This is a genomic window from Gordonia araii NBRC 100433, from assembly GCF_000241265.1.
Lineage (GTDB): Bacteria > Actinomycetota > Actinomycetes > Mycobacteriales > Mycobacteriaceae > Gordonia > Gordonia araii.
This window is the reverse complement of record NZ_BAEE01000088.1, coordinates 1-55297: the sequence shown is the minus strand read 5'-3', so window position 1 is coordinate 55297 and position 55297 is coordinate 1. Positions and strand designations below refer to the sequence as shown.

The 55297-nt window shown below is 68.0% G+C and carries 60 protein-coding genes and 4 tRNA genes (1 of these 64 cut by a window edge); 21 read left to right on the top strand and 43 right to left on the bottom strand.

The annotated features are described in order from the left end of the window. From GOARA_RS18050 to rplJ, 5 genes are all read right to left on the bottom strand, one after another. Nucleotides 1–349, bottom strand: partial view of an MlaE family ABC transporter permease gene (locus GOARA_RS18050; protein ID WP_007323871.1) — the 5' portion only. It extends 527 nt beyond the left edge of the window; only the first 349 of its 876 coding nucleotides appear in the window; it begins with the start codon at nt 347–349; its stop codon lies off the left edge, out of view. 2 nt (nt 350–351) lie between these two features. Beyond that, on the bottom strand, nt 352–1158 hold the full coding sequence (locus tag GOARA_RS18045) for an MlaE family ABC transporter permease (protein ID WP_007323870.1): 807 nt from the start codon (nt 1156–1158) through the stop codon (nt 352–354). Between the two features lie 3 nt (nt 1159–1161). Next, nucleotides 1162–2409: an ABC transporter ATP-binding protein gene (locus tag GOARA_RS18040; protein WP_083834918.1), complete on the bottom strand. Its 1248-nt coding sequence runs from the start codon at nt 2407–2409 to the stop codon at nt 1162–1164. 372 nt (nt 2410–2781) lie between these two features. Further along, on the bottom strand, nt 2782–3174 hold the full coding sequence (rplL, locus tag GOARA_RS18035) for a 50S ribosomal protein L7/L12 (RefSeq protein ID WP_007323868.1): 393 nt from the start codon (nt 3172–3174) through the stop codon (nt 2782–2784). 91 nt (nt 3175–3265) lie between these two features. Continuing rightward, nucleotides 3266–3793, bottom strand: coding sequence for a 50S ribosomal protein L10 (gene rplJ, locus GOARA_RS18030; protein WP_007323867.1), 528 nt, complete (start codon nt 3791–3793; stop codon nt 3266–3268). A 297-nt stretch (nt 3794–4090) separates the two neighbouring features. Between rplJ and GOARA_RS18025 the strand changes: the two genes are divergently transcribed. Beyond that, nucleotides 4091–5362: a glycoside hydrolase family 76 protein gene (locus tag GOARA_RS18025; protein WP_007323866.1), complete on the top strand. Its 1272-nt coding sequence runs from the start codon at nt 4091–4093 to the stop codon at nt 5360–5362. Between the two features lie 247 nt (nt 5363–5609). Next, complete coding sequence (locus GOARA_RS18020) at nt 5610–7661, top strand: CocE/NonD family hydrolase (protein ID WP_007323865.1); 2052 nt, start codon at nt 5610–5612, stop codon at nt 7659–7661. Between the two features lie 443 nt (nt 7662–8104). Here the strand turns inward: GOARA_RS18020 and GOARA_RS18015 are convergent, their stop codons facing one another. The 22 genes from GOARA_RS18015 to GOARA_RS17910 form a co-directional block, all read right to left on the bottom strand. After that, complete coding sequence (locus tag GOARA_RS18015; protein WP_040523913.1) at nt 8105–8953, bottom strand: MlaE family ABC transporter permease; 849 nt, start codon at nt 8951–8953, stop codon at nt 8105–8107. 6 nt (nt 8954–8959) lie between these two features. Next, entirely contained in the window at nt 8960–9772 is an 813-nt protein-coding gene (locus tag GOARA_RS18010) for a hypothetical protein (protein ID WP_007323863.1), read from the bottom strand. A gap of 39 nt (nt 9773–9811) precedes the next feature. Next, nucleotides 9812–10810, bottom strand: a complete 999-nt coding sequence (locus GOARA_RS18005; RefSeq protein WP_007323862.1) for an MlaD family protein — start codon at nt 10808–10810, stop codon at nt 9812–9814. Further along, nucleotides 10807–11709 (bottom strand): MlaD family protein, encoded by a 903-nt coding sequence (locus GOARA_RS18000; RefSeq protein ID WP_280985254.1) that lies wholly within the window; start codon nt 11707–11709, stop codon nt 10807–10809. Before GOARA_RS18000 ends, GOARA_RS18005 begins: the two co-directional genes overlap by 4 nt. A gap of 162 nt (nt 11710–11871) precedes the next feature. Then, nucleotides 11872–12990, bottom strand: a complete 1119-nt coding sequence (locus GOARA_RS17995) for an MlaD family protein (protein ID WP_040523923.1) — start codon at nt 12988–12990, stop codon at nt 11872–11874. Next, on the bottom strand, nt 12990–14063 hold the full coding sequence (locus GOARA_RS17990; protein WP_007323859.1) for an MCE family protein: 1074 nt from the start codon (nt 14061–14063) through the stop codon (nt 12990–12992). Before GOARA_RS17990 ends, GOARA_RS17995 begins: the two co-directional genes overlap by 1 nt. Then, a complete protein-coding gene (locus GOARA_RS17985; protein ID WP_007323858.1) occupies nt 14051–15076 on the bottom strand; it encodes an MlaD family protein in 1026 nt (341 codons plus the stop codon). The genes GOARA_RS17990 and GOARA_RS17985 overlap by 13 nt, the downstream gene beginning before the upstream one ends. Then, nucleotides 15073–16107 carry an MlaD family protein gene (locus tag GOARA_RS17980; protein WP_007323857.1) on the bottom strand — a complete coding sequence of 345 codons (1035 nt, stop codon included), beginning with the start codon at nt 16105–16107 and terminating at the stop codon, nt 15073–15075. The genes GOARA_RS17985 and GOARA_RS17980 overlap by 4 nt, the downstream gene beginning before the upstream one ends. Before the next feature lie 6 nt (nt 16108–16113). Then, nucleotides 16114–16983: an MlaE family ABC transporter permease gene (locus GOARA_RS17975; protein ID WP_007323856.1), complete on the bottom strand. Its 870-nt coding sequence runs from the start codon at nt 16981–16983 to the stop codon at nt 16114–16116. Nucleotides 16984–17101: 118 nt separating this feature from the next. Further along, nucleotides 17102–17602, bottom strand: a complete 501-nt coding sequence (locus GOARA_RS17970) for a TIGR04338 family metallohydrolase (protein ID WP_007323855.1) — start codon at nt 17600–17602, stop codon at nt 17102–17104. Between the two features lie 10 nt (nt 17603–17612). Beyond that, the gene (locus tag GOARA_RS17965; RefSeq protein WP_007323854.1) at nt 17613–18437 is read right to left on the bottom strand and encodes a DUF2786 domain-containing protein; all 825 of its coding nucleotides are present in this window, start codon (nt 18435–18437) and stop codon (nt 17613–17615) included. Between the two features lie 52 nt (nt 18438–18489). Further along, on the bottom strand, nt 18490–19308 hold the full coding sequence (locus GOARA_RS17960; protein WP_040523909.1) for an SDR family oxidoreductase: 819 nt from the start codon (nt 19306–19308) through the stop codon (nt 18490–18492). Between the two features lie 92 nt (nt 19309–19400). After that, nucleotides 19401–20117, bottom strand: coding sequence for a 50S ribosomal protein L1 (gene rplA / locus GOARA_RS17955; RefSeq protein WP_007323852.1), 717 nt, complete (start codon nt 20115–20117; stop codon nt 19401–19403). Between the two features lie 104 nt (nt 20118–20221). Next, nucleotides 20222–20656, bottom strand: coding sequence for a 50S ribosomal protein L11 (rplK, locus tag GOARA_RS17950; protein ID WP_007323851.1), 435 nt, complete (start codon nt 20654–20656; stop codon nt 20222–20224). A gap of 93 nt (nt 20657–20749) precedes the next feature. Next, nucleotides 20750–21622 (bottom strand): transcription termination/antitermination protein NusG, encoded by an 873-nt coding sequence (gene nusG, locus GOARA_RS17945; protein WP_007323850.1) that lies wholly within the window; start codon nt 21620–21622, stop codon nt 20750–20752. A gap of 31 nt (nt 21623–21653) precedes the next feature. Then, complete coding sequence (secE, locus tag GOARA_RS17940) at nt 21654–22028, bottom strand: preprotein translocase subunit SecE (RefSeq protein ID WP_007323849.1); 375 nt, start codon at nt 22026–22028, stop codon at nt 21654–21656. Nucleotides 22029–22070: 42 nt separating this feature from the next. Further along, a tRNA-Trp gene (locus GOARA_RS17935) sits at nt 22071–22143 on the bottom strand. Nucleotides 22144–22295: 152 nt separating this feature from the next. Further along, entirely contained in the window at nt 22296–23369 is a 1074-nt protein-coding gene (locus GOARA_RS17930) for a fused (3R)-hydroxyacyl-ACP dehydratase subunits HadA/HadB (RefSeq protein ID WP_007323848.1), read from the bottom strand. Nucleotides 23370–23475: 106 nt separating this feature from the next. Beyond that, a complete protein-coding gene (rpmG, locus tag GOARA_RS17925; RefSeq protein WP_003929651.1) occupies nt 23476–23643 on the bottom strand; it encodes a 50S ribosomal protein L33 in 168 nt (55 codons plus the stop codon). Nucleotides 23644–23742: 99 nt separating this feature from the next. After that, nucleotides 23743–23816 (bottom strand) — tRNA-Met (locus GOARA_RS17920). 31 nt (nt 23817–23847) lie between these two features. Next, nucleotides 23848–23920 (bottom strand) — tRNA-Thr (locus GOARA_RS17915). 119 nt (nt 23921–24039) lie between these two features. After that, nucleotides 24040–24120: transfer RNA gene (locus GOARA_RS17910), tRNA-Tyr, on the bottom strand. 128 nt (nt 24121–24248) lie between these two features. Between GOARA_RS17910 and GOARA_RS17905 the strand changes: the two genes are divergently transcribed. Continuing rightward, nucleotides 24249–24740 carry a YajQ family cyclic di-GMP-binding protein gene (locus tag GOARA_RS17905; RefSeq protein ID WP_007323847.1) on the top strand — a complete coding sequence of 164 codons (492 nt, stop codon included), beginning with the start codon at nt 24249–24251 and terminating at the stop codon, nt 24738–24740. An 82-nt stretch (nt 24741–24822) separates the two neighbouring features. Here the strand turns inward: GOARA_RS17905 and htpX are convergent, their stop codons facing one another. Continuing rightward, nucleotides 24823–25671 carry a zinc metalloprotease HtpX gene (gene htpX, locus GOARA_RS17900; protein WP_007323846.1) on the bottom strand — a complete coding sequence of 283 codons (849 nt, stop codon included), beginning with the start codon at nt 25669–25671 and terminating at the stop codon, nt 24823–24825. A gap of 139 nt (nt 25672–25810) precedes the next feature. Beyond that, nucleotides 25811–26830 carry a polyprenyl synthetase family protein gene (locus GOARA_RS17895; RefSeq protein WP_007323845.1) on the bottom strand — a complete coding sequence of 340 codons (1020 nt, stop codon included), beginning with the start codon at nt 26828–26830 and terminating at the stop codon, nt 25811–25813. 93 nt (nt 26831–26923) lie between these two features. On the opposite strand from GOARA_RS17895, the gene GOARA_RS17890 reads away from it, so the two are divergent. Together GOARA_RS17890 and GOARA_RS17885 are read left to right on the top strand one after the other, a co-directional pair. Continuing rightward, complete coding sequence (locus tag GOARA_RS17890; protein ID WP_007323844.1) at nt 26924–28201, top strand: geranylgeranyl reductase family protein; 1278 nt, start codon at nt 26924–26926, stop codon at nt 28199–28201. A gap of 31 nt (nt 28202–28232) precedes the next feature. Then, on the top strand, nt 28233–28706 hold the full coding sequence (locus GOARA_RS17885) for an SRPBCC domain-containing protein (RefSeq protein ID WP_007323843.1): 474 nt from the start codon (nt 28233–28235) through the stop codon (nt 28704–28706). Nucleotides 28707–28879: 173 nt separating this feature from the next. On the opposite strand, the gene GOARA_RS17880 is transcribed toward GOARA_RS17885, so the two are convergent. The 5 genes from GOARA_RS17880 to menD all read right to left on the bottom strand — a co-directional run bounded on the left by GOARA_RS17880 (nt 28880) and on the right by menD (nt 34381). Beyond that, nucleotides 28880–30217 (bottom strand): YibE/F family protein, encoded by a 1338-nt coding sequence (locus GOARA_RS17880; RefSeq protein WP_007323842.1) that lies wholly within the window; start codon nt 30215–30217, stop codon nt 28880–28882. Nucleotides 30218–30240: 23 nt separating this feature from the next. Next, entirely contained in the window at nt 30241–30930 is a 690-nt protein-coding gene (locus GOARA_RS17875) for a demethylmenaquinone methyltransferase (protein ID WP_007323841.1), read from the bottom strand. A gap of 68 nt (nt 30931–30998) precedes the next feature. Beyond that, a complete protein-coding gene (locus GOARA_RS17870) occupies nt 30999–32174 on the bottom strand; it encodes a glycosyltransferase family 4 protein (RefSeq protein WP_007323840.1) in 1176 nt (391 codons plus the stop codon). 95 nt (nt 32175–32269) lie between these two features. Further along, nucleotides 32270–32725 (bottom strand): hypothetical protein, encoded by a 456-nt coding sequence (locus tag GOARA_RS17865; protein WP_007323839.1) that lies wholly within the window; start codon nt 32723–32725, stop codon nt 32270–32272. A 9-nt stretch (nt 32726–32734) separates the two neighbouring features. Further along, nucleotides 32735–34381: a 2-succinyl-5-enolpyruvyl-6-hydroxy-3-cyclohexene-1-carboxylic-acid synthase gene (gene menD / locus GOARA_RS17860; RefSeq protein ID WP_007323838.1), complete on the bottom strand. Its 1647-nt coding sequence runs from the start codon at nt 34379–34381 to the stop codon at nt 32735–32737. A 133-nt stretch (nt 34382–34514) separates the two neighbouring features. Here menD and GOARA_RS17855 point away from each other — a divergent pair, with 133 nt between their 5' ends. Next, nucleotides 34515–35135: a class I SAM-dependent methyltransferase gene (locus GOARA_RS17855; protein WP_007323837.1), complete on the top strand. Its 621-nt coding sequence runs from the start codon at nt 34515–34517 to the stop codon at nt 35133–35135. Between the two features lie 12 nt (nt 35136–35147). Here the strand turns inward: GOARA_RS17855 and GOARA_RS17850 are convergent, their stop codons facing one another. Further along, nucleotides 35148–35549 (bottom strand): hypothetical protein, encoded by a 402-nt coding sequence (locus tag GOARA_RS17850; protein WP_007323836.1) that lies wholly within the window; start codon nt 35547–35549, stop codon nt 35148–35150. 121 nt (nt 35550–35670) lie between these two features. Between GOARA_RS17850 and GOARA_RS17845 the strand changes: the two genes are divergently transcribed. Beyond that, the gene (locus GOARA_RS17845; protein ID WP_007323835.1) at nt 35671–36918 is read left to right on the top strand and encodes a saccharopine dehydrogenase family protein; all 1248 of its coding nucleotides are present in this window, start codon (nt 35671–35673) and stop codon (nt 36916–36918) included. A gap of 16 nt (nt 36919–36934) precedes the next feature. Here the strand turns inward: GOARA_RS17845 and GOARA_RS17840 are convergent, their stop codons facing one another. Beyond that, nucleotides 36935–37564 (bottom strand): PaaI family thioesterase, encoded by a 630-nt coding sequence (locus tag GOARA_RS17840; protein ID WP_007323834.1) that lies wholly within the window; start codon nt 37562–37564, stop codon nt 36935–36937. 58 nt (nt 37565–37622) lie between these two features. On the opposite strand from GOARA_RS17840, the gene GOARA_RS17835 reads away from it, so the two are divergent. The 4 genes from GOARA_RS17835 to GOARA_RS17820 all read left to right on the top strand — a co-directional run bounded on the left by GOARA_RS17835 (nt 37623) and on the right by GOARA_RS17820 (nt 41322). Further along, on the top strand, nt 37623–38573 hold the full coding sequence (locus GOARA_RS17835) for a 1,4-dihydroxy-2-naphthoyl-CoA synthase (protein ID WP_007323833.1): 951 nt from the start codon (nt 37623–37625) through the stop codon (nt 38571–38573). An 84-nt stretch (nt 38574–38657) separates the two neighbouring features. Continuing rightward, entirely contained in the window at nt 38658–39200 is a 543-nt protein-coding gene (locus GOARA_RS17830) for a type IV toxin-antitoxin system AbiEi family antitoxin domain-containing protein (RefSeq protein ID WP_007323832.1), read from the top strand. A gap of 95 nt (nt 39201–39295) precedes the next feature. Further along, complete coding sequence (locus GOARA_RS17825; protein WP_050947355.1) at nt 39296–40027, top strand: nucleotidyl transferase AbiEii/AbiGii toxin family protein; 732 nt, start codon at nt 39296–39298, stop codon at nt 40025–40027. Between the two features lie 131 nt (nt 40028–40158). After that, nucleotides 40159–41322, top strand: a complete 1164-nt coding sequence (locus tag GOARA_RS17820) for a YncE family protein (protein ID WP_007323830.1) — start codon at nt 40159–40161, stop codon at nt 41320–41322. 92 nt (nt 41323–41414) lie between these two features. Here the strand turns inward: GOARA_RS17820 and GOARA_RS17815 are convergent, their stop codons facing one another. After that, nucleotides 41415–42476 (bottom strand): LLM class F420-dependent oxidoreductase, encoded by a 1062-nt coding sequence (locus tag GOARA_RS17815; RefSeq protein ID WP_007323829.1) that lies wholly within the window; start codon nt 42474–42476, stop codon nt 41415–41417. A gap of 224 nt (nt 42477–42700) precedes the next feature. Between GOARA_RS17815 and GOARA_RS17810 the strand changes: the two genes are divergently transcribed. The 6 genes from GOARA_RS17810 to GOARA_RS17785 are packed head-to-tail and all read left to right on the top strand — an operon-like array spanning nt 42701 to nt 47108. Beyond that, on the top strand, nt 42701–43951 hold the full coding sequence (locus GOARA_RS17810) for an inorganic phosphate transporter (protein ID WP_007323828.1): 1251 nt from the start codon (nt 42701–42703) through the stop codon (nt 43949–43951). Between the two features lie 25 nt (nt 43952–43976). Further along, nucleotides 43977–44249 carry a hypothetical protein gene (locus tag GOARA_RS17805; RefSeq protein WP_007323827.1) on the top strand — a complete coding sequence of 91 codons (273 nt, stop codon included), beginning with the start codon at nt 43977–43979 and terminating at the stop codon, nt 44247–44249. Between the two features lie 16 nt (nt 44250–44265). Continuing rightward, nucleotides 44266–44565 carry a DUF3349 domain-containing protein gene (locus GOARA_RS17800; protein WP_007323826.1) on the top strand — a complete coding sequence of 100 codons (300 nt, stop codon included), beginning with the start codon at nt 44266–44268 and terminating at the stop codon, nt 44563–44565. 43 nt (nt 44566–44608) lie between these two features. Next, complete coding sequence (locus tag GOARA_RS17795) at nt 44609–44989, top strand: DUF3349 domain-containing protein (protein ID WP_007323825.1); 381 nt, start codon at nt 44609–44611, stop codon at nt 44987–44989. Nucleotides 44990–44994: 5 nt separating this feature from the next. Next, nucleotides 44995–46176: an o-succinylbenzoate--CoA ligase gene (gene menE / locus GOARA_RS17790; RefSeq protein ID WP_007323824.1), complete on the top strand. Its 1182-nt coding sequence runs from the start codon at nt 44995–44997 to the stop codon at nt 46174–46176. A 29-nt stretch (nt 46177–46205) separates the two neighbouring features. Further along, a complete protein-coding gene (locus tag GOARA_RS17785) occupies nt 46206–47108 on the top strand; it encodes a 1,4-dihydroxy-2-naphthoate polyprenyltransferase (RefSeq protein WP_007323823.1) in 903 nt (300 codons plus the stop codon). A 46-nt stretch (nt 47109–47154) separates the two neighbouring features. Here the strand turns inward: GOARA_RS17785 and GOARA_RS17780 are convergent, their stop codons facing one another. Next, nucleotides 47155–47910 carry a Clp protease N-terminal domain-containing protein gene (locus tag GOARA_RS17780; protein ID WP_007323822.1) on the bottom strand — a complete coding sequence of 252 codons (756 nt, stop codon included), beginning with the start codon at nt 47908–47910 and terminating at the stop codon, nt 47155–47157. Between the two features lie 27 nt (nt 47911–47937). Next, on the bottom strand, nt 47938–48174 hold the full coding sequence (locus GOARA_RS17775; protein ID WP_373277764.1) for a helix-turn-helix domain-containing protein: 237 nt from the start codon (nt 48172–48174) through the stop codon (nt 47938–47940). Between the two features lie 89 nt (nt 48175–48263). Here GOARA_RS17775 and GOARA_RS17770 point away from each other — a divergent pair, with 89 nt between their 5' ends. Beyond that, nucleotides 48264–49010 (top strand): YggS family pyridoxal phosphate-dependent enzyme, encoded by a 747-nt coding sequence (locus GOARA_RS17770; protein ID WP_007323820.1) that lies wholly within the window; start codon nt 48264–48266, stop codon nt 49008–49010. A 7-nt stretch (nt 49011–49017) separates the two neighbouring features. On the opposite strand, the gene GOARA_RS17765 is transcribed toward GOARA_RS17770, so the two are convergent. Genes GOARA_RS17765 through GOARA_RS17750 form a run of 4 tightly spaced genes read right to left on the bottom strand, consistent with a single transcriptional unit; the run spans nt 49018 to nt 53812 of the window. Continuing rightward, on the bottom strand, nt 49018–51612 hold the full coding sequence (locus tag GOARA_RS17765) for an ABC transporter permease (protein WP_007323819.1): 2595 nt from the start codon (nt 51610–51612) through the stop codon (nt 49018–49020). Next, nucleotides 51612–52319: an ABC transporter ATP-binding protein gene (locus GOARA_RS17760; RefSeq protein ID WP_007323818.1), complete on the bottom strand. Its 708-nt coding sequence runs from the start codon at nt 52317–52319 to the stop codon at nt 51612–51614. The genes GOARA_RS17765 and GOARA_RS17760 overlap by 1 nt, the downstream gene beginning before the upstream one ends. Then, a complete protein-coding gene (cds1, locus tag GOARA_RS17755) occupies nt 52316–53446 on the bottom strand; it encodes an L-cysteine desulfhydrase Cds1 (protein ID WP_007323817.1) in 1131 nt (376 codons plus the stop codon). The genes GOARA_RS17760 and cds1 overlap by 4 nt, the downstream gene beginning before the upstream one ends. A gap of 15 nt (nt 53447–53461) precedes the next feature. After that, on the bottom strand, nt 53462–53812 hold the full coding sequence (locus GOARA_RS17750) for a DUF4229 domain-containing protein (protein WP_040523907.1): 351 nt from the start codon (nt 53810–53812) through the stop codon (nt 53462–53464). 179 nt (nt 53813–53991) lie between these two features. On the opposite strand from GOARA_RS17750, the gene GOARA_RS17745 reads away from it, so the two are divergent. From GOARA_RS17745 to GOARA_RS17735, 3 genes are read left to right on the top strand one after another with little or no spacing between them, the layout of a single operon-like run. Beyond that, on the top strand, nt 53992–54216 hold the full coding sequence (locus GOARA_RS17745; protein ID WP_007323815.1) for a BldC family transcriptional regulator: 225 nt from the start codon (nt 53992–53994) through the stop codon (nt 54214–54216). A gap of 52 nt (nt 54217–54268) precedes the next feature. Further along, nucleotides 54269–54826, top strand: a complete 558-nt coding sequence (locus GOARA_RS20685; protein WP_007323814.1) for a hypothetical protein — start codon at nt 54269–54271, stop codon at nt 54824–54826. A gap of 57 nt (nt 54827–54883) precedes the next feature. Further along, nucleotides 54884–55069 (top strand): hypothetical protein, encoded by a 186-nt coding sequence (locus GOARA_RS17735; protein WP_007323813.1) that lies wholly within the window; start codon nt 54884–54886, stop codon nt 55067–55069. Nucleotides 55070–55297 lie beyond the last annotated feature (228 nt).

The following is a 55297-nucleotide window of genomic DNA, read 5'->3' as shown; positions in this document are numbered from 1 at the left end:
AGGCCGAGAGGAAGCCGGTCAGCGCCTGCGCGCCCAGGTTCTCCAGCGACGCGTAGCCCTGCAGGCCGACGACGACGCCGGTGAAGCCCGACAACAGCACCATGACGCCGACGGTGCCGGCGATCACGGCCAGACCACCCGAACCGAAGGCGACCTCGGCCAGGATCCGCAGCACCTCGCGGTAGTAGTGCACGATCGTCCGCGGGATCCAGCTGATGGCGCGCGCGTAGAACGACATCTGCTCGCCGGCCCGGTCGAGGACACTCAGCGGCTTCTTGACCTGTTTGCGGATCTCGTACCCGACGTACTCGGCCCGGCTCTTGGCGATCGTCACGCCACCCTCGCTCACGGCTACGCTCCCTTCGCCGGCACGACCTGCAGATACACCGCGGTCAGGATCAGGTTGGCAAAGAAGAGGAGCAGGAACGAGATCACGACACTCTCGTTGACCGCGTCACCGACGCCCTTCGGACCACCCTTGGGGTTGAGGCCCTTGTAGGCGGCGACCACGCCGGCGATGACACCGAAGATCGCCGCCTTGATGGTCGAGATATAGAGATCGGGTAGCTGGGCCAATGAGCCGAAGGATGCCAGGTAGGCACCGGGCGTACCGCCCTGCACGACGACGTTGAAGAAGTAGCCGCCCGCGATGCCGATCACCGCCACCAGACCGTTGAGCAGGATCGCCACCAGGACCATCGCCAGCACGCGCGGAACCACCAGGCGCTGGATCGGGTTGATGCCCAGCACCTCCATGGCGTCGATCTCCTCGCGAATGGTGCGCGCGCCGAGATCGGCTGCCACCGCGGCACCGGCGGCACCGGACACCAGAAGCACCGTGATGATCGGAGACGCCTGTTGCAGCACGACCAACACGCTCGCCGCACCCGTATACGACTCCGCGCCGATCTGCTTGATCAGCGAGGCGGTCTGCAACGAGACGATCGCGCCGAACGGAATCGCGATGAGCGCCGTCGGCAGGATCGTGACACTGGCGATGAACCAGGCCTGCTGGATGAACTCCCGCCATTGGAACGGGCGCACAACGGATTGGCGTGCGACGTCGATGAATAGCTGGACGATCCGGCCTGTTTGCTCAAGCGCACCCGACCCGGCATTCGCGATTCGATCCACGCCACGCTGGGTGGCAGTCGTCATCAGTTATGAACTCCCGTTTCCTGCCGAACCGTCAGTCTCGATGGGCGTAGTCGGCGACTCCGACGGAGTCACCCAGTTGCCTTCGTCAGCCTGGCCCACGGTGTTGAACACATCGGTGGTCTCGTTCGCACCCTCGGCCTGCGCGATGTTGGCGGTCACCCCGGCAGCGGCACTGCCGACGGCGGTTCCGACCGCAGCCGTCTGGGCGGCCGCGGCCGCCGACGCGTGCATGGCCGCGGACTGGGCGCGGTTCTCGGCGAGGAGCTTGTCCTCTTCCTCCATGCTGCGCCGGATCGCCTCCTGGGCGTTGGGGGGCAGCGTGTGGATGATCTCCTCGACGTTGCGGCGGTGGCGCGCGGAGGCCTTGCGCTCGGGCATGCCCGGATTCGGCTGGACCTGGGCGATGATCTCGCTGAAGTCGTCCTTGGTGCCACCACCGGAGATACCTGCCGCCTGCATGGCGGCCTCGGCCGCGGCGACTGCCTCGTCCTTCTCCTCCGACATGCCGATCGGGCCGAAGCGGTCGCCGGAGAGGAACTGCTTGACGACCGGCTGTTCGCTGGTCAGCAGCACCTCGCGGGGGCCGAACATGACCAGTTCCTTGCGGAAGAGCATGCCGATGTTGTCCGGGATGGTCCGGGCGATGTTGATGTTGTGCGTAACGATCAGGATCGTCGCGTCGATCTGCGCGTTGATGTCGATCAGCAGCTGGCTGATGTAGGCGGTACGGACCGGGTCCAGACCGGAGTCCGGCTCGTCACACAGGATGATCTGGGGGTCGAGCACGAGTGCGCGGGCCAGGCCGGCACGCTTGCGCATACCACCGGAGATCTCACCGGGGAGCTTGTCTTCCGCACCGGCCAGACCGACGAGGTCGATCTTCTCCATGACGATGCGCCGGATTTCGCTTTCCTGCTTCTTGGTGTGCTCGCGCAGCGGGAACGCGATGTTGTCGTACAGGCTCATCGAGCCGAACAGCGCGCCGTCCTGGAAGAGGACACCGAACAGCTTGCGGATCTCGTACAGCTCGCGCGCCGAGCACTTCGTGATGTCGGTGCCGTCGATGATCACCGAGCCCTGCTCCGGATGGAGCAGACCGATCAACGTCTTCAGGAAAACCGATTTACCGGTACCCGACGGGCCGAGGAGCGCACTGACTTCCCCTTCCGGCAGGGTCAACGTCACGTCGCGCCAAATGTTCTGCGAGCCGAAGGACTTAGTCAGTCCCTCCACGCTTACTTCTACACCCACAGCGGTTCCCTCCAGTCGAACGTCCGCGAACGGCAGCGCGAGTGACTCCCGCGACCCCCATTGGACATATGTGGTCGCGATCACTCTAACCCACGGACGCGTCGGTGCCCGACCCGACTCCGTCCAACTCGCCTGCAGAACGTCACTGGGACGACCGTCCCTACTGACGAGTAGGACCTTAACGAGGGCTAAGAGTAACCCATAATCGCGCGCGACTCCATACCGGTCTTCGCGACCAGGCAGGCCGCTGCATGTGACCGCGGACACGGCTCCGGCGAGAGGCCGGAAAGCAAGACGAGCGCCCCGCGAGATTCTCGCGGGGCGCTCGTCTTCAGTGCGCGCGAACCGGGCCGGCCGGCCCGGTTCGACGGGTCACTTGAGAGAGATGCTGGCGCCGGCCTCTTCGAGCTTGGCCTTGGCGGCTTCGGCATCTTCCTTCGAGACCTTCTCCAGGAGCGGCTTGGGCGCACCCTCGACGAGGTCCTTGGCCTCCTTCAGGCCCAGACCCGCGACAACCTCGCGGACGACCTTGATGACCTGGATCTTCTTGTCGCCGGCACCCTCGAGGATGACGTCGAACTCGTCCTGGTCGGCAGCGGCGGCGGCGTCGCCACCGGCAGCCGGGGCACCGGCAGCGGCAACGGCGACCGGTGCGGCCGCGGTGACCTCGAAGACCTCTTCGAACTTCTTCACGAAATCGCTGAGCTCCAGCAGGGTCAGTTCCTTGAACTGATCGATGAGCTCGTCAGCGCTGAGCTTCGCCATGATGGCGTCCTTCCTTTAGGTGGCCGAGTCTGCGAAATCCGCAGTGCCCGACCGGGTTTGTGCTTGACCGGATGGTCGGTGGCGGCGTGGATTACTCCTCGCCCGCAGCTTCCTTCTGCTGCTGCAGGGCCGCGGCGAGACGCGCCACCTGCGATGCGGGCTGGTTGAACAGCCCGGCGGCCTTAGCCAAGTTGCCCTTCATGGCACCGGCGAGCTTGGCCAGGAGGACCTCACGGGTCTCCAGGTCGGCGATCTTGTCGATCTCGGCCACCGACAGCACACGGCCGTCCATGTAGCCGCCCTTGACGACAAGGGCCTTGTTCTCCTTGGCGAAGTTCTTGATCGCCTTGGCCGCGACTACCGGCTCGCCTTCGATGAAGGCGATAGCGGTCGGACCGGTGAACAGCTCGTCGAGCCCTTCCACGCCCGCTTCTTTCGCGGCGAGCTTGGTCAGGGTGTTCTTGGCGACGGAGTAGGTTGCGCCCTCACCGAGGGAACGACGCAGCTCGGAGATCGCGGGAACGGACAGGCCACGGTATTCCGTGACGACCGCTGCCGTGGAGCCCTTGAACTGCTCAGCGATCTCCGCGACTGCGGCGACCTTGTCGGACTTGGCCATACTTCGCCTCCTCTCATTTCACGTGGATGCTCTCCAGAGATCGAGGCGGTCCCGGTCGGGTTTCACGCTGTTCCACGGCGGCGAAGCCGGCAAAACAAAACGCCCCGCGCAGGAAGCACACGGGGCGTACATTCTCGGACTCGTCGTCGCGAGAGTATTCCTCGGGTCATCCTGCGTGGGCCGTCGGCGCGTGACGCCGAACCTTCGACGGGTCGTCGTGCGACGGCCCGTGACCAACGGTCTCTGGTTGAACCTGCTGTGAGCACATGCCCACAACAACCGCCTAGGCTACCCACTATGGCTCAGCGATCCAAATCCGACGGCCACGATCCCGAATGGTCGACCGAGCGGTCGATCGAGACCGAAGCGTCTGCGCGCGCGGCCGAAGCGACCGACGCCGTCGTCGACCGCCATCTGAGACGCCTGCTCCACCTGCCGGGCACGGCGATCGCCGACGTGGCCTGGCCGAAGTCGTCGGGTGGGGCGGGCGGGCGACTCGCATCGCTGCTGCCGGGCAGTTGGCACTATTGGTGGCACGCGCATCTGCTCGATCTCCTCGTCGACGCGGAGATCTCTCGTCCCGGGAGCATCGGCGTCGGAACGGTACGCCGGCTGCTGCGCGGCATCCACGCGCGCAATCTGGGCCGATGGACCAATGACTACTACGACGACATGGCCTGGCTCGGGATCTCCGTCGAACGCGCCCGGCGCCATCTCGGCGTCGGCAGCGCGCGGGCCGAGCGGGTCCTGGCCGGCCGGATCCACGGTTCGTGGGCGCCGCCGAAGGGCGGCGGCATCCCGTGGCGGACGATGGACTACTTCTTCAACACCCCCGCCAACGGGCCGGGCGCGATTCTCATGGCGCGCACCGGCGAGACCGAGCGGGCCATCGCGATGTGCGACTGGATGCACGAGAAGCTGCTGGCTCCGGACACCGGACTGATCTACGACGGGATCAAACCGCCGCCCCTCGACGACCCGAAGGGGCCGTGGCAGCTGGTCACCGACATCTACACCTATTGCCAGGGCGTCGTACTCGGCGCCGAATGCGAGGCGGTGCGCGCCGTCGCGTCACGCGGCGACGCGGGCACTCGGCACCGGGAGCGGATCGACGCGCTGCTCGGCGCCGTCGAGAAGCATCTGCTCGTCGATACGACCCTGGAGGGTGCCGGGGATACAGCTGCACGCAAGGCTCGGATCGTGCCCGGTGCCGGAGGCGGCGACGGCGGGTTGTTCGCCGGGATTCTCGTCCGCTACCTGGCCCTTCTCGCCACCGACCTGCCCGACGGCCCGGGGGCACCGGAGACCCGCGCCCGTGCCGAGCGGATCGTGCTCGACACCGCCGACGCCGTCTGGCAGACGCGCGCGATCGTCAACTCCGCCCCGCTGTTCAGCGCGGATTGGCGCCGCGAGGCGGTGATCCCGACGGACTCGGGCACCGACGCGCAGTTCATCGCCGGCGCGGTCCACTCGTCGGAAACCCCCGAACGCGACCTGTCCGTGCAACTGTCGGGCTGGATGGCGCTGGAGGCGGCGGCGCGCGTCGCGGCGGGGCTGTCCGAACACTGACGCAGGGGCGTTGCCGGTCCTGGTTAATCGACCAGTAAGACAACGGATTCCAGGTTTCCGAAACGCCGCCCCCCGGTTAACGATCCGTGACGCGCATCGGATATATTCGGCAACAGCGTTCCCGGTGGCCTATGTCACACCCGTTCTTCACGCTTATGGATCGGGTTCATAACATCGAAGCGCTACGACAGGTCGACCCAGCGCCGGGCACCGTGCCCTCCGGCTGAGTCGGCGGGCAGGTGATGTGATGGCTTACCGGCTGGACCCCACTGGCAAGGGCACCGCGCGCAGCAGCGCGGCGACCGCGCTGCCCGCTGTTCGCGTCGACGACGGCACGCAGACCCTCCCCCTCGGCGATCCCACCGGCGGCGCAGACGCCCGGGCATGGCGGGCACTCGTCGACGGAAAGCAGCGCTACCCGCGCGTCCACATCGACCGCGACGTCACCATCACGATGAGCGACGGCGTGCGCCTGCGCGCCACCGTAGTGCGCCCGGCGACCCGACTGGGTACTCCCGTCACCGCCCCCTACCCCGCCGTGCTGTCGATCAACCCGTACAACCGCGCGCTCCTCGACGCCATCGACGGGGGGCTGAACATCCCGCTGGTCGGCAAAGGCGTGCGTGCCGCCTCCGGCGCCGTCGACGCGTCTGGCACCCCGCTGGAGGGCTTGACGCGACTGACCGGCGTCGTCGCCGGCGGCGGCCTCGACGTCTTCGGGGTCAACCGGAATCTCGTGCGCAGCGGATACGTGCAGATCCTCGTCGACGTCCGCGGAACGGGTGCGTCCCAAGGCAAATGGCAGATCCTCGGCATGCGCGAGCAGAAGGATTCGGTCGAGCTGATCGACTGGGTCACCACGCAGCCCTGGTGCAACGGCCGGGTCGGCATGGCCGGGTGGTCGTACTCCGCGATCAACGCCCTGCAGGCCGCCGACAAGCGGCCCGCCGCCCTGCAGGCGGTCTTCGCCATCGAGGGCTGTTCAGACATCGTCCGCGACATCTACATCACCGGCGGCATGCCGTCGGCCTTCATCCCGATCTGGCTGAGCCTGGTCAACGTCCTCAAGTGGCTCCCCAACCCCCGGACCGCGCTGCACGACCTCTCCCACGGCGATGCGACTCGCTGGCTGCGCGACCGGCTGAAGTCCCCCGCCACTGAACTCCCGTCGCTGCTCTGGGGCTTCCTCACGACCCGCGACGAACGCATCTTCGACGACCCCTACTTCGACGAGCGCGACCCGAAGGTCGGCAACATCGCCTGCCCGACGTTCACGGTCGGCGGATGGCACGACCTGTTCGGCCCGAGCAGCACGCAGGTGTACCAGAACCTCAACCTCGAACCGGGCCAGAAGCAGATGCTCGTCGGCGACGGCTACCACCTCGACGTCGGCACCGGCCTGGGCGGCCGGTTCGCGCCGCCCCGCATGGACGTCCTGGAGCGCGCGTGGTTCGACCGCTGGCTCAAAGACATCGAGAACGGCGTCGAGAACTACGGCCCTGTCGTCCTGCAGCAGCAGGGCGGCGGCTGGACGTCGGGGACCCAGTTCCCGCGCCCGGGCGTCGGCACGCAGCGCCTGTACCTGGCCGCGGCGTCGTCGGAGACCGCACCGCACGCGCGCCACGACGGCAGTCTGACGACCTCCCCCGCGGCCTCCCGCCGTCCGGCGGCTGAAGAAGTGTCGCTGCCCATCCGCGCGGGCATCCGGGGCCTCGTCTCCCGCGACATGGCGCAGGTGACGGCGGGTGCGGCAATCGTGTTGGGGCCGACGTTCTCCACCAACGCGGAGTTCCAGGAACGCGGCGGATTGAGCTTCACCACCGCTGCGGCCACCGAGCCGGTACAGATCAGCGGGTCGGCCAACCTGCGGCTCTACGTCGCCAGCACCGGCGAGGAGGGCACCTGGGCGGTGACCGTCAACGACGTGGCGCCCGACGGCACGTCGACGGTCCTGACCAACGGCGGCCTCACCGTCTCCAACCGCGCGCTCGACCATGCCCAGTCGGAGTACGACGCCGAGGGCAATCTGCTGCGCGCCCACCACTACCTGACGCGGGTGCGCAAGCTGCCCGTTCCGGTCGACACCCCGGTCGCGATCGACATCGACCTCGTCCCGACCGATGCGGTCATCGACACCGGCCACCGGTTGCGCGTCGACGTCTACGCGGCCAGTCTGCCGCGCTTCCTCACCCTCGTCCCCGACCTGATCAAGGCGCGCAGCCGCAAGCAGCGCCTGGTCCTCGATCCGGACCACCCGAGCTACCTGACGTTCCAGGCGATCGGCGCCTTCCCCTCCTGACGCCTGGGCACGATCGGCGCGAATCTGGGCACGGTCGGCGCGAATCTGGGCACGATCGGCACCGATCGGTGGTCGAGTGCCTGCGAGGCGCTAGCCGAGTGGGCGTATCGAGACCAATCCGAGTCGGAGGGCACACTCGGCGAGAAAGTGGGCACGGTCGGCACCGATCGGTGGTCGAGTGCCTGCGAGGCGCTAGCCGAGTGGGCGTATCGAGACCAATCCGAAGTCGGAGGGCACACTCGGCACGAATCTGGGCACGATCGGCACCGATCGGTGGTCGAGTGCCTGCGAGGCGCTAGCCGAGTGGGCGTATCGAGACCAATCCGAGTCGGAGGGCACACTCGGCGCGAAAGTGGGCACGGTCGGCAAGAATGTGGGCACGGTCGGCGCGAAACTGGGCACGGTCGGCGAGAAAGCGGGCACGGTCGGCGGGAATGGGGGGCTCAGCCTAGCTGCATCGGGAAGAACACCGTGTAGATCAGGGTGATGATCATGTTGACGATGATGATCGCGACGGTGGAGATCACGACCGTGGCGTTGACGCCGTCGGCGACGCCCTTCGGTCCGCCCTTTGCCTCCAGACCGCGCTGACAGCCGATGACGGCGATCATGAAGCCGAAGATGACGGCCTTGAACATGGCCAGACCGACGTCGCGCACCGAGGCGAACGCGCCGAACGACTGCCAATAGCTGCCGGCCCCGACGCCCTGGCCGAGGACGGCGACGTAGTACGCGGCGACCACGCCGACCAGGATGATGAACAGCGCGAGCAACGGCGCGACGAGCACCGAGGCGATGATGCGCGGCACCACCAGCCGCTGGATCGGGTCGACGCCCATCGTCCGCATGGCGTCGATCTCCTCGCGGACGTTGCGGGCGCCGAGATCGGCCGCGATCGCCGACGCCCCGGCCCCGCCGAGCAGCATGCCCGACGCCAACGGCGCGGCCTGCTGGATCACCGCGAAACCGCTACCGGCGCCCAAGAGAGATTGCGCGCCAAGCTGATTGATGACGTTGCCGATCTGGATCGTCACGATCACGCCGAACGGAATCGCCATCAGGAACGCGGGCAGCGCCGTGACGCTCACCAGGTACCACGCCTGGATCAGCGTCTCCTTCACCTTGAGCTGCCGCCGCGCGATATCCAGCAGCATCTGCGCGACGCCGTGCACCGCGAGCTGGAAAGTCCGTCCCAGCGTCCGGAGCGGCCCGTAGGCGTTGTCGCGGAGATTGTCCGCGAGCACGGACCCGACGGATGGGCCGGAATCAGGGGTGGCTGTCGAAGTGGTCATGTCCGATCACCCCCCCGGTGGCGCAGGTTGAGTCGGCGGCGCTTGTTGTTGCTGCTGTTGCTGCGGCTGGTTCGGCATCCCCGGCAGGCGCGGAGTCCCTCCGGGCGTCGCCTGGTCGCCTACGGCGGTGATCATCCAGTTGTCCGCCTTGTTGAGCGTCAGCACATAGGCGGCCAGCGCCGAAGCCCCGTTCGGCGTCTGCAGACTCGTCGTGTTGACGTCGACGACGGCGGTCACCTTGTAGACATCGCCGGACACGTCGGTCGTGGTCGACGAGACGAGGTTGGCCGTCGTCTTCATCCGGACGGGCGTGAGGATCTGCGTCATCGCGGGCACGGCGACGTCGAACTGCTTGGCCAGCTGCGGCGAGACCCCCTTCTTGAGGTTCGCCGCCCACGGCGTGAGGTCGTTGTAGTCGAGGGTCGCGGCCTTCACCGCGTAGTCGCCGGCAATTTCCTCCGCCTTGGCCTCGTTCGCCTGACGGTCGCGCAGGTCGCCGAGCTGGTTGCGCACCCGCAGGTTGTCGACGATGCCGAACAGCAGCCCCGCCCCGACGAGCAGTCCCACCAGCCCGAGCACGAGCGCCCGGACCGACAGCGTGATCTGCTTGGGCGACCCGCCCGTGTCCGCCGATTCCGAGGACGCGGCCTTCGACGCGGAATCGGCGGCCGGACGCTTGCGCGTCTTGACGACGACGGTCTCCTCGACGGCGTCGTCCTCGGTGTCCTCCTCGGCGTCGTCGTCGGTCGCGGCTTCGGCGTCGGGCACCTCGATCTCCTCGTCGGGGATCGAGTCGTCATCGCGTGGGTTGGTTGGCACGTAATTCCTTTCAGCGTTGTTCAGACCGTGGTGGGGAGCCTATTTCACCGGACTCACCACCACGCGGACGCCGTCACCGGCGCCGAACAACTGCAATGCGTCGGACAAGAACTCGCTGAGGTTGATCTGCGGAATCGTCTGGTTCAGCGCGGTGACGATCGGCATGATCGGACCGAGCGCGTCCATCGTCGGCGGCAGGATCTTCTCGAGGTAGTCGGTCAGCCGCTGCAGCAGCGGGTCGAGCGCCCCGCTCAAGTTCTCGTACAGGTGCCCCTTGTTCACCAGCACACCGGCTCCGCGCAGGACTTCCGAATAGTTGCTGAGGATCAAAGCCCACGAGTCGACGAACTTCGGCACCGCGCCCATCGCCCAGACCAGGTTCTCGTTGTAGCGCTGCGTCGCGGTGAACATGGCCCGCACCTGCGGCGTCCGGGATGCCAGCACCCCGGCGATCAGCCGGGTCCCGTCGCTGATCCGCCCGGTGGCCTCGTCGGTGCCCTCCAGCGCTTCCCACGCCGTGCGCAGCAGGTCGGCCAGCGGATCGACGGCCACGACCGCGAGCATGTTCTGCATCTGGTCGAAGATGCCGGGGATCGATTCGGGCTCGGCGATGTTGCGGGCGGCGACGGTGTCCCCGTCGCGCAAGAACGGTCCGGCCGTCGCGGACGGCATGAAGTTGAGGTACGGCTCGCCGAGAGCGGACTGCAGTCCGATCTGCAGGGGCGTGTCCACCGGGATCTTCACGTCGGCCGGGTAGGTCAGCCGCACGGATGCGCCCGCCGGCGTCAGGTCGACGTTGGACACCGCACCGACGCGCACGCCGTTGACGAACACACCGGTCCCGTCGAGGATCAGGTTGGTGTCGCTCAGCTTCATGGTGACCGTCGACGTCTTCTCCAGCGGATTCCACCGGTACACGGCGATCGCGAGGTAGGCACCGCACAGCGTCACGACCGCGACGAACACGACGATGTTGAAGATCAACTCGCGCGTGACCGCGCTCGGAGCCCAGCGCCGCTTTCGTGTCGCAGTGGTCATCGCGCCAACCCCATCATCCGCAGCTGGCGCAGCATCAGGTCCGCCAGCTGCTTGTTCGACACGTCGTTCTCGATCGCGACCTTGTTCACGTTGACCGCCGGTCCCGCCTTCAGGAACGGCACGAGGCGGTCGGTGAGGATGTTGAGCATGGCCTGCGGATTGGACGCCTGGCCGAAGTAGTCGGGCCAGCCAGGGATCAGCAGGGGCTTCACGACCTTCTCGATCAACGCCGCGAGCGCTTTGAATACCGGGATCGCCGGCAGCACCGGAATCAGCGTCCCCTGCAGGCGCGCCAGCAGGTCGACGATCTGCGCCGGCACGGTCACGGCATCGAGGAATTGCGATCCCTCGTCGCTGAAGACGAAGCGCAGCCGGTCCTCCATCTGGGCCAGCTGACCGCCGATGTCGTCGACCGACAGCAGCAGCGTGTTGAGGTTCTCACTCTGCGCCGACAGGGCGCGCAACGTCCCGACGAGTGCGACGCTCGCCCGCCGCGTCTCCGCGGGATCCTTCGGGAACTGCTCGGTGAGACGGTTGAAGGTGTTGCCCAGTTGCGGCAGGCTGCCGCTGCCGACGAAGTTCGCCAGGCTGTTGAGCAACGCCTCGACCTGGACGGGGGGTTTCACCCGGTCCTTGCCGAGAGTTCCGCCGCGCTCGACGGGCTGCGAGTACGCGTCGGCCGGGTTGGTGATGGCGACGTAGGTGTCGCCCAGCAACGTGTCCTGCCGCAACTCGACCGTGGCATTGCGACCCACCACCGTCGACGGGTTCAGCCGCACGGTCACTTTCGCGACGTCGGGCGCCGAGGCGATCTCCGACACCACACCCGAGCGAAGTCCGTTCACCGTCACCTTGGCCTCGGTCGGCAGGTTCATCACGGTGCCGAATTCGAGATGCAGCGGCCAGGTGTCCCCGCCCGCGCCCGGTGCCGGGGAGCCGCTCGACGGAGAAGCCGGCGCAACCCGAGGATGCGACCACGACGGCGACGAGGAGAGCCACGGTTCGCACCAGGCGCAACCTGGCGCTACGGCGAGATGCGCGCTGCCCGATCATGGTCGTGGTCATGGTCGCCCCGCTCCCGTCATCAGCATCAACGCCCGCAGCGCGTCGAGTTCCATCGCGTCGGGACCCACGACGCGGCACTGGCCGGGAAGGAACCGGTTGACGTTGGCGCAGGTCAGCTTCGGATTCTTCGCCGGGATTCGCGTCCGCGGCGGCTTGTAGCCGATGCGCAGGCCCAGCGTCTTCTGGTCGAAAGAGACATCGAAGGCGCGGATGATCACGGGCACGATGCCGAGCAGGTCGCCCCAGTTGCGGAAACCGGCACCGACGATGCGGGTGATCGGCAGGATCACGTCCAGCGCCGGCCAGGCGAAGTGCTGATAGCGATCGATCAGACTCGAAACGCTCACCAAGATCTCGGGCAGCGCGTACGCGATGCGGGTCAGCTGCTTGATGAGCGGCGCGACGACCGGCTCGGTGAGCCCGTTGATGCTGTCGACCAGCTGCCGCAGCACACCCCAGTTGTCGGCCAGACCGACGGTGAGCGCACTCGTGCTGTCCAGCGCCGTCGCCATGTCGCCGAGTGCACCCGCGATCGGGGTGCGCGCCGGTACCGCGAGTTGCTTGATGAGGCCGTTCAGCACCGGGCCGACGCCGTCGAGTTCACCGGAGATCGTGGAGATGCTCTTCATGACCTGCGCCGTCTGCTGCGGGCCGCCGTCGATGGTGAGCTGGCGGGCAAGCCGGTTGACGCTCTGCAACGTCTCGCTGATCGTCGCGGGGGTCGCGGTCCGGGCGCGCGGGATGCAGGCGCCGGCGGCGAGCTTGGGCCCGCCGCGGTAGTCGCCGAGAAGGGCCAGCTGACGCACGGCGATGATCGACGGCGCCACGCTGGTGGCCTGTACGTCGGCGGGCAAGGGCTGGTCGGCGTCGACGGAGAAGGTCACCTTCGCCGATCCCCCGGACGACTCGATCTTCGACACGGTGCCGATCTGCACGCCGCGCCGCATCACCGCGTTGCCCGCGAAGATGCCGATGCCGTCGTCGAGTTCGGCGCAATAGCTGACGGTCCGCGTCGTGACGCGCTGGAATCCGAGGTAGCCCACACCGAGGGCGATGACCCCGGCGATCACGAGTCCGGACATCAGCCACTTGGAGCTGGCGAGCTTCTTCAGCATCAGCACTTCACCCCCGGGACCGGCATGCAGTAGTCGGTCGACAGCACGATGTTCGACTGGTCGACGCGAATCGACCCGTCGGGCCCGACCATCGACTGCAACCGCTTGATGAGGTCGCGGCCCTGTTTGATCATCGGCTCGTAGCGCTCCAGCAGCGGACCGAACTTGCGCCCTATCGCGTCCACCTGGCGCACCAGCGGATCGATGGTCGTGTCGTATTCGAGCAGGATGCCCTTGACCCGTTCGAGCAGGTCGGCCAAGCGCTGGAACGCGTAGGAGAGTCGCGTGCCGTAGCTCTCGAACTCGGTGACGAAATCGGCGAGGTTGCGGCCGAGTGCGGTCAGGATGTCGCCGCTGACGTTGATCGACTGGGTGTATTCGGCGGCCAGCGACAGCATCGTGCCGAACTCGTCCTGCCTGTTGTTCAGGTTGGTCAGCATCGACTGCATGACCGACAGGTTGCGCTTGAGCGCGCCCGGGTTGGCCGCGAATCCCTCCTGCACCTGCACCAGCGTCTTGCGCAGCGGCGCGGCGTCGATGGCCTCGATCTTCGGCTGGGCCAGCGAGAAGGTCTTCGTCAGCGAGTACGGCACCGACGTGTTGTCCTTCGCGATGGGCTTGTCGCGCAGGCGCTCGTTGCCCGCCGAGGTGATGTCGATGAAATTTCCGCCGACGACGGTCAGCATCTTGGCGTCGGCCCGCGAATCCTCGCCGATGAACACGTCCCGGGCGACCGACATCTCGACGACGACATGGTCGTCGGCGAGCGTGACCTTCTTGACGGTGCCGACCGGCACCCCGGCGACACGGACACTGTCGCCCGCTTTGATCTGACCCGCCTCGTCGAACTGGGCCGTCAGCCGTGCCTGACCGGGCGTGAAGACATAGATGCCCGCCGCCACCAGGCCCATGACGAGGAGGACGACGGCGCTGGCGATCCCCCACCGCATCTCCATGCGTTCGCGCTGCGCATTGGACATGGCGGGCCGATCGGACAGTCGCCGCAGCAGCGCCCGAGGCGACCATCCGCGGCCGGCGGCCTTCGTCTCGGTGTTCTCGTCTAGCGCCGACATAGCGTCACCTGCGATCCGCGGAGGAACAGCTTGAGATTGGCCGGCACCGGCGCCTGGCCTTTGGAGCACTGCATCGACGCGTTCGTTCCCGCCGGCGGCAGCACGGAGTTGACCGCGGCGAGCAGCCCGGGAGTCAGTGCCAGGATTCCGACGACCGCCTCGCCGATGGGCATGAACTGGCGGACGAGGTCGTTGAATCCCGGTGAATCGTTGGGCTCGAAGCCCATCGCGCCCAGCACGTCGTCGAGGCTGGCGATCACCGCGCCGGTCTGGTCGCCGAAGTTCCGCAGGTCGGCCGCCTTGGCGATCAGGATGTTCCCGAACCGCTGGATGTAGTTGATCATCGGGTCGATGTAGCGCGAATTGCCGTGAATCGCGCGCGACAGCACGCTCATGTTGTCGACCAGCGTGTCGACGACTTCGGATTGCTCGTTGACCAGGCCGAGGACCTTCGTGAGCGAGCCGATCGTCTCGGCGAAGCCCGAGCCGTCGCCCTCCACGATCGCCAGCATGCCCTCGGCGAATCGGTTGATGTCGTCGGCGTCCATCACCGCGAACACCGGCGCGAGACCGTGGAAGACCTGCGTGATGTCGAAGGATGGGGTCGTCGAACTCAACCCGACCGTCGCACCCGGCGCCAGCGGCGAACCCGACCGGGCCTGCTGCTGCAGGTCCAGGTAGCGGATCCCGGTGAGGTTCAGGTAGCGGATGGCCAATCGGGTGTCGCCGAAGAGTTCCTCGCCCTGGGCGAGAGTGAACTTCACCCGGGCGATCGTGTTCTCCGAATCCTCTTCCCGGTGCAGATCGACGGCGGTCACCTTGCCGACGCGGGTGCCGAGTCGGCGCACGTCGTTGCCGACGCGAAGGCCGGAGACGTTGGTGAAGTCGGCGGTGTACTCCGCATCGGCACCCTGCACGGGACGGAGGATTCCGTTGGTGACGAAGATTCCGCCGCCGATCGCGACGATGGCGAAAACAATGAGGTAGATCAGCGCCCGCTTGGCCGTGGTCACCGCACTCCTCCCGTCAGTCCGGCGACCGGGCCGGGCATACCGCGCAGCACCACGTCGACCTTGAGCACCGGGCGCCCGCCGACCTTGGGCAGCGCGCGGTCGAGGTTGTAGATCAGCTGGCGGATCTGCAGCCCGTTCTTGCGCGCGTTGGGCGAACTCTCCAGGATCCGCTCAAGCAGCGGCAGCACGTCCTTCATGAGCGGCATGAGCTGCCCGACGGCCGCCGGGCCGAGCAGCCGCCCCAGGCTGCCCATCGTGGTGTTGGTGGCGTGATCGAAGCCCTTGCGCATGCGCTCCAGATATTCGGTGCCGCCCTTGCGTGCCTCCGGCCAGTCGAGGACCTTGTTCACCGACGGAAGGATCTGCCGCAGGCTGTCGGGCAGCCCGCCGACCAGACCGGTCAGCTGCGGCAGCGAGACCTCGGCCGGAATCGACTCGGTCTCGACCACGAGGCCGGTGAGCCGACCGAGGATCTCCAGCACGGGCATGAAGGCCATCGAGGCGCGGTCGGCTTTGGCGAGCAGATCGCTGACGTACGGGTCGAAGGCCTTGTCCTGCATATCGCTGAGCTGGCGCAGCAGCGCGGTCAGCGTGGCGTCGACCGGCGTATCCGGGAAGAACTCGCCGCCGCTGGCGATCGGATCGCCGCCCGGTTCGCTGTTGAGGACGACCGCGGAGATGCCGAAGAGGTTCTTGGGCGCGTAGCTCAGGCGCGTCGTCGTCGTGAGTATGCCGGGGTCGGTCAGCCGGTTCTTGTCGAGTTCGAGGTCGAGCACATAGCCGCCGTTGTTGGCGGCGACCGACCGCACCAGGCCGATCTCCGAGCCGTTCACCACGACGCCGGTGCCCTCCTCGATGCCTCCGGCGAGGGTGTCGGTGTGCATCCGGATGCGGAGAGCGTCGTCGGGCAGGGCCGTCGAGATGGCGACCGCGGCGATAGTCACGACGACGGCGCCGATGATCGCGAAGACGGCGCGGCTCAGGTACGTGCCGCGGTCAGCGGCCATACCCGGTGCGCGAAAATCTGGCATCTCCCATCACCCCCGGAACACGAACGGGGAGTTGAAGCCCCAGAAGATTAGTGTGAGCACGAGATCGAGCGCCACGATGGCGACGAGGCTGGCGCGAATCGCGCGGCCAGAAGCCACCCCGACGCCCTCCGGCCCACCCGCCGCGAAGTAGCCCTTGTAGCAGTGGATGACGATGATCACGATGATGAAGATCGCGACCTTCAACGTCGCGAACACGAGGTCGGGGAAGTTGATGAACTGGTTGAAGTAGTGCTTGTAGGCGCCTGCCGATTCCCCGCGGGTCTGCACGACGAACGCGCTGGACAGGTAGGCGGCAAGGGTCGCGATGAGGAAGGTCGGCAGGATCGTGATGATGCCGGCGATCACTCGGGTCGACACGACGAAGCCGATCGAGTGGACGCCGACGACCTCCAACGCGTCGATCTCCTCGCTGATGCGCATCGACCCGATCTCCGCCGTCATCCGGCATCCGGCCTGTACGGCGAATCCGAGGGCGGCGAGCAGCGGAGCGAACTCCCGGGTGATCGCGTAGGACGCGACACCGCCGGCGACCGGTCCGAGGTCGAGCATGCTGAGCGTGCCGTGCGCGACGATGGCGACCGTCGCCCCGGCGGCGAGGCCGAGCACCGCCATCACCAGCGCGGTGCCTCCGCCGACGATGATCGCGCCGCGGCCCCATGCCAGGTCGGTGACGGTGCGAATCGTCTGGCCGCGAAACCGCCACATCGCCTGCGGGGCGTACCGGACCGCGTAGTAGGCGAAGGAGAGGAAGTGCCCGACGTTCGCGATCGCCCTGAGGAGCGAGTCGTAGAGCCGATACGCCCAGCGAAAGCCGGACGGTTGATAGCTGGCGGGAACGCCCACGGCGGTACTCACCCCCTTCGGTCGATAGCGGCGCGGAATTTCCGGACTACGGTATCACCCGGCTTTGTGTCGGCAATCACATGCCGTCACTATTTGTGTTCTGCGGCTCAACCATAGTGGGTCAATCGACCTACAATCCGGATTCCCCGAAGATCACTCGATACGCGAACGCCGCCTCCGGGCCGAGGGCCGCCTCGACCAGGTCGACGAGAACACCGCGGAACGGCGATCCGTGCGCGGCCTCGCCGGAATCGTCGAGATGGTGCGCCAGTTCGTGCAGGACGACGAGTTCCCGCAACGCCCATCTGCCACTTGCGGATTCGGGGATCGCTATCACCCCGCCGCCCTCGCCGGCCTCATAGGTCGCGGCCTTCACCCCGCGGCGCGCGCGCGCCCGGACGGGGACCGTCGCGCGGGGAAACCGATCGATCACGGCCGGCAAAGACAGGACGCCGTCGACGTAGCGGCGGATCGAGTCGAGAGACGCGAACTTGGCTTCGGCCGGCAAGGTGAGGTTCGTGCCGCCGATCGTGGCGGCCCGGGTCGACCCGACGTTGTCGAAGAGTCCGAGCACCATCCGCTCGGCCGCGTAGACCGCGCTGCGCTGCCGGTCGGGGGGACGCGACGCCATCGGCGCGGTCTCAGCCGTCGAGGGCGCCGCGCGCACCGCCGAGGCGCGACTGCTCGCCCAGCCGCGCCCGGCGCCCGGCGCGATCCCCGGCCCGGCGGGCCGCCTCCGAGTAGCCGGCGCCCGCACGCGCCGCCCGCCAGCTTCCGCGGGCCGTGGACTGCTCGGTGTAAAAGTTCGTCACCTCGACCTCCTTGTGGCGCAACGCGACCGCAGTGGAGTGCTCCCCCGCGTCGTCCTCACGTGCCTGCGCGTCCGCGCGGGCCTCGTCGCGCGCCGCGGTCAGGCGCGTCCCGACGCGCTCGGCGAATGCCGATTGGAAGTTGAGCCGAGCGGTGATCGGCGAGAGCGGCGTGTGCTCGACGACGCGGCGCGACGTCAACCCCCGGCCGCGCCGGACCACCCGGGCGGCCCGCTCCCCCTTGTACTCCCCGGACTTCAGGTAGGCGTCGCTGGCGGCGACCATCTGGATGAGCAAGGAGGTGTACAGCGCCTCGGTCGTGTCGATGTCGGTGTCGAACCCGTAGGCGAGGACGAAGGTCGAGTTATGGGCGACGTCGACGGTGACGTCGTTGGCGCGCGCTACGGCGACGAACAGCTGGACGTAGGTCCGCAGCCCGCGTTTGCCCGCCTCGCCGATGGTGATCTGTCTCGCGACCGGGGTGACGCGCTGACGGGCCGCGGGGTCGTGTGCGCGGGCGAGGGCCAAGTCGATCGAGGCCGCGGTCGCCAGCCGCTGGGCAGCGGCCATGAACGTCTCGGCCTCGTGCTCGTTGTCGGTGCCCTCGGCTTGGCGCAGCAGGGCCGCGATCCGGGCGAGCGTCTTGTCGTCGCGCATACTTCTTAGACTATTCGGCGCCGCGTTCGGTTCCCGCTGCCGCGTCCGCGCGTCATGCGTCGCCGGACAACGCTTCGCGCATACCGTGCTGCAGTCGTCGCATCCCGCCGATCCAGCGGCCGTAGTCGGCACCCTTGCCCCGGTACATGTCGAGCACTTCCGGGTGCGGCAACACCAGGAAACGCCCCTGCTCGACGGCGTCGAGCACCGCGCTCGCCACGTTTTCAGGCGTCAGCACCTCACCGGCCGATTCGACGGTGTGCAGCATCAGCGCCTCCTCGGCGCTCACCTCGCGGTCGGGGCGCAACAACGCCGTGTCGACGCCCATCGGACAGACGCAGCTGACGCCGACACCCTCGTCGCCGTAGGTGATCGACAGCCACTCGGCGAATCCGACCGCGGCGTGCTTGGTCGTCGAATAGGTCGCCGAGCCGATCTGGGAGAGCAACCCGGCCGCGGACGCGGTGGTGACGAAGTAGCCACTCCCCCTGGCCGCCCAGCCGGGCACCAGCGCACGGGCCGCCCGTACATGGGCCAGCAGGTTCACGTCGAGGGCCAGCGTCCAGTCGTCGTCGGTGGCGGCGAGGCCGGGAGCGCCCCCGATACCGGCGTTGGCGAAGTACATGTCCACCGGCCCGAATGCCTTCTCCGCGGCTGCGATCTGGGCGTCGATGACCGCGGGCCGGGACGTGTCGCCGGCGACCGCGACGGCTGATCCCTCGGGCAGCGAAGCCGCCGTCGCCTCCGTGGCTTCGCCGTCGAGATCGGCGACGACGACACGGGCTCCGCGTCGAACGAGTTCCCGCGCCAGCGCGGAGCCGATCCCGCTTGCCGCGCCGGTGACGATTGCTACCCGATCGTTGATGTCCACCCCGCCAACGTAGCGCGCGAACCCCGCAGAACGGACAAACCCCACACCGTTTCGGTGTGGGGTTTGTCCCGTTGCGTTGGGTTTGCGGAGACCTACGCCTGCGCGGTCTCGGCGAAGTTGCGCGTCACCTGCGGGTCGACCGGGATGCCCGGGCCCGTCGTCGTGGAGACGGTGACCTTCTTGACGTATCGCCCCTTGGCCGCCGAGGGCTTCGCACGCATGATCTCGTCGAACGCCGCGCCGTAGTTCTCGGCGAGCTGCTCGGCGGAGAACGACGCCTTGCCGATGACGAAGTGCAGGTTGGCTGCCTTGTCGACGCGGAAGTTGATCTTGCCGCCCTTGATGTCGTTGACCGCCTTGGTGACGTCGGTAGTCACCGTGCCGGTCTTCGGGTTCGGCATCAGGCCGCGCGGACCCAGGACACGGGCGATACGACCGACCTTCGCCATCTGGTCCGGGGTGGCGATCGCCGCGTCGAACTCCAGCCAGCCGCCGCTGATCTTCTCGATCAGGTCCTCGGCGCCCACCTCGTCGGCACCGGCCGCGGCGGCCTCGGTGGCCTTGTCACCGGCGGCGAACACGATCACGCGCGCCGTCTTACCGGTGCCGTGCGGCAGGTTGACGGTGCCGCGGACCAGCTGATCGGCCTTGCGGGGGTCGACGCCGAGCCGGATGGCGACCTCGACGGTGGAATCGGTGTTCTTGGACGAGGTGTCCTTGGCGAGCTGAGCAGCCTCCAGCGGGCTGTACAGATTCTCCTTGTCGACCTTCTCCGCTGCGGCGCGGTAAGCCTTGCTTCGTTGTGCCATTGCTCTGTTCCTTCTCCGGACGATGTCCGGGTTGGTGGTTGATGGGCCGAGCCGGCCCTCCCACGGTGGTGTGCGCCGTCAGCTAGACGGCGCGTGGTGTTTCGTCAGCCTTCGACGGTGATGCCCATGGAGCGGGCGGTACCGGCGATGATCTTCGCTGCCTGATCGATGTCGTTGGCGTTGAGATCCTCGGCCTTGGTCTTGGCGATCTCACGGACCTGGTCCATGGTGACCTTGCCGACCTTGTTCACATGCGGCTCGCCGGAGCCCTTCTGCAGACCAGCGGCCTTCAACAGCAGCTTGGCGGCAGGCGGGGTCTTCAGCTTGAAGTCAAACGAGCGGTCTTCGTACACGAAGATCTCGACCGGCACCACATTGCCGCGCTGATTCTCAGTCGCCGCGTTGTAGGCCTTGCAGAACTCCATGATGTTCACGCTGTGCTGACCCAGCGCCGGACCCACCGGCGGAGCCGGATTGGCCTGGCCCGCCTGGATCTGGAGCTTGATGATCCCGGCGATCTTCTTCTTCTTGGGAGGCATCCTCTTTGTCCTTTTTCTTTCCTCATCCGCGCACGCTGGATACGCGGAAGTCTGTTGCGACGAGGGCGCGGTCGCCGCGCCGGCTCGTCGTCGTTAAATCTTCTCGACCTGGTTGAAGCCGAGCTCGACCGGCGTCTCGCGGCCGAAGATCGACACGAGCACCTTGACCTTGCGCTGCTCGGCGTTGACCTCGCTGATCGACGCTGGCAGGGTCGCGAACGGGCCGTCCATGACGGTGACCGACTCGCCGACCTCGAAGTCGACCTCGATCGGAGCGGTGGCCGCGGCCGCGGCAGCTGCGACGTCGGCGCCACCCTTCGTGGAGGCGGCCTTCTTCGGCTCGGTGCGCGGCACCAGGAACTTGAGCACCTCGTCGAGGGTCAGCGGCGACGGCCGCGACGTCAGACCGACGAAGCCGGTGACGCCGGGGGTGTTGCGCACGGCGCCCCACGACTCGTCGTTGAGATCCATCCGGACCAGGATGTAGCCGGGCAGCACCTTGCGGTTGACCTTCTTCGGCTGGCCGTTCTTGATCTCGGTGACCTCTTCGGTCGGCACCTCGACCTGGAAGATGTACTCCTCCAGATCCAGGTTCTGCACGCGGGTCTCGAGGTTGGCCTTCACCTTGTTCTCGTAACCGGCGTAGGAGTGGATCACGTACCAGTCGCCGGGCGCGAACCGCAGCTGTCGGCGCATCGCCTCGGCCGGGTCCTCCTCGGCGGGAGTCTCGTCGTCGGACGGAGTCTCGTCGTCGGAGGCAGTCTCGTCGGTCGCGTCGGCATCGGCGGTGTCCTCGGCTTCCTCAGCCGTCTCCGACTCGTCGGATTCGACGACGACGTCGTCCTCGGTGTCGGTCTCGACGACCGAATCCACGGCGTCGGACTCGACGACGTCGGTCTCCGGGGTGGCCTCCACCGCCGAGGTGGTGTCCTCGGTTGATTCGATCTCGTTCTCGGGGGTGGTCACAGCCCGATGCTCCTTTGGATTGGTGTCTGTACTAGTCGCCGAAGATCCACAGCACCAGCTTGGCGAAGCCGATGTCGAGACCCGTGATGAACGCGGTGAAGATGACGATGAAGATCAGCACGATGATCGTGAAAATGATCGACTCGCGGCGAGTCGGCCAGATGACCTTCTTCATCTCCGCGACGACCTGCGTCAGGAACGTCCAGATCGCGGCGAACGGATTGCGGCGGGTGGCCGTCTCGGAGGCGGAAGACTTCTCGGCGCGTGCGCGGCGCGACGTGCCGGCGCGCTTGCCGGTCGGCCGCAACTCGGCATCGTCGAGCGTGTCGACGGCGGCGTCAGCTGCGTCGTCAACCACGTCGTCGGCCTTTGCCTTGCTCTTGGCAGCTCGATCGCGCTTGCTCAACTTTCGAGTCCTCTCGTATCCGATGGCCCTGGCAATCCAGGGCAGGGGCGACAGGACTTGAACCTGCAACCTGCGGTTTTGGAGACCGCTGCTCTGCCAGTTGAGCTACGCCCCTTTGTGACCGGGTCGGTCACGTCGATTGACCCGAACAAGACCAACGCGCCACCCTATTGGGCGGCGCGCAAGTCAAGAATCAATCTGACACTTCAGTGTAGAGCACCGGCGGTGTCTGGCACCAATCGCTATCGGCGGCCACGGTCCCGCACGTCAGTTGAACTGTACGACGACGGTCGCGCGACCGAAGATCTTCTTCTCGCCCTGCTTGGCGACCAGCGCGATCGTGCCCTTGCGCGTCTCCGGGTCCAGCGACTTGATCTTGGCGGTGAAGTCGACCTCCGCGCTACCGTCGGCCGGCACGTAGACCGGCGCGGTGAACCGCACGTTGTACTCGCAGAAGGCGGCCGGGTCGCCGATGAACTCGGAGACGTAGGTCGCGCCCAGACCCATCGTCTGCATTCCGTGGGCGACCACACCGTCGAGGCCGGCCGCCTTGACCACCTCGTCGGAGAAGTGGATCGGGTTGGGGTCGCCGACGACTCCCGCGTAGTTGACGAGGTTGCCGCGGGTCAGCAGGAAGGTCTTCGGCTCGAGTTCCTGCCCCACCGACAGCGAATCGAAGTTGATCGCCGAGTACGCCTTGGGCGACTCGGTGGGATCGGGCTGGTCCTTGCTAGCCGGCGGGCGGTTGACGGTCTTGGCCGGCTTGCCGAACTCGTCGACCTTCATCATCACGTGGTCGAGCGAGTCGACCAGTGCCGGGTCGACCTCCACGCCGGTGCGGGCCACCAACGACGTGTAGGTGGTCATGACGGGCTCGTCGTGCTGGTTCCAGATGACGTTCTTGCTGACCATCATGTCGAGCGTCTCGGGGCTGCTCAGGTGGCGGAACGATTCCAGCGAGACGTCGCAGATGAGCTGGTCGCCGACCTTCATCGGCTGGTGGTAGATCAGGCGCTGATCGGTCTGCATGATCTGCCACAGGTCGTAGCCCATGACGACCTCTTCGAAGAGGAAGCGCTGAGCGGTGATGCCGAAGACCGAGACGAAGGTCGGAGCGGCGATCAGCGTGTCGTGCCCGTACTCGCGGGCCTTGTCCTCGTTCCAGTGCGTCGGGTGCGCGGTCTGCACGGCGGTGGCGTGCTTGCGGACCTCTTCGCGGCCGACCTGGTAGTAGTCGTCGACCGTGTAGTGGTAGCCGACGAGTCCGGCCGTGCGAGCGGCGAGCTCGTCGGCCGACAACGCCGACGCGGGCTTCTCGCTGGAATCAGATCCGGAAAACACCTGTCACACACCTGCCTAGTGATAGCGAAGATGGCCAAGAGTGCGGTCGCATCGCCGCGACCGCACCAAAACGAAGGGGCACCGTTCCCGGTGCCCCCCGTTGCGTTTAGCGCGACTCTTTGTGCGCCTGATGCTTGCCGCAGTTGGGGCAGAACTTCTTGATCTCCAAGCGGTCGGGGTCGTTCCGACGGTTCTTCTTGGTGATGTAGTTGCGGTGCTTGCACACCTCGCACGCCAAGGTGATCTTGGGGCGAACGTCAGTCGAGGAGGCCACGTCGTTGCCTTCTTTCGGTGGTACTCGCGCTCGGCGGCGGCCGTGAGACCGGCGCCGGGCCCTTGGTTCTCGGAACCGGCGGCCGCCGATTCCGATGTGTAGCGGTGGGGGGACTCGATCCCCCGACCTCACGATTATGAGTCGTGCGCTCTAACCAGCTGAGCTACACCGCCGCGCGGACCGATTCGTCGACCGGGTCCAGCGAGCCCCCTGACGGAATCGAACCGTCGACCTTTTCCTTACCATGGAAACGCTCTACCGACTGAGCTAAGGGGGCGTCGTCATCCGCGGCCGGGTGGGCCCGATCATCGGACAACATGACGAGGTTACACACCGGCAACCCGGTCGGCCAAATCGCTGGTCGACGGTCGCCCTCGAGGGTGAAACTCCACGTCGTGGCAGGTATAGGATTCGAACCTATGTAGCTTGCGCGACGGATTTACAATCCGCTCCCTTTGGCCGCTCGGGCAACCTGCCTTTGCACTCCCCCGCGCTTGGCGCAGCGACGAAGGGCAACGCCGCAAAGAATACAACGCCTCCCCGGGCCCAGCGCAAACCGGCTGGTCACTGCCGAGCCGCCCGTCGGCAACGGCTACGCTGTGGCCATGGCTGATTCATCTTTCGACGTGGTGAGCAAGATCGACCGCCAGGAGGTCGACAACGCCCTCAACCAGGCCGCGAAGGAACTGTCGCAGCGCTACGACTTCCGCGGCACCAACACCGGCATCGAGTGGTCCGGCGACGAAGCGATCGTCATCACTTCCGACGCCGAGGAGCGGGCCCAGGCGGCGCTCGGCGTCTTCCAGGAGAAGCTCATCCGTCGCGACATCTCGCTTAAGGCCTTCGAGGCCGGTGAGCCGGCCGCGTCGGGAAAGACCTTCAAGATCAGCGGCACCCTCAAACAGGGCATCGACTCCGAGCACGCGAAGAAGATCACCAAGATCATCCGCGACGAGGGGCCGAAGGGCGTCAAGGCGCAGATTCAGGGCGACGAGGTCCGCGTGTCGAGCAAGAAGCGCGACGACCTGCAGGCCGTCATCGCCCTGCTGAAGGGTTCCGACCTCGACATCGCGCTGCAGTTCGTCAACTACCGCTAACCCGCCCCCGGCCTCACCGCCGAGTGGGCACCCCACCCACGCCGAGTGGGCACCTCACCCCCGCCGAGTGGGCACCTTTTAGTCAGACGCCCCTGCGTGCCATCTCCTGCAACCGCGCGATGCGGTCGGCGGTGGGCGGGTGCGTCGAGAACATCTTCTGTATGCCGCCGCCGCGGAACGGGTTCTCGATCATCATGTGCGCCTGCGACTCGAGCTGCGGCTCGGGCGGCAGCGGGGCCTGATCGATCCCGCCGGAGATCTTCGCCAGCGCCGAGGCCAGCGCCAGCGGGTCCTTGGTCAGCTCGGCACCGGACTCGTCGGCCTGGTATTCACGTGACCGCGAGACGGCCATCTTGATCACCGTCGCCGCCAGCGGGCCGAGCAACGTCATCGCCAGAATCGCGAGGAGACCGGGCCCACCGTCGCGGTTGCCGCCGCCGAACCACATGGCCATGTGCGCGAGGCCGGTGATGATCGCGGCCATCGCGCCGGCGACCGACGAGATCAGGATGTCGCGGTTGTAGACGTGGGACAGCTCGTGGCCGAGCACCGCGCGCAGCTCACGCTCGTTGAGCAGGCGCATGATGCCCGCGGTACAGCACACGGCGGCGTTCTTCGGGTTGCGGCCCGTCGCGAACGCGTTCGGCGACTCGGTGGGACTGATGTAGAGCGCCGGCATCGGCTGCTTTGCCTCGGTCGCCAGCTCCCGGACGATCCGGTACAGCTCCGGCGCCTCGACCTCGGTCACCGGCTGGGCGTGCATCGAACGCAGCGCGAGCTTGGCCGAATTGAAGTAGACGTAAGCGTTGGTCGCGACCGCGAGCAGGATCGAGATGACCAGCGCGGTCCTGCCGAACATCGCACCGATGCCGACGATGATCGCCGACATCAGGCCCAACAGCGCAGCCGTTTTCAGCCCGTTCAATTGCATAGCCCACCTCATTCTGGGACCCGTCGGCCGCCAAGCACGGCCTTACCATTGCATATTGCCAAACGCCGAACGAGTCCGGATCGTTCCCGGCAAGCCGCACAAACCGGACGGCACAAGGGAGTTGGGCGAGCGACCGACGCTATCCGGTGCGTTCGATCGTGTAGGCGGCCAGATCGGCCAGCGCATCGCGAGCCGGCCCGGCGGGCAACTCGGCAAGGTCTTCCTGCGCGGTCGCCAGGTACTCGCGCAGTTTCGCGTGTGCGGCTTCCATTCCCGGCGACGACCGCAACAGGTCGAGCGCCTCGTCGACCTCGCCGTCGTCGACGAGGGGCCGCGGTGCACCGGAGGCCGGGTCGACGAGGAGTTCGCGCAACCGCGCCGACGTCTCCCCGTCGTCGGTGAGCGCGTAGAGGACCGGCAGGGTGTGCACGCCTTCGCGCAGGTCGGTGCCCGGTGTCTTGCCGGAGTCGTCGGTCACCGACGCGATGTCGATGATGTCGTCGGAGACCTGGAACGCGGTGCCGATGACGTCACCGAGCCGGGCGAGTCGCTCGATCGTCTCGGCATCCGCTTGTGCGGTCATCGCTCCGAAACGCCCGGCGGCGGAGATCAGCGAGCCGGTCTTCTCCCACACGACCTTCAGGTAGTGCTCGATGGGGTCGGCACCCTTGACGACGCCGACTGTTTCGCGCATCTGACCGGTGACCAGTTCGGCGAAGGTGTCGGCGATGATGAGCACCGACTCCGGGCCCAGCGTCGACACCAGGCGCGAGGCGCGGGCGAAGAGGAAGTCGCCGGAGAGGATGGCGATCGAGTTGGTCCAGCGCGCGTTGGCGGAGGGTGCTCCGCGTCGAACGGGAGCCTCGTCCATGACGTCGTCGTGGTAGAGCGTCGCGAGATGGATCATTTCGACGACGGTCGCCGCCGTGATGACCTCCGAGGCGTCAGGGCGTGGGCCGAACTGCGCGGCGAGGATCGCGAACATCGGCCGGAAGCGTTTGCCGCCGGCCTTGGCGAGATGAGTCGCGGCCTCGGTCAACAGGTCGTCGCCGGAGGAGAGCTCGGCGAGCAGCAGATCCTCGACCTGCGCCAACGAGGACTTCACGGCGAGCGAAAAGTCGTCGGAACCCAGATTCAACCCGGCGATAGTCGACTTCACGAATGAATGCACCTGCACAGCGTCTGCGGAGTCGGGCGCGGTCGCGCCGACTCGCTGAGCGTAGCCGACTGCGGCCCGGGAGATACTGGTCGGGTGAGCTATCCCACCGACGGCGGTCCAGCCGCGACGCCTGCCCCCGACAGCACCGACATTCTCGTCGTCGGCGCAGGCCCGGCGGGGTCGGCCGCCGCCGCGCACGCCGCCCGCCGCGGGCGCGACGTCACCCTGCTCGACATGGCGACGTTTCCGCGCGACAAGACCTGCGGCGACGGCCTCACGCCGCGCGCGGTCACCGAACTCATCGACCTGGGTCTGGGGGACTACCTCGCCGACCGGCCGCACATCGTCGGACTGCACCTGCACGGCTGGGGCACCGACCAGCGCGTCCTGTGGCCGGGCAAGCGCTTCGCCGAGTACGGAAGCGCCGTCACGCGCGTCGAGCTCGACGAGGAGATCCGCGCCTTCGCGCAGGCGGCGGGCGCGCGAATGGTGCTGGGCAGCAAGGCCGTCGACGTGACGTGGGACGGCGACCGGATCGGCGCTGTCGTCATCGACGGCCCCGACGGGCGCCGTGAGATCAGGGCATCGACGGTGATCGTCGCCGACGGCGTGCGGTCGGGGCTGGGCAAGGTCCTCGGTCGGCAGTGGCACCGCGACACCGCGTACGGCGTTGCCGGGCGCGCGTACGTATCGTCGGGACGGGCCGACGATACGTGGATGGGCTCGCACCTGGAGTTGCGCGGCGCCGACGGCACGCTGCTGCCCGGATACGGCTGGGTGTTCCCGCTCGGCCGCGGTCAGCTGAATGTCGGGGTCGGTGCGCTCGCGACGGCCAAGCGGCCGGCACATGTGGAGTTGCGTCCGACGTTGCGGCACTACGCCGACATGGTGCGCGACGACTGGCAGATCAGCGGCGAGCCGCAGCGCCTCACCTCGGCGTTGCTGCCGATGGGCGGTGCCGTGAGCGGCGTCGCGGGCCGCAACTGGATGCTGATCGGCGACGCCGCGGCGTGCGTCAACCCGCTCAACGGCGAGGGCATCGACTACGGGCTGGAAACCGCACGGCTGGCCGTCGAGCTGATCGTCGACGGTGGCGGTTCCGCCGATTTCACCGACCGCTGGCCGGACCTGCTGACCGAACACTACGCGCTGGCCTTCTCCGCAGCACGCCGGCTCGCCGCGGTACTGACGGTGCCCAAGGCGGTGCCAGTGCTGGGACGACCGGGCCTGCGGTCGGGACGGTTGATGTCGATGGTCGTGCGCGTCATGGGCAACCTCATCACCGACGAGGATGCCGATTTCGTCGCACGAGCATGGCGCACCGCCGGGCGGCTGTCGGTACGGGTCGACGAGCGGCCGCCGTTTCGCTGAGCGCGCCGACACCCGATGGTTAGATCGCGGTGTGACAACGCACGAGCCCGACCTGACCGTCGAACGGACGATGGCCGCGACGCCCGAGCAGATCTGGGCGGCATGGACCGCCCCTGCAGCCATCGCCCTGTGGTGGGGACCCGACGGATTCACCAGCGATGTCCGCGAACTCGACGTGCGTGACGGCGGACGATTCGACGTGGTCATGCGCGGCCCGGACGGCAGCGAGTTCACGAACCGGTACGTCTTCGACGACGTCGAGCCGGGCCGTCGCGCCGTCTACGTGCACCAGGGGTCGCCGGAGCACGGTCTGGCGCCGTCGCGGTCGGTCGTGGCGATCGAGGGCGGGGTGGGTGACCCGCCGCGAACGCTCGTGACCCTCCGGTCGTACTACTCGTCGGCGGAGGACCGTCGGCGCCATCTGGAGGATTTCCGGGCCGCCGACGGAGCCAGGCAGTTGCTGGAGCGACTCGAGACCGTCGCGCTACGTGGGTCGGGGCACTAAGGCACGGTCGGCGCGAAACTGGGCACGGTCGGCGCGAAACTGGGCACGGTCGGCGGAAATGTGGGCACGGTCGGCGGAAATGTGGGCACGGTCGGCGCGAAACTGGGCACGGTCGGCGGAAATGTGGGCACGGTCGGCGGAAATGTGGGCACGGTCGGCGGGGCCGGCGGCGGTCAGGCAGGTTGAGCCGCGACCGTTCGCGGCCGAATGGTGACCAGCGCCGCGGCGACACCGGTGGTGAGCGGAACCGACAGCGCTATCGCTATGCCGCCGACGAAAGCGCGGGCTAGCTCGATCGCCACCTGATCGGTGGTGACCAGGATCCCGAAGGGCTGCGACGCGACCGAGAACAGCAGCAGCAGCGGCAGCGCACTGCCCGCATACGCGAACACCAGGGTGTAGACGGTGCTCGCGATATGGTCGCGGCCGACGCGCATCCCGGCGCGGAACGTCGCCATCCTCGACGGCTCGCCCGCCTCGGCCAGTTCGAAGGTCGCCGACGCCTGGGTGATCGTCACGTCGTTGAGGACGCCGAGCGCGCCGATGATGAATCCGGCCAGCAACAGCCCGCTCATCGAGATCGTGCCCTGGTAGAGCTGCAGGCTCATCGCCTGATCGCCGGAGAGTCCGGCGATGCGCATCGTGTTGATCGCCAGCCAGCTCAACACCCCGGCGAACATCAGCGACACCAGCGTGCCCACCAGCGCTGCCGAGGTGCGCATGCTGACGCCGTGCGCGAGATACAGCACGACGAACAGGATGAGTGCCGACGAGGTGACCGCGACGGCCACCGGCGAATGACCCTCGAGGATCGACGGCAGCGTGAAAGCTCCGAGCACCGCGAACGCGAACACCAGGCCGATGATCGACCGTAGCCCCTTCCACGAAGCGGCGAGGATGACGGCCAGCACGAACAAGATCGCCCACACGATGATCGACGGGCCGCGGGCGAAATCGTAGAAGTTGTAGCGCGGCGCCCCGTCGACGCCGGGCAGGATGCTGACCCGGACGGTGTCGCCGACGCGCAAGGTCGGCTGGCCGGGTTGCGGATCGTCGGCGGTCGCCGGGTCGACGGCCGGCTGGCCCGGGCCGTCTCCCGACTGCGCGCGATTGGTCGGGATCTGCAGCAGAACGACCTTGCCCTTGTTCTCCCCGCTTTCCAGGCGGACCGTCGTCGCCAGGCACGGACCGTCGGGCGCCGACGGCACCTCCAGCGACCCTTGCGGCAGTGCCATGCCGATCAGCGGATGCTGGCAGTCGGCACGGGCCTGGGCGACGACGACGGCGGTCTCGGTGCGGATCGGCCCGCCGTCGGCGGAACGGAACTGCACCGGGATCGGGTGGTCGTCCGAGGACGAGGGCCACAACACCGCCATGCCGATGGTCACGACGACCGCGGCCAAACCGAGCACGGCGATGACGACCCACCGCGCGGCAGCGCCCAGGGGCACGGGTCCCGTCGCCCCGTGGTGATGGTGATGTCCCGGCGAGGCGCTGTCACGGTTGGTCACGACGGCAACGCTACTTGGTCCCGCTATTTGATGCCGCTGTGCAGGGCGGCAATCCCGCCGGAGAGGTTGTGCCAGTGCACGCCCCGGAATCCGGCGTCGGCGATCATCGCCGCCAGGCCCGCCTGATCGGGCCAATCGCGGATGGACTCGGCGAGGTACACGTAGGCGGCGGGGTTGCTGGCGACGCGCGTGGCGACCTCGGGAAGCGCCCGCATCAGGTACTCCATGTACACCGTGCGGAACGGACCCCAGGTGGGCGTCGAGAACTCGCAGATCACCATGCGGCCGCCCGGCCGCAGGACCCGTCGCAGCTCTCGAAGCGCCAGGCCGACGTCGTTGACGTTACGCAGGCCGAAGGAGATGGTGGCGGCGTCGAAGGAGTCATCGTCGAACGGCAGCGCCAGCGCGTCGGCGGCCACCTTGGGCACATCGCGCTGCGCGCCCGCCTTGAGCATGCCGAGCGAGAAGTCCGCGGCGATCACCACGGCTCCCGACTTGCCGAGTTCCACCGTGGACACCGCGGTCCCGGCGGCGAGGTCGAGAGCGACTTCGCCCCGGCGCAGGCCCAGCGCCCGGCGCGTCGCGGCCCGCCACCGCCGGTCCTGGCCGAAAGACAGGATCGTGTTCGTCAGGTCGTAGCGCTTGGCCACCCCGTCGAACATCGAGGCCACTTCGTCGGGACGTTTCGTGAGATCGGCACGGTCGTCGCTCATAGGGAAACGGTAGCCCGCGCCGCGGCGGCGACAACCCGCGGGCAGTCGGCGACGGTGCCGGATTCCGGTTAGCTGGCTAACCGCCGGTCCACACTGGTGCCCGCGCGTTCGGCGAGCACGTCGCGATAGTGGCCGAACAGTTCCTCGCACACCGCCGGCCACGTGCGCGAACGCACCCACGCCAGCGCCGAACCGCCGAACCTGGACCGGATCGCCGGATCGCGCAACGCATCGACGGCGCCGGGCAGCTTCTCCTCGAAATGATCCGGGTCGAGGAGGAATCCGGTCCGGCAATGGCCGACGAGGTCGCGGGGACCACCGGCGTCGGGACCGATGACCGGCACTCCGCTCGCCATGGCCTCCTGCACGGTCTGGCAGAAGGTCTCGTGACGCCCGGCGTGGACGAACACGTCGAAACTGGCGTAGGCGCGCGCAAGCTCGGCACCGTGCAACGCACCGGTGAAGATCGCACCGGGCAGCTGCTCGTGCAGCTTCTCGCGCTGCGGTCCGTCGCCGACGATGACGAGCTGGACGGTCGGATCGTCGGCGAGCGGGGCCAGCTTGTGGACGTCCTTCTCCGGCGCCAGTCGCCCGACGAAGCCGACGATGAGCCGCCGCTCGCGGTCGTCGTCGTGGCTCGCCCCCGACCAGCCGGCGATCAGGTCGGCATCGGCGTGCTCGGGGCCGAACTGCCCCAGGTCGACTCCGCGCCCCCACCGGTGGACGCGGGGAACGCCGTTCGCGCGCAGATCGCCGGCGCTGGAACTCGACGGCGCCAGCGTCCGGTCGCAGGCCGAGTGCAGCTTTCGCAGATAGCGCCAGGCGGCGCGCGACGCGAAGTCGACCCGATAGCTGGCGGCGAAGCCGGCCACGTCGGTCTGGAAGACCGCGACCGTCGGCAGGTGCAGGCGGTGAGCGGCATAGGCGCCCGCGCCGCCGAGGACGAACGGCGATGCCAGATGCACGATGTCGGGCTGGAAGTCGCGCAGCGCCCGGTAGACGGTGAGCGTCGGCACTCCGACCGGCAGCGACGGCACGCCGGGCACCATGACGGCCGGGACGTGACGCACGGGCGTTCGATCGCCGACGACGCAGGGGCCCGACTCCTGACCGCGCGGCGTGTCCGGCGCGACGATCAGCGCTTCGTGTCCGTGGTCCTCCAGGTGCTCCACGACGCGCAGCACCGAGTTGGTCACGCCGTTGATCTGCGGCAGAAAGCTCTCGGCAACGATGGCGACTCGCATGACACCAGTGTCATCAGCGACGGCGGCGCGCCGGTGGTGCCCACGCGAAATCCCGGTGAACGCGCGGCCAATTCACACTGGCGCAGAAACGCAATTCACGCTGGCGCAGAAGCGCTTTCGTCCTCGATCGTGCGGGTCCGACGACCCAGCTCGGCGATCAGGAGCATCATCGCTCCGACGACGGCCCAGACGGCGAGCACCATCGACATGGTCGGGATGACCGCCAGTACGGCGCTGCGGCCGGTCGGGCGCGCCAGGCCGTCGGGATTCGACGCGTCGTAATCCACCGAGATCCGCTCCCCGACCGACAACTCCGTCGGGTAGAGCAGACCCAGCCTCGGACTGTGGAACTTGCCGTCGGGGGTGAAGAAACCCACGGCAGCGTGGAGCCGGTCCGCCGACGACACCTCGGCGACCGCCGTCGCCTTGTTCGCGTTGATCTGCCGATCGTTCTTGACGCATCCCATGAACAGGAACAGCGCCATGACCGTGAGAATCGTCGCGACCACGAGCAGCGCGATCTGCACGATGCGCTGGGCGGTGAGACTCATGGGCTCAGGCTACCGGCTCAGTCGTGCGGCGATCTCGGCATGGACGTGGCGCAGGCCCCGACGATCGGTCGCCACCTCGAGCACCTGCAATCCGGCCGGCGGGCCGCCGAGCGCTTCGGTCACGTCGTCGAGAGCCACCCGGCGGTGGGCCACACGCACCCCGGCGCACAGTTGCGCCAGATCGGTGCGGTGCGGCGTTCCGAAGATCCGCTCGTACGCGCCGGCGTAGGCGTCGCCCTGGAAGCGGGGGTCGCCCTGTTCGAGCAACCCGAAGATGCCTCCGCCGTCGTCGTTGGCGACGACGATGCGCAGGTCGTCGGGGCGCGGCTCGTCGGGCCCGATGATGAGCCCGGTGATGTCGTGGATGAAGGTGAGGTCGCCTAGCAGCGCGACCGTTGGTCCGCCGGCGAGGGCGGCGCCGACGGCCGTCGAGTTCGTGCCGTCGATGCCGGCGACACCGCGGTTCGACAGGACCCGTACGCCGTCGACCAGCGTTCCCGCCAGCGCCACGTCGCGGATCGGGTTGGACGCGCCGAGGAAGAGCTGACGCCCGGGCCCGAGTGCGCCGGCCACCTGCGCGGCGACATGCAAACCGCTGGTCCGGGGAGCGGTGGCGAGGACGTCGGCGACGGCCTCCACCGCGCGACGGTGCTCGGCCGCGCACTCCTGCAGCCAGGCCTCACGGGGTGCACCGGCGGGTTCGGCGCGGGTTCCGGTCGAGTAGACGTTGCCCGAGACGTCGGGCCAGCGCGGGCCGGTCGTGATCGCGTGGACTCGGACGTCGGGGTCGGCCAGCAGGCGGGCCACGCCTCGGTGCAGGGTCGGGCGGCCGCAGATGATGGCCTGTTGCGGCTTGATTCCGCCCAGGGCAAGCGGGTGCAGCGGGTTGGCCGGAAGCGGCGCGGTGGGCTCGGCGACCGTCGGCAGGCCGGCGAGTTCCGGATTGGCGCCCGCACCGTGCCCGGCGACGACGACGGTGTCGAGACTCAGGTCGATCGGCACCGGGATGTCGAGGCGGCCGGCCGGCGCCTGCGTCCACGGCTGGCCGTCGGCGCGGCCGACGAAGCCGGCCAGGTCGCCGTCGGCGGCTCCCGCCGGGTCGGGCACCAGCGGCTCGCGCAGCGGAATGTCGAATTGGACCGGCCCGGCGTTGCCCGTGCGCGCTCCGCGGGCCGCGGCGAGCACGCGCCCGACCGCCGACCGCCATTGGCTGTTGGTGTCGACCCCGTCCTCGGCGAGGCCGATGCTGATGGCCGCGCGCACCTGGGTGCCGAAGAGGCCGAACTGTTCGACGGTCTGGTTGGCGCCGGACCCGAGCAGCTCGTAGGGCCGGTTGGCGCTGACCACGACGAGCGGCACGCGGGCGTAGTTCGCCTCGAACACCGCCGGGCTGACGTTCGCGACGGCCGTCCCGCTGGTCAAGACGATGGGAACCGGGCGCTTCGACGCGACGGCGAGTCCGAGTGCCAGGTATCCGGCGGACCGTTCGTCGATCCGCACGTGCAGCCGCAGCCGGCCGGCGGCATCGGCGGCGTGCAGCGCGAAGGCCAGTGGCGCGTTGCGGGACCCGGGGCAGAGCACCGCGTCGGTCACGCCGCCGCGGATCATCTCGTCGACGATGACCCGGCCCTGCAACGTCGACGGATTGATCGGCATGGGATCCAGTCTGTCACGGCGTCGCGAAGACCCCGCAAACCCGACCATCCGGGACAGACGCGACACCGGGAAAGCCATCGGGAATGTCCCGAACTGCTGGGTTCGCGGCCGTCGACGCGGTCACAATCGAGCCATGGGCTTCTACGAGGACCGCATCCTGCCGCATGTCGTCGCGCTCACCTGCGGGATGCCGGCGATGCGCAAGATCCGGCGCAAAGCCACCGTCGGCTTGCGCGGCGAGGTCGTCGAGATCGGATTCGGTTCGGGCTCCAACGTCGGCTGCTACCCCGACGAGGTGACGTCGGTGACCGCGATCGAACCGTCGGATACCGCGTGGGCGATGGCGGCCGACGCCGTCGCCGCGAGCACCGTGCCGATCACGCGCGGCGGCCTCGACGGGCAGCGCCTGCCGTTCGACGACGACACTTTCGACGCCGCCCTCTCGACCTACACGATGTGCACGATCCCCGACCTGCCCGCCGCGCTCGCCGAGCTGCGCCGCGTCGTCAAACCCGGCGGCCGGCTGTACTTCCTGGAACACGGCAGCGCCCCCGACGAGAAGGTGCGGCGCTGGCAGCGACGCCTCGAACCGGTGCAGAAGCGCCTCGGCGGCGGCTGCCACCTCACCCGCGACATTCCGACGCTTCTCGCCGACGGCGGGTGGGCGCCCGTGGAACTCGAGCAGTACTACGCGACGAAGACGCCGAAGACCTTCGGCGCCTTGTCGATCGGAGTGGCCAGGGCGACGGCCTGACGGAACAACGGGCTATTCGCCGACCATCCGCAGCGCCAGGACGGCGAACGCGGTGACGACGATCGCCTGCGCGATGCACCAGACGACACCGATCACGGTGAGGTCGAGCAGGAACAACGCGGCGATCGAACCGGCGACCCACGCCAGGTTGATCGCGGCGATCTCGCGGACGGCCATCGGCGCGATGGTCTCACGGGTCGCGGCGTAGGCCAGCGCCGCGGCCCAGACGACGAGGAAGATCCCGAGCCCGACGAGCAGTGCCGCCGAGACGCCCAGGACCGAGTCGAGGACCGCGGCTGCGGCGACGTAGACGATCCCGTTGATGCCCGAGACGGCGGCGTCGGCGCCGAGTACCGAGCGAAGGGTGATGGCGGAGGTGATGGAGTGAACCGGTGTGCGCTGTGTTGTAGTCATGCCACTCAGCGTGCGCCGGCCGGAGAACGATGTCGATTACGTCCGAGGTAATGACGAAGGGTCCGCGGACTCCGCCCTGGGTAGGACGCGACCCCTCTGTGCGACAGATAGGCTGACGGCCATGAGCCGTGAATTCGACGTCGTTGTCTTCGGTGCCACCGGTTTCGTCGGTGAGCTGACCGCCCGCTACCTGGCCGAGGCCGCTCCGGAAGGAACCCGCATCGCGTTGGCCGGGCGCTCCGAGGAGAAGCTGGCCGCCGTCCGCGGACGTCTCGGCACACGTGCCGCCGACTGGCCGCTCATCGTCGCCGATGCCGAACGCCCGTCGACGCTCGACGAGATGGTCGCCCGCACGCAGGTCGTCTGCACCACCGTCGGCCCCTACCTCCGCTACGGCGAGCCCCTCGTCACGGCGGCGGCCAGCGCGGGGACCGACTACGTCGACCTGACCGGCGAGGTCCCCTTCGTCCGGTACTCCATCGACAAGGTCGGCGAGACCGCGGCATCGACCGGCGCGCGCATCGTGCACGCGTGCGGCTTCGACTCGGTGCCGTCGGACCTCGGCGCCTACCTGCTCTACGAGCGGGCCAAGGCCGACGGCGCGGGCACCCTGGGCAACACCACGATGATCGTGACGTCGATGCGCGGCGCCGCGTCGGGCGGAACGATCGATTCGGTCCGGGTCATCGCCGAGCAGGCGCGCGACAGCTCGACGCGGAATCTGCTGCTCAACCCGCAAGCGCTGTCGTCGGGTCCCGGCGAACTCGTCCGCGTCGACCGGCGCTCCGAGCCGAGCGACGCGGCACTGGTGCGGGCGTCGAGTATCGACCCGTCGCTGCGCGGCACCCTGGCGCCCTTCTTCATGAGTTCCTTCAACACCCGCATCGTGCGCCGCTCCAACTCGCTGCTCGACTACGGCCCCGACTTCCGCTACGGCGAGGCGATGGCGGTCGGCAAGCTCCCGGTGATCTCGACAATCGCCTCGGCGACGGTCGCCGCCGGACTCGGTGCGGGACTGGGCGCGATGTCGTTCAAGCCGACCCGCGCGCTCCTCGACCGTGTACTGCCCAAGCCCGGTCAGGGCCCGAGCGAGAAGGCCCGCGACAAGGGCCATTTCACCGTGCAGACCTTCACCACGACGTCCAGCGGGCGCCGCTACCGCAGTGAGATGGCCGCCAAGGGCGACCCGGGCTACAAGGCGACGGCGGTCATGCTGGGCGAGTCGGCGCTGGCCCTCGCCCTCGACCGCGACAAGCTGCCCGACCGGGCCGGGGTGCTCACGCCGGCCGTCGCGATGGGCGATGTGCTCGCCGACCGGCTGCGCGGTGCCGGCTTCAAGATCGGCGTGGAGGAGCTGACCGGCAGCTGACACCGCCGCGCGCGGGCTAGGGCTGACCCGGTTTGAGCTCGATGAACAGCGACTCGATATCGGCGCACAGCCGGTCGCCGTCGTGCAGCGTGCCGGACACGAAGAGTTTGCGCCCGTCGCGCTTTTCGACCCACGTCCGCATCTGCAGCGAAGTGTTCAGCGGGGTCAACGACCGGTAGTTCACCTTCAGGTACGCGGTTCGGCACACGCCGTTGACCGCCAGCGCCGACGCCATGCCGCCGAGATCGTCGAACGCGACCGCGACCTGCCCGCCGTGGGCGACTCCGTTGCCCCCCAGGTGAAACGGCCGGAACCACACGGTCGCCCGCACGCCGTCGGGGCCGGCCTCGGTGATCTCGTACGGCGGCAGGGTGATGTTGCCGCGCGACGGCAGGTCGACGCGGGTGCCCGCCGGGCTGGTCCACTCGTCGACGACGTGTTCGGCGAGTTTGGCGTTGAGGTCTTCGAGCACCGCGATGGCCTCGACCGCGAGTTCGTCGGTCGGGCACGCGTACCGAACAGTGTCCATCAGCGTCCGGACCTGCTCGCTGAACTCCGCGTAGTGCGGTCCGCCGCGCTCGGTGGAGATGTCATGCTGGGCGCGGAATCCGCCTTCGTGCGGGACTTCTTGCGACGAGTCACTCATTTCCTCACGTTATCGCCACCGCTTCGGTGCCTCGTCGCGGCCCCGATAGGCTGAGCCCATGAGCGACTCCAACCCGTTCGACGCCGACGCGTGGCGGCCGGTTCCCGGCTTCGACGACCTGACCGATATCACCTATCACCGTCACGTCGGCGAGGGCCGGGCCAACGGGATCGTGCGCATCGCCTTCGACCGCCCGGAGGTGCGCAACGCGTTCCGCCCGCACACGGTCGACGAGCTGTACCGCACGCTCGACCACGCGCGCCGGACGCCAGACGTGGGAACGATCCTGTTGACCGGTAACGGACCGTCGCCCAAGGACGGCGGCTGGGCGTTCTGCAGCGGCGGCGACCAGCGCATCCGGGGGCGGTCGGGGTACCAGTACGCGACGAGCCACGACTCCGACGTCACCGCGGCCGGGCGCCACACCGTTGACGAGGCGCGCGTCAAGGCCGAGGGCGGGCGGCTGCACATCTTGGAGGTGCAGCGCCTGATCCGCACGATGCCCAAGGTCGTCATCGCCGTCGTCAACGGGTGGGCCGCCGGCGGCGGGCACTCGCTGCACGTCGTCTGCGACCTCACGTTGGCCTCGCGCGAGCACGCACGGTTCAAACAGACCGATGCCGACGTCGGATCGTTCGACGCCGGCTACGGCAGCGCCTACCTGGCCAAGCAGGTCGGGCAGAAGTTCGCCCGCGAGATCTTCTTCCTGGGCGAGGCCTACGACGCCGAGACGATGCACCGGATGGGCGCGGTGAACCGGGTCGCCGATCACGCCGAGCTCGAGACGACGGCGATCGAGTGGGCACGGGCGATCAACTCGAAATCGCCGACGGCCCAGCGCATGCTGAAGTTCGCCTTCAACCTCACCGACGACGGATTGATGGGCCAGCAGGTGTTCGCCGGCGAGGCGACCAGGTTGGCGTACATGACCGATGAAGCCGTCGAGGGCCGCGATTCCTTCCTGGAGAAGCGTCCCCCGAACTGGGACGACTTTCCGTACTACTACTGAGCACCCGATTACACGGGGTTCACAAATCGCGCGTCGATGTTTCGGTCGTGGTCACAACTATACCGTTTTCGGTATAGTTGTGACATGTGCGCCGAAACGAAATACCGGGATATCGTGCGCGAGATAGCGCTCGATCACTACGGCTATGTCACGACGAAGGAGGCGGCCAAGGCCGGGGTACCGGCGGTCGAGCTGCCCAAACTTGCTGCGCGCGGTGGCTTGGAAAACGTCGCCTACGGCATATACCGCGTGCCAGACATCCCGCCGACGGCCCACGACCAGTTCGCCGAAGCCCTGCTGCGAGCAGGCGAAGGGGCGTATCTGCACGGCGAGTCGGTGCTCGCCCTATTCAGGCTCGCCGACGTGAATCCTCGACAGCTGAAGGTGGCGGTTCGTCGTCGAACCCGTTCCAAGTTGCCGCCATTCATCGAACTGACACAGGTGAAGAGCGAGGCTCGCACGACCCTATACGACGGACTGGCTGCGCAGCCGGTCGCGGATGCCATCCTTGAGAGTCGCGGTCGAATCGAGACCAGGCGTCTCCTGGACGCAGCCAAACAAGCGCGTGCCGAGGGACTGTTGACCACCACCGAGTGGCAGCGCGTAAGGAAGGTACTGCAGTCGTGAGCTACTCAGGCACACCGACGAACGTGCGCTCCTTGGAGCAGCGCATCCGCAACTTGGAAGGCAGTGAGGGGCTGGCACTGCGGCGTCGTATCGGAATGGCTCTGGTGGTGGTAGGCCAGATGCTCCCCGAAGGTGCGATCAAAGGTGGCAGTGCGATGGCACTGCGGTACGGGCGCGGCACACGATTCACCCAAGATCTCGATGCCGCGCGTGTTCAGCCACTGACAAGATTCCGGCGCGACTTCGAGGATTCCCTGTCGACTGGATGGGCAGGCTTCACTGGCAGGCTGGTCGAAAAGCGCGCACCGCGTCCACCGGCTGTGCCGACGGCGTATGTGATGCAACCATTCGAGGTGAAGCTCGACTATCTAGGTAGACCGTGGTGCACGGTGACGTTCGAACTGGGACACAACGAGATCGGTGACGCCGACGAGCCCGAGTATCAGCTCGCCTCCGACTTGGCCAGACTCTTCACCGAGGTTGGGCTGGAAGCACCGAGTGCAGTGCCGGTCCAGCGTTCCGACCACCAGGTCGCGCAAAAGCTCCACGCCGTCTCGAGTGAGCGAAGTGAGCGAGCGCACGATCTCGTCGACCTCCAGCTCCTCGACAAGGGCGACGACCTCGACCTCGGGCAAGTTGCAGCTACATGCGTCCGACTCTTCTCCTACCGCCGCCAACAGGCGTGGCCACCGGTCATCGTCGCGGGCGCCCAGTGGGGCACCCTCTACACGGAAGCCGCCCAAGCTCTCGACGTACTCCCGACGGCCGAAGAGGCCGTCGAATGGGTGAACGAGTTCATCCAGCGCATCGACGCCGCTGCATCCTGACAAGGGAGGCGAGCGCGGGCGACGAAAGGGACGAGGCGACACATACGGGGCCTACTGGCATCACGAATCAAAGCCGTTTGAGAGCGAACCCACAGTGCAGCCGGCCAACTGGTTAGGCTACCCTGACCCGCATGACTTCTTCCTTCTCTCGTGCCCGGTGGGCCACCATCGCTCTCGCCGCCGCGTTGTCCGTCGGATCGATCGCCGCGCCGCACGCGTCCGCCGCGCCGACCGACCCGGCCGACCGCTTCTGGAAATCGCAGCCCGCTCCGGCCGTGCCGCAGCAGCCCGGCTACCAGATCACCGGATACAACATCGGCAAGGGCAACTATCGCGGCGCCATCGACGCCCAGACCGGCAGCCTGTGGCTGACCAACGTCTCCCCCTTCGACGGTGCGAGCGAGTCGTCGATCCTCAAGGTCGATCCGAACACGATGGAGGTCCGCAAGCGCATTCGGATCACCAAGCGGATCAAGAACACCGGCCACGGCACGATCGCCGGCCAATACGAGGTCAACGTCCCGAAGACCGGCAACACCGTGTGGACGACCGCGGCGGCTGCAAACGAGGTCAGCGTCTGGGACAAGAACAGCGGCAAGCTGCTCAAGACCTTCCCGGTCAAGAAACCCCACGGCGTCGTGTTCGCCGAGCAGATGGGCGTCGCCATCGTCTCGGGCACCAAGCCCGGCGGCCTGAAGTTCTACGACATGAACACGCTGACCCCCATCGGCAGCGCAGTCATGCCCGGTAAAGGCACCCAGATGGGCGCCAACATCGCGCTCACCGACGTGAGCGCCACCGGTGCGACCGTCACTCTGCCGTCGTACTACTCCAGCCTGACCCAGTTCCGGATCACCCGCTCGGGTGGCGGCGCGGTCAAGAGCACCGTTCGGTGGAACGCGACTCTGAGCACGCAGGGCCACGGCTTCATCGTCGCTGACACCCGAACCAACCGCGTCTATGTCAACGACCTCTACCAGGGGATCGTCACGGTCCACGATCTGCGGACCGGCCGCCACATCCGCGACGTCTTCACCGGACCGGGGACCACCTCGCTGATGCTTTTCCAGGGCAAGGTCTACGCGGCCAACTACTTCGGCGGCTTCATCTCGGTCATCGATCAGAACACCTTCGGCGTCAGCCGACTGGTGACGACCGGGCTGCTGCCTAACCAGTTGCTCTACTGGAAGAAGAACACCTTCCTGGTGATCGACAAGTCCAGCATGATCCTCGACGGCGGCTACCGGGGCAACCGCGGCACCGACCACATCTGGAAGGTCCGCCGCCTCGGCTGAGACCCGAATCGGACACGGCCCGCGGTCGATTCTCGATGATCAATCGAGTTCGACCGCGGGCCGTCGCCGTATACCTATGCTTGCCGCCTCCGCTACGCGATGATCCCGGCTAGCGTCTCCATCGTCTCCACGCGCTCGGCGTGGGTCCCCGCCGCCGGGCTGGCCAGGATGACGCCGACGCCGGCACCGGCGAAGGCCTCGACCCGCTCGGCGACATAGGACTTGGGGCCGATCAGGCTCATCGCCCGCACCAGCTCGTCGGGTACCGCTTGCGCGGCCTCGAGCTTCTTGCCGTCCAGGTAGAGGTCCTGGATGAGCTTGGCCTCGTCGACGTAGCCGTAGCGTTGCACCAGCGAGTTGTAGAAGTTCTTACCGCGCGCGCCCATGCCGCCGATGTAGAGCGCGGCATGGTGGCGCACCGTCATCAGCGCGCCCGCGATCTGCTCCTCGTCCTCGGTGATCAACGCGGCCGCCTGCACGACGATACGCAGGTCGCCCAGCGACGGGTCGCGCTTGGCCTTGCCGGCCGCCAGCGGCTCGCCGAAGGCGGCGTCGACGTACTCGGGGTGGAACAGGAACGGCTGGAACTCCTCGTAGAGCTCGGCGGCCAGCTCGACGTTCTTCGGCCCGATGGCCGCGAGCAGCATCGGGATCCGCTCGCGCACCGGATGATTGATGATCTTGAGCGCCTTGCCCAGCCCGCTGCCGCCGTGCTCCTCGTCGAGCGGGAGCGTGTAGTGCTTGCCGGCGAACTCGACCTTCTCGCGCCGCCACACCTTGCGGCAGATCTCGACGTGCTCGCGGGCGCGCCCGAGGGGGAAGTCGTACTTCACACCGTGGAAGCCCTCGATCACCTGGGGCCCCGAGGCCCCGATACCCAGGATCGCCCGGCCGCCGCTGATGTAATCCAGCCCCGCGGCGGTCATCGCGAGGTTCGTCGGCGTGCGGGAATACATCGGCAGGATCGCCGTCTGCAGTTCCATCTTCTCCGTCTTGGCGGCGATGAACCCCAGTTGGCTCACCGCGTCGAAGCTATACGCCTCCGGGACGGCGATGCGGCCGACACCCGCCGATTCGAAGTCGGCCAGATTGGCGATGGTCTCGCGGAAGTCACCCGCGTAGTTGATAGGCATTCCCAGCGTGATCGCAGTCATGAGCCGATTCTGGCACGCACGTCGGCGCCCGCATACAGTCACACCCGTCACACCTTCTGGTCACGTGCGTCACAGGCCGTTCCGGCGCCTGGATGGACGATCGCCGACCATTAGGTGAACAGCGGATGAACACGCGACCAATTCCAGATTCTCGCAGGTCAGGACCCCGGACACGCACCGCGCCGGTTAGGTGATTAGCCTTCTCGAACCGCATTATCGAATTCATGAGCGTAGAGATGCTGATCTTGGTGCTGTTGGTGGTGACGGCCCTCGGCTTCGACTTCACCAACGGTTTCCACGACACCGGCAACGCCATGGCGACGTCGATCGCCACCGGTGCGCTCAAGCCCAAGGTCGCCGTCGGCCTCTCCGCCGTCCTCAACCTCGTCGGCGCCTTCCTCTCCGTCGAGGTCGCCGCGACCATCACCAAGGACGTCCTCAAGATCCAGCAGACGTCGGGCTCGCAAACCGGCGAACTCATCCCTGGCCTCGATCCGACGCAGGCCCTGCTGATCATCTTCGCCGGCCTCGTCGGCGGCATTCTCTGGAATCTCTTCACCTGGCTGTTCGGTCTCCCGTCGAGTTCGTCACACGCGCTGTTCGGCGGTCTGATGGGCGCCGGCCTCGCCGCGCTGGGCACCTCCGGCGTGAACTGGTCGGGCATCACCGCGAAGATCCTCATCCCCGCGCTCCTCGCGCCGGTGATCGCCTGCGTCGTCGCCGCCGCCGGAACCTGGATGGTCTACCGCATCACCGAGAAGCTCGCATCGCACCAGAAGGACGACGGCTTCCGCTACGGCCAGATCGCCACCGCTTCGCTGGTTTCGCTCGCACACGGCACCGGCGACGCCCAGAAGACGATGGGCGTGATCGCACTGGCACTCATCGCCACCGGCCACCTCGACGCGACCACCGTCTCGCACGGTCTGCCGTTCTGGGTGGTCCTCACCTGTGCGGTCGCGATCGCGCTCGGCACCTACCTCGGCGGCTGGCGCATCATCCGCACGCTCGGCAAGGGCCTGGTCGAGATCTCCCCGCCGCAGGGCATGTCGGCCGAGGCCAGCTCCGCCGCGATCATCCTGACCTCCAGCGCCGCGGGCATGCCGCTGTCGACCACCCACGTCGCGACCGGTTCGATCCTCGGCAGCGGCGTCGGCAAGAGAGGCGCTCAGGTCCGCTGGTCGGTCGCCGGACGCATGGTCGTCGCCTGGGTGACGACGCTGCCGGCCGCCGCCCTGGTCGGCGCGGTCTGTTTCGTGCTCGCGAATCTCCTCGGCAATCTGGCCGGCGCGGTCACGATCTTCACCATCCTCATCGTCCTCGCGGCGTACATGTACTGGCACGCCCAGCAGAACAAGATCAACCACCACAACGTCAACGCCGACTGGGATGACGAGAACGGTCTCATCCCGGCCGAGCCCGCGGTCCCGCCTGCCCCCGCTCATATCGAGCGGGCAGAGCGAGCCGGCGCCTGAGCCGGCCCCGGAAAGGAACCACGACATGTCCGTCGCAGAGTCCATCATCCGAGTCTTCGTCATCGGCCTCGTTTTCGGCGCCGGCCTGCCCGCGCTCTTCGCCGTCGGCCTGCGCCTGTGGGCCAACGGCTACAACGCCGACGGGACCGTCACCAACCACAATCCCGTCCTCAAGGCGCTCGGCGGTGTCCTGTTCGCGGTGGTGACGCTCGCGATCATCATCGGCATCCTCTGGATCACCCGGCAGACGATCTACTTCCACTTCGGGATCAAGATCTTCCCGTTCGGCTACAAGTAACCGAAAGCAGAGATTCGTGACTCCCTTCGACTCGATCGTCGGGTGGATCCGCGGCGGTTACCCCGAAGGCGTCGACCGCTCCGACTTCCCACCCCTGCTCGCGCTGCTCACCCGCGTCCTCGACGAGCAGGAGGTGACGCGTGTGGCGCAGACCCTGGCCGACGAGGCCGGGGTGCCCACGGTGACCGAGCAGCAGATCCACGACGCGATCGCGCGCGTCACCGAACAGGCCCCGACGCCGGAGGAGATCAATCAGGTTGCGGCTCGCCTGGCGGCTGCCGGATGGCCACTTGCCGTCACCCTTCCCGACACCTGAGCGACCTATACTCATGGCATTGCGCCGAGCGAAAGGAGTTGCCGTGGACAGGCCCCAGCTGCTGGCCTCGGTGATTCGCTGGCTGCGCGCCGGATACCCGAACGGCGTGCCCTCCGGGGACTACATCCCGCTCGTCGCTATCCTGCGCAGGCAACTCTCCGACGACGAAGTCACCGAGGTGGCCAACACGCTGGCCGCCGACGCGGCCTCGGCGGCCAAACCGGAGCCGCCGTCGACGGTCATCACCGAAGTCCCGGAGATCAACCGGATCGACGTGGGCGTCGAGATCAACAAAGTCACCGACGAGCTGCCCAGCGAGTCCGACCTCGCTCGCGTGCGGGCGGTTCTCGTCGGCGCCGGATGGCCGTTCGACGACGAGCCGCTGCGCCGGGACGATTCCGACCACCCCGAGTCTTCCGGGTAGCCGCCATGCCGGTCCTGCGCGCCCTGCCCCTCGCGTCCGGTCCGGCGCTGGCCGAGTCGTTCAGCGATTTGGTCGCGATGGCCGCGGGCGCGCGCTGCTATCTTCCCGTCACCGACGATCCGTGTGCACCGGATCGGCAACTGCTCGAGTCGTCGCTGGCCGTCGGGACGGAAGTGGACGATCCGGAAGCCTGCCTGGTCATCGCGACCTCGGGTTCGACCGGCGAACCGAAGGGCGCTGTCCACACGCCGGCGACGCTGGCCGCGTCCGCGGATGCGACGCACGCGCGGCTCGGCGGAACGGGCAACTGGCTGCTCGCGCTGCCCGCCCACCACATCGCGGGCTTGCAGGTGCTGCTGCGCGCCTTGCGGGCCGGGTTCACCCCGGCGATCGCCGACCTGAGCGGCGGCTTCGACGCCGAACGGTTCGCCCGCGACGTGTCCATGCTGCGCGGTCCGCGGCGCTACACCTCGCTGGTGCCGACCCAGCTCGCCGCGGTGCTGGCCTCGCGCACGGCGACGGCCGCGGTCGCCGAACTCGACGCCGTCCTCGTCGGCGGTGCCGCCACGCCACCGGCGCTGGCCGCCCGCGCGATCGACGCGGGCATCCCGATGGTGCGGACCTACGGGATGAGTGAGACCGGCGGCGGCTGCGTCTACGACGGCAGACCGCTCGACGGGGTGACCGTGGACATCCTCGACGGCCGGGTCGTGCTCTCCGGCCCGATGATCGCCCACGGCTACCGCAACCGCCCGGACGACCCGGCATTCGCGCTGCCCGGCTCCTTCCGCACCGACGACCTGGGCCGTCTCGACGACGGCGTGCTCAGCATCGTCGGGCGGGCCGACGACGCGATCAGCACCGGCGGACTCACGGTGGCGCCGCGCGTCGTCGAGGAGGTGCTGCTCGACGATCCCGCTGTCGCCGAATGCGCGGTCGTCGGCGTACCCGACGAGCGACTGGGCCAACAGGTCGTCGCGGCCGTCGTCGCCGTGCCGGGCCGGCACCCCGCGCCCGAGGCCTTGCGCGAGCGCGTCGCGACGCGGGTCCACCGCTACGCCGCGCCTCGCCGCATCCTCGTCGTCGACGCCCTGCCCTTGCGCGGGCCGGGCAAAGTGGACCGTCGCGCGGTGCGGAACCTGCTGTCATCGGTCGGTGACGGCGCCGAACCCGCCACGGTCGACTGAAGCGGCTGCCGCCGTGGTTGAATGACCGAATGGCCACTCTCGCACAATGGATCGACGGCGCCCGTCCCCGTACGCTGCCGAACGCGATCGCGCCGGTCATCGCCGGCGTCGGTGCCGCCTATCACGTCGATAACAGCCCCGACTGGCTTCATATCCTGGGCGCGTTCGTCGTCGCCATCGCCCTGATCGTCGGCGTCAACTACGCCAACGACTACTCCGACGGCGTGCGCGGAACCGACGACGACCGCGTCGGACCGCAGCGACTCGTCGGTTCGGGAGCAGCCTCGCCCAAAGCGGTCCGCACGGCGGCCTTCGTGTCCTTCGCGGTCGCCGGGGTAGTCGGCGTCTGGCTGGCGCTGGCGACCCACTGGTGGCTGATCCCCGTCGGTGCGGTGTGCATCCTCGCCGCGTGGTTCTACACCGGTGGACGCCGACCGTACGGCTACGCGGGCTTCGGCGAACTCGCGGTGTTCGTGTTCTTCGGGCTCGTCGCCGTGTGCGGCACCCAGCTGGTGGCCGGGGGCCGCATCGACGGCATAGGCCTCGCGGCCGCGGTGGCGATCGGGTCGTTCTCTGCGGCCGTGCTGGTGACCAACAACCTGCGCGACCTCGACGCGGACGCCGCGGTCGGCAAGCGGACGCTGGCCGTACGGCTGGGCGACTACTCGACGCGATACCTGTACGCGTTCCTGATCACCGTGCCGTTCGTGGCCACGCTGATCATGTCGATACATCACCAGTGGGCGCTTTTCGGGCTGCTCGCCGCGCCCCTGGCGAACGGTGTCGGCCGTGCGGTCGTCGGCGGGGCGAAGGGGCCGGCGCTGATCAAGATCCTCGGCCAGACCGGCCTGATCATGCTGGCGTGGGCCGTGCTGACCGCGGGCGCCTTCATCTTCGGTCTCGACGGGCTGCCCCACACCGACTTCATCTAACCCCTCCCACCGGCTACCCGGCCGGGACCGGATAGCCGGCGGGAGACTAGACGCCGCTGGGTGACGGCAGCTGAGCCGCGATGGCGTCCCGCAGGGCATCGGCGTCGGGCGCCAGCGCGATGATCGCCTGCACAGCGGGATCCTTCGAGTCCACCGCGGCCAACAGCAGGTGGGGTGTCGAGATCACTCGATCACCGTGGTCAACCGCGATGCGCAGCGCGTCGGTCAGCACTGCTTTGGCCGACCCGCCGAAACGAGGCCGGCGTCCATGCCCGCGCGGGCCGCGACGGCCGCGGTTGAAGTCCCACGGCCCCTCCTCGCCCCACGGTCCGAACCCCGGACCGCCGAACCCCGGGCCGAATTCGCCCGGACCGCCCGGACCAGCCGGGCCGCACGGACCGCCGCCGCGTCCATGACCGTGATGACGGCGGCCGCGGCCCCGACGCTCGCCGCGCTGGCCCCAGCCCGCGGTCAGGTCGTCGCCGAAGTTCTTTCGGACGGCATCGCGGACCCGGTCGAGATCGATGCCGAGCACTTTGAGCGCGTCGCGATCGGCGGCGTAACGGTCCTCTGCCGAGGTGGGTTCCGGCTCGGCGTCGCCGCTCGCCTCACGCACGGCGGTCCGCGCGGTGTCCAGGGTTATGCCGTGGTCGGCGAGCACGCCGACCAGCGGATCGCGCGCGTTGCAGAGCACACCGAGAATCAGGTGGGGTGCTCCGACGCGGGAGTGGCCGAGGTCGTCGGCCTCTTCGATGGCGAAGGGCAGCACCATGCGCCCTTCGCGGCTGAATCGTTCAAACATCACATTGCTCCTTTGGTCGATCTGTGGTCAGTCGGAAACGTTGTCGTCGATCCGTCTCGAGTGCTTCTGATGCACGGCCTGACGGCTGATCTCGAGCACTTCGGCGATCTGCTGCCAACTCCACCCGGCTGTGCGGGCATTGGCGACGTGGATGTCTTCGAGGCGGTCGGCCAGGGTGCGCAACGCGCGTACCGCTGCCAGTCCTCGCGCCGGATCGGTGTCTGCCACCGCCTCGGCGGTTGGGTTCGTTTCCTCAGTCACGATGTCAGGTTATGTTGACATCGTGATGTTGTCAAGAATTATTGACACGGGTCGCAGGATCGTTCCACCAAACGGTGTCGGACAATGGAGCCGTGACTGACTACCCCGCCGCGCGCACCGCCGACGATTTCCGCACCAACCTCGCCGCCGTCCGGGCGCGCATCGACGCGGCCGCCGAGGGGGCCGGGCGGGATCCGGGCGAGGTGCGGCTGCTGCCGGTCTCGAAGACCGTGGAATCGGATCGTCTCCGCAACGCTGTCGCCGCGGGGTGCGACTGGTTCGGCGAGAACAAGGTCCAGGAGGTCAAGCGCAAACACGCCGAACTGGAAGACACCGGCGTGAAGTGGGCGGTGATCGGACACCTGCAGACCAACAAGGCCAAGGACGTCGCCGCGATCGCCGACGAGTTCCAGGCGCTCGACAGCCTGCGCGTCGCCGAAGCGCTCGACCGTCGGCTGCAGATGCTCGGCCGCGGCATCGACGTCTACGTCCAGGTCAACACGTCCGGCGAAGAGTCGAAGTTCGGGCTGCACCCCGACGACCTGGCCGGCTTCCTGACTGAACTGCCCGCCTTCTCCTCGCTCCGCGTGCGCGGACTGATGACACTCGCGGCGCTCTCGTCCGACGCCGAGCGGGTACGACGATGCTTCAGACTGCTGCGCGACCTGCGCGACCGTGCCCGCGACCGCGACCCGGACCTCGTCGGGCCGGGCGAGTTGTCGATGGGCATGTCCGGCGACTACGAGGTCGCCATCGCCGAGGGGTCCACGTGCGTGCGCGTCGGACAGGCGATCTTCGGCGCCCGCGCTACGCCGGACAGCCACTATTGGCCGGGCTGACCGGCGGCTACTCGGCGGCGATCGACTCCGAGATGTTGAGCCGTGCGGCACGGACCGCGGGCGTCAATGCACCGACGATGCACAGCCCGACCGACACCGCGACATAGAGCAGCGTCGACCACTGCGGCGAATAGTGCACCTGGATCGACGTGCTCGCCGTGAGGATCTGGTCGCTGAGCAGGTGCAGCATCCCGCCCAGAATCAGGCCGGTGATCGAACCCACGACGGCGATCGCGACGGCCTCCGACAGCACCATGGAGAACACGAACCGCCGCGACGCGCCCAACGCCCGCAGCACGGCCAGTTCTCGTCGACGCTCGATCACCGAGAGCAGCAGCGTGTTCAGCAGCGCGACGGCCGCGGCCACCGCCACGATCCACTGGATGGCGACGGTGAACGCGCCGGACTGCTCGGCGGACTCCTGGGTCGCGCGCAGCGCCTCCTCGCCGGAGTACACATACAGGGGAAGGCGGCCTTGCGAGTATCGCTGCGCGACGGCTTCGAGTCCGGCCCGCACCTGCTCGACGTCGGCACCGGGTTCGGTGTCGACCTGCAGGAACGTCGCTCCCGGGCGCTCGAACCACTCGCGCAGGAGGTCCAGCGAGATGGCGGCGCTGCCCGAATCGATGGCGACGTAGTCGACGACGTCGCGCACCGTCAACGAATGGAAGCCGGTCGGCGTGGCCATCCGTACTTCGTCGCCGATTCCGAGTCCGAGATTGCGTGACAGCACAGACGACAGCACGATCCCATCGCCGTCGAAGACGCGCTGGAGCGCCCCCGGATCGGTCTTTACGACGAAGGGCGCCTTCAGCCCGGGCGCCAGGCCCTGCACCAGGATCCGTGCGTCGCCGACGTTCACCCTCGCCCACTGGGAATCCCGCACGTCGGCGACACCCGGCACTTCGGCCGCCGCGCGCGCCACGTCGTCCCCGAAGGTCGGACCCGTCGGAATGCCGTCCTTGTTCGACGTCGAGAGGTAGAAACCCGGGTCGCCGAGGCCCTGCAGCGACCCCGAGATCGACGAGACAAGGTTCTGGAGCGCGCCCGACGTTCCCATGCCGACGGCGATGGCGACCGCGACCGTCATCACGGTGGCCCAGACGCGCCGTGACGCGCGCTCGGTATTGACCGCGGCGAGCGTGCCCGGCGGCCCGAACCGTCCGGCCACCGCCGTCGCCGCACGCACCAGCGGGCCGGTCAGCGCGAAGCACAACAGGAGTCCGCACGCACCGAACACCGCGCCGGCGACGATGGCGGCCCGACCGGGAACGGTCGTCGCGAGAACCCACGACGCGACGATGCCCCCGATACCGCCGATCCCCGCGATCAGCACGATCGGCCGCGAAAGCGGCTTGTCGACATCGCCGCCCGCCGCCGACATCGCCTCGACGGGTGCCACCGAGAACACCGTGCGGGCGGCCAGGGCGGTGGCCGCGACACAGGCCAGGACACATGCCGCCAGCGCGACGAAGGGGGCGAACACCGGTAGGTGATAGTCCACGGCCGCGCCGATCGAGTTCAGCGTCATCTCGGGCAACCTGCCGATCGCCCAGCGCCCGGCCAGGATGCCGATCGGTATGCCGATGAGCCCCCCGACCAGACCGAAAATGGCTGCCTCCCACAGCATGTCGCTGACCAACTGACCGCGTCGCGCGCCCAGCGCGCGGACCATCGCGAGTGCCGAACGCCGCGATGCGACGGCCATGTTCATGGTGTTGAAGACGAGGAACCCGGCAATCACCAACGAGATGACCGAGACCAGCAGGGTCGAGTCGCGGGTGACCGCTGTCGCCACCTCGGCCTGCTTCATCCGGAACGCCGGGTCGACGACGACCGCGCGACCGTCGACGGTCCGCTCGGCGCGCTCGCGCATCTGGGACAGGTCGGCGCCGGGCTTGGCGACGATGAGCAGCGAGTCGACCCGTCCGGCGCCGGACTCCGCGGAGCCGCCCCCCGCCCGGGCCGTGATCTGCTGGGCGAGCGGCAGGAAGGCGAAGAAGAAGTTGCCCCGGTTGAGGACCTCGGTTCCCGCAGCCGGAGCCACCTGCAGCACAGTCACGTCGACGCCGTTGATCTTGATCCGGTCGCCCTGTCGCAGGCCCGTCCCCGGGCCGGCGATTACACCGGTCCGCAGCGCATCGAGGTCGACCTCCTGTCCCTCGGATTGCCGCAGCGCGTCGCGCAGCTGAGGAGACAGCTGCGTCACCCGCTGATCCGACCCGATGAGCAGACTCAACCGCGGATCGGTCGCCGGCTCCGCGTCGGCGGGGTCCAGGCGCACCTGCGCGCGGATCATCGGCACCACAGCCTGCGCATCGTCCAGATCGGCACGCAGCTGGCCGGCGATCCGCCCGTCGAGGCCGGTGTCGGAGATCCCGGCCACCTCGAGGTCGGCTTCGCCGGTGAGCGCCGCGGTCATGTCGCGCACCGACCCCGTCAGCGAGCCGAAGGTGCCGAACACCGCGACGAGCAGCGCCGACGCGACCACGATCACCGAGAGCGAGGTGACCACCCGCAGCCGGTGGGTGACGATCTCGCGCAGGTTGAGCAGCCGTACCCGGGTCAACCCCGCGCGCAGCCGCGCAGCCGCCGTGCGCATCAGGCCACGACCCGCCCGTCGCGCACGGTGATGATCTGATCGGTGGCCGCCGCGGCATTGGCGTCGTGGGTGACCATCACGACGAGGCGGTCGGGACGGTCGTGGGCCAGTGTGGCGAGCAGTTCGAGCACCGACTCGCCGGTGCGGCTGTCGAGGTTGCCGGTCGGCTCGTCGGCGAGCAGGATCGCCGGGTCCATGATGAGCGACCGCGCGATCGCGACCCGCTGCATCTGCCCGCCGGACAGCTCGTTGGGCCGGTGGTCGACGCGGTCGCCGAGCCCGACCCGTTCCAAAAGCGCGATCGCCTCGGGCTTGGCCTTGCGCAGCGACTGGTTGTCGAGCAGACGCGGCAGCGCCACGTTCTCCCACGCCGACATCGTCGGGACCAGGTTGAAGAACTGGAAGATGAATCCAACACGGCGGCGCCGGAACTCGGAGGCATCAGTGTCGTCGAGACCGGTCAACGAGACCCCGTCCACGACGATGCTGCCCGACGTCGGCTGGTCGAGGGCGCCCAGAATGTGCAACAAAGTCGACTTGCCCGCGCCGGACGGACCGACGATGGACACGAAGCGGCCGCCGGGAAGGTCGAGATCGACGCCGTCGAGAGCGCGGACCGTCGTATCGCCGAAGGCGTATTCGCGCACCAGGTCGCGGGCGCGCACCAGCGGCTCGCGCTCGACGTGGCGAGTGATGTTGGGACTCATTCGGCTCCGCCCTCGCGCCAGCGGCCGTCGACCCAGAAGCGGCGCAGCGAGGCCAGCGGTTCAGCGATGTCGATGCCCTGGGCGGCCAGCCAGTCGTCGTCGAAGTAGGTCGACCCATAACGCTCGCCCGGATCGCAGAGCAGCGTGACGACGGAGCCCGGCTGGCGAGCGGCGACCATCTCCGCGACGAGGAGCAGCGCGCCGTGGAGGTTGGTGCCCGTCGACGGTCCGACGCGACGGCCCACGTGGTCGGAGAAAAAACGGGTCGCGGCGATCGACGCGGCGTCGGGCACCGCGATCATCCGATCGATCACCTGGGAGACGAACGACGGTTCCACCCGTGGCCGCCCGATGCCCTCGATGCGGGAACCCTTCGTGCAGCGCAACGATCCGTCGCCCGTCTCGTAGGCGGGGAAGAAGACCGAATTCTCCGGGTCCACCACGCAGAGCGACGTGTCATGCCCCCGGTAGCGCAGGTAGCGTCCCAGTGTCGCCGAGGTGCCCCCGGTGCCGGCGCCGACGACGGCCCAGGTGGGCACCGGATAGCGCTCCGCGGAAAGCTGGTCGAAGATCGATTCGGCGATGTTGTTGTTGCCGCGCCAGTCGGTGGCGCGCTCGGCCATCGTGAACTGGTCGATGAAGTGTCCGCCGAGTTCCCGCTCCAGCTCGGCGGCCACGTCGTACACGTCGGCCGGGTTGTCGACGAAATGGCAGCGACCGCCCTCGCGCTCGATGAGCCGCGTCTTCTCCGGCGACGTGCTCGACGCCATGACGGCGACGAACGGCACGCCGATCAGCTTGGCGAAGTAGGCCTCCGACACCGCCGTCGACCCGGAGGACGCTTCGATCACCGTCGTCGATTCGCTGATCCACCCGTTGCAGAGCGCGTAGAGGAACAGCGATCGGGCCAGACGGTGCTTGAGCGACCCGGTCGGGTGGGTGGACTCGTCTTTCAGATAGAGGTCGACGCCGGCGGGCTGTCCATCGTCGTCGATCCAGTGCGCCCAGTCGGGCAGCACGATCTTCAGCAGGTGGGTGTCGGCCGAGCGTCGCGCATCGGCTTCGATGAGCCGGACTGCGCGGCGCAACCACTCCCGATCGGCGCGGTGGTCGATGCTGCGGGTCATGGTCGGCGCCTGACGCTAGCGGCCGGGCTCGCGCAGTCGACCCTGCAACTCCTGGCGGCGACGGGAGCGCTCCTCTTCATAGGCCTCGATCCGGGTGTTGACGTTGCGGCGCAACGACTTGAACAGCAGCAGCCCGAGCGGGAGCGCGATGAGAACACCGAAGGCGGCGGCCACGATCAGCGGAACGGTCTGCCCGGCCAACTCGCCGATTCCCATAATCGCCGCTGCCAGGATTACGACGAGGACCAAGCGAGCGCCGACGTACGCGGCGATCGCGCCCAGCAGGCCACCGAGCCCGGACGGGGCCTGCGGCGCTTCCGACGCACCTTCGTCGGCCCGGTCGTCGGTGGTGTCTTCCTCGCTCACATCGCTCACCCTACCCAGCGCCCCGCGCGAACCCCGAGTCCGCCAGGCCCCAAAAGCGTGAAACCGGACAATTTGACCATCTCTTTACTTACCGATGAAGGTTCGAACAACCGGCGGTCGTGCGGGTAGAAACGGTCGAAGCAGCAAGAAACGTCCATCCGCGCCAAGAGGGGAACGCCGTGACGATCACCAACGAACCGTCGACCATCACCGCAGCCAACGCCAGCCAGTTCAATCTGAAGCCCGCCGACGTCGCCGCCATGTTCAGCGTGAACCCAAAGACGGTGGCCCGCTGGTCGTCGGCCGGTCTGCTGCAGTCGATCCGGACGCCCGGCGGTCACCGCCGCTACCGCGAGACCGACGTCGTCCGACTGCTGAACAACCGCGACGACCTTCCCGAGTAGGCGGCGGCCACCTCGTCGTCCATTCGACTGCACGGGCAGCTATTGTCTTCCCGTGACCTACAGCGCTCCGCAGCCCGGCCAGCCCAACCCGTACGGCAACCCGCAGGGCGTGCCGCCTGCCCAGCCCCAGTACTCAGGACCTCCTCCCGCGTACGGACAGGCCGCATACGGACAACCCGCCTACGGTCAGCCCGCCCAGGCACCCGCCGGCCAGGGCGGTTCGCAGGGCATCGCCCTGGACACCAAGTTCTTCCCCATGGCGTGGATGCTCCACTTCACGAAGCCAACGGTCGAGATCAACGGGCGCCCGGTCCCGGCACAGTGGGGCCTCAACCACATCCCGCTACCGCCCGGACAGCACCACGTCCACGTCTATGTGCCGTACATCCTGCCGTCCAAGATCGGTCCGGCCGACCTGATGGTCAACGTCGCGCCGCAGCAAACCGCTCCGCTCGAGTACCGAGCGCCGGCGTGGGCTTTCAGTCAGGGGTCGATCGGCGCTGCCCCGCAGGCATACAACGGCGTCGGCATCACGATCGCGATGATCGCCGTCCCGTTCGTGATCCTGTTCCTCGTCGTCCTGCTGATGATCGTCGCCGCGGCCATCTGAGCGGTCGGCCACTCGTGAGCGAACCTCACGTATCGTGGATAGACAAGGAGGTTCGCCGTGCACTACGTAATCTTGCTCGCGTTGACCGTGGCGGTCGTCTACATCCTGTGGCGCGTGACCCGCACGCCGGGTGATACCCCGACGACTCCGCGTCCGACGGCACCGCGCGGCCCTATCGGCCCGGACGACGATCCGGATTTCCTGCTCGATCTGCGCCGCAAAAACCAAAACCGGGATTCCTGAGGCCGCTCACGCACTGTGCCATCGCCCGCTGCTTCAACCTCCGGTCATTCGATGATGCTCCGCAGTTCCGATAGCAGGAAGACAGCAGAGTCGCCGCCAGGAACGTCGCACCCCGTCCTTCGTCGTGGGTTCTTCGTCGCGCATCACGCTACCCGACACTGAAATACATAAGCGCCGAGATATACAGAGCCCAGGGCACAAGAAGGCCCACAAGCCCGTCGTAGAACT

Excerpts from the sequence above, each read along its gene's own strand:
- GOARA_RS17865 (WP_007323839.1), bottom strand. The coding sequence starts at position 32,725 with ATGAGTCTCACCGCCCAGCGCATCGTGCAGATCGCGCTGCTCGTGGTC.
- GOARA_RS17870 (WP_007323840.1), bottom strand. The coding sequence starts at position 32,174 with ATGCGAGTCGCCATCGTTGCCGAGAGCTTTCTGCCGCAGATCAACGGC.
- GOARA_RS17855 (WP_007323837.1), top strand. The coding sequence starts at position 34,515 with ATGGGCTTCTACGAGGACCGCATCCTGCCGCATGTCGTCGCGCTCACC.
- GOARA_RS18015 (WP_040523913.1), bottom strand. The coding sequence starts at position 8,953 with ATGACCACTTCGACAGCCACCCCTGATTCCGGCCCATCCGTCGGGTCC.
- GOARA_RS17965 (WP_007323854.1), bottom strand. The coding sequence starts at position 18,437 with ATGCGCGACGACAAGACGCTCGCCCGGATCGCGGCCCTGCTGCGCCAA.
- rplJ (WP_007323867.1), bottom strand. The coding sequence starts at position 3,793 with ATGGCCAAGTCCGACAAGGTCGCCGCAGTCGCGGAGATCGCTGAGCAG.
- GOARA_RS17820 (WP_007323830.1), top strand. The coding sequence starts at position 40,159 with ATGACTTCTTCCTTCTCTCGTGCCCGGTGGGCCACCATCGCTCTCGCC.
- GOARA_RS17780 (WP_007323822.1), bottom strand. The coding sequence starts at position 47,910 with ATGTTTGAACGATTCAGCCGCGAAGGGCGCATGGTGCTGCCCTTCGCC.
- GOARA_RS17845 (WP_007323835.1), top strand. The coding sequence starts at position 35,671 with ATGAGCCGTGAATTCGACGTCGTTGTCTTCGGTGCCACCGGTTTCGTC.
- GOARA_RS17810 (WP_007323828.1), top strand. The coding sequence starts at position 42,701 with ATGAGCGTAGAGATGCTGATCTTGGTGCTGTTGGTGGTGACGGCCCTC.
- GOARA_RS18045 (WP_007323870.1), bottom strand. The coding sequence starts at position 1,158 with ATGACGACTGCCACCCAGCGTGGCGTGGATCGAATCGCGAATGCCGGG.
- cds1 (WP_007323817.1), bottom strand. The coding sequence starts at position 53,446 with ATGACCCGCAGCATCGACCACCGCGCCGATCGGGAGTGGTTGCGCCGC.
- GOARA_RS17995 (WP_040523923.1), bottom strand. The coding sequence starts at position 12,990 with ATGCTGAAGAAGCTCGCCAGCTCCAAGTGGCTGATGTCCGGACTCGTG.
- GOARA_RS17835 (WP_007323833.1), top strand. The coding sequence starts at position 37,623 with ATGAGCGACTCCAACCCGTTCGACGCCGACGCGTGGCGGCCGGTTCCC.
- menE (WP_007323824.1), top strand. The coding sequence starts at position 44,995 with ATGCCGGTCCTGCGCGCCCTGCCCCTCGCGTCCGGTCCGGCGCTGGCC.
- GOARA_RS17830 (WP_007323832.1), top strand. The coding sequence starts at position 38,658 with ATGTGCGCCGAAACGAAATACCGGGATATCGTGCGCGAGATAGCGCTC.
- GOARA_RS17970 (WP_007323855.1), bottom strand. The coding sequence starts at position 17,602 with ATGGCGTCGCGTCCCCCCGACCGGCAGCGCAGCGCGGTCTACGCGGCC.
- GOARA_RS17805 (WP_007323827.1), top strand. The coding sequence starts at position 43,977 with ATGTCCGTCGCAGAGTCCATCATCCGAGTCTTCGTCATCGGCCTCGTT.
- GOARA_RS17980 (WP_007323857.1), bottom strand. The coding sequence starts at position 16,107 with ATGCCAGATTTTCGCGCACCGGGTATGGCCGCTGACCGCGGCACGTAC.
- menD (WP_007323838.1), bottom strand. The coding sequence starts at position 34,381 with ATGCCGATCAATCCGTCGACGTTGCAGGGCCGGGTCATCGTCGACGAG.
- GOARA_RS17760 (WP_007323818.1), bottom strand. The coding sequence starts at position 52,319 with ATGAGTCCCAACATCACTCGCCACGTCGAGCGCGAGCCGCTGGTGCGC.
- rplL (WP_007323868.1), bottom strand. The coding sequence starts at position 3,174 with ATGGCGAAGCTCAGCGCTGACGAGCTCATCGATCAGTTCAAGGAACTG.
- GOARA_RS17905 (WP_007323847.1), top strand. The coding sequence starts at position 24,249 with ATGGCTGATTCATCTTTCGACGTGGTGAGCAAGATCGACCGCCAGGAG.
- GOARA_RS18025 (WP_007323866.1), top strand. The coding sequence starts at position 4,091 with ATGGCTCAGCGATCCAAATCCGACGGCCACGATCCCGAATGGTCGACC.
- GOARA_RS17815 (WP_007323829.1), bottom strand. The coding sequence starts at position 42,476 with ATGACTGCGATCACGCTGGGAATGCCTATCAACTACGCGGGTGACTTC.
- GOARA_RS17785 (WP_007323823.1), top strand. The coding sequence starts at position 46,206 with ATGGCCACTCTCGCACAATGGATCGACGGCGCCCGTCCCCGTACGCTG.
- GOARA_RS17850 (WP_007323836.1), bottom strand. The coding sequence starts at position 35,549 with ATGACTACAACACAGCGCACACCGGTTCACTCCATCACCTCCGCCATC.
- GOARA_RS18005 (WP_007323862.1), bottom strand. The coding sequence starts at position 10,810 with ATGACCACTGCGACACGAAAGCGGCGCTGGGCTCCGAGCGCGGTCACG.
- GOARA_RS17840 (WP_007323834.1), bottom strand. The coding sequence starts at position 37,564 with ATGAGTGACTCGTCGCAAGAAGTCCCGCACGAAGGCGGATTCCGCGCC.
- htpX (WP_007323846.1), bottom strand. The coding sequence starts at position 25,671 with ATGCAATTGAACGGGCTGAAAACGGCTGCGCTGTTGGGCCTGATGTCG.
- GOARA_RS18020 (WP_007323865.1), top strand. The coding sequence starts at position 5,610 with ATGGCTTACCGGCTGGACCCCACTGGCAAGGGCACCGCGCGCAGCAGC.
- GOARA_RS17825 (WP_050947355.1), top strand. The coding sequence starts at position 39,296 with ATGGCTCTGGTGGTGGTAGGCCAGATGCTCCCCGAAGGTGCGATCAAA.
- GOARA_RS17875 (WP_007323841.1), bottom strand. The coding sequence starts at position 30,930 with ATGAGCGACGACCGTGCCGATCTCACGAAACGTCCCGACGAAGTGGCC.
- GOARA_RS17765 (WP_007323819.1), bottom strand. The coding sequence starts at position 51,612 with ATGCGCACGGCGGCTGCGCGGCTGCGCGCGGGGTTGACCCGGGTACGG.
- GOARA_RS17990 (WP_007323859.1), bottom strand. The coding sequence starts at position 14,063 with ATGTCGGCGCTAGACGAGAACACCGAGACGAAGGCCGCCGGCCGCGGA.
- rplK (WP_007323851.1), bottom strand. The coding sequence starts at position 20,656 with ATGCCTCCCAAGAAGAAGAAGATCGCCGGGATCATCAAGCTCCAGATC.
- rplA (WP_007323852.1), bottom strand. The coding sequence starts at position 20,117 with ATGGCACAACGAAGCAAGGCTTACCGCGCCGCAGCGGAGAAGGTCGAC.